The sequence below is a fragment of the Microbacterium terrisoli genome (genome assembly GCF_030866805.1).
GTDB lineage: Bacteria > Actinomycetota > Actinomycetes > Actinomycetales > Microbacteriaceae > Microbacterium > Microbacterium terrisoli.
This window is the reverse complement of record NZ_CP133019.1, coordinates 3,025,532-3,081,982: the sequence shown is the minus strand read 5'-3', so window position 1 is coordinate 3,081,982 and position 56,451 is coordinate 3,025,532. Positions and strand designations below refer to the sequence as shown.

At 69.5% G+C, this 56,451-nt stretch carries 53 protein-coding genes (2 of these 53 only partly in view); 35 read left to right on the top strand and 18 right to left on the bottom strand.

Going from position 1 to position 56,451, the window contains the following annotated elements; all coding sequences use genetic code 11:
• The 4 genes from prpB to QU603_RS13920 form a co-directional block, all read left to right on the top strand.
• Nucleotides 1-583, top strand: the 3' portion of a protein-coding gene (gene prpB, locus QU603_RS13935; protein ID WP_308491974.1) for a methylisocitrate lyase. The gene continues 317 nt to the left of window position 1, outside the view; only the last 583 of its 900 coding nucleotides appear in the window; its start codon lies beyond the left edge, outside the window; its stop codon occupies nucleotides 581-583.
• 8 nt (nucleotides 584-591) lie between these two features.
• A complete protein-coding gene (locus tag QU603_RS13930) occupies nucleotides 592-1,782 on the top strand; it encodes a bifunctional 2-methylcitrate synthase/citrate synthase (RefSeq protein ID WP_308491973.1) in 1,191 nt (396 codons plus the stop codon).
• A 109-nt stretch (nucleotides 1,783-1,891) separates the two neighbouring features.
• A complete protein-coding gene (locus QU603_RS13925; protein ID WP_308491972.1) occupies nucleotides 1,892-3,073 on the top strand; it encodes a thiolase family protein in 1,182 nt (393 codons plus the stop codon).
• A 136-nt stretch (nucleotides 3,074-3,209) separates the two neighbouring features.
• Nucleotides 3,210-4,349 carry an acyl-CoA dehydrogenase family protein gene (locus QU603_RS13920; RefSeq protein ID WP_308491971.1) on the top strand — a complete coding sequence of 380 codons (1,140 nt, stop codon included), beginning with the start codon at nucleotides 3,210-3,212 and terminating at the stop codon, nucleotides 4,347-4,349.
• A gap of 126 nt (nucleotides 4,350-4,475) precedes the next feature.
• On the opposite strand, the gene QU603_RS13915 is transcribed toward QU603_RS13920, so the two are convergent.
• The 3 genes from QU603_RS13915 to QU603_RS13905 are packed head-to-tail and all read right to left on the bottom strand — an operon-like array spanning nucleotide 4,476 to nucleotide 6,368.
• Nucleotides 4,476-5,132 (bottom strand): aspartate/glutamate racemase family protein, encoded by a 657-nt coding sequence (locus tag QU603_RS13915; RefSeq protein WP_308491970.1) that lies wholly within the window; start codon nucleotides 5,130-5,132, stop codon nucleotides 4,476-4,478.
• Between the two features lie 28 nt (nucleotides 5,133-5,160).
• Nucleotides 5,161-5,628: a ribonuclease E activity regulator RraA gene (rraA, locus tag QU603_RS13910; protein WP_308491969.1), complete on the bottom strand. Its 468-nt coding sequence runs from the start codon at nucleotides 5,626-5,628 to the stop codon at nucleotides 5,161-5,163.
• The gene (locus tag QU603_RS13905) at nucleotides 5,625-6,368 is read right to left on the bottom strand and encodes a GntR family transcriptional regulator (protein WP_308491968.1); all 744 of its coding nucleotides are present in this window, start codon (nucleotides 6,366-6,368) and stop codon (nucleotides 5,625-5,627) included. The genes rraA and QU603_RS13905 overlap by 4 nt, the downstream gene beginning before the upstream one ends.
• 236 nt (nucleotides 6,369-6,604) lie before the next feature.
• Between QU603_RS13905 and QU603_RS13900 the strand changes: the two genes are divergently transcribed.
• From QU603_RS13900 to QU603_RS13860, 9 genes are read left to right on the top strand one after another with little or no spacing between them, the layout of a single operon-like run.
• On the top strand, nucleotides 6,605-7,765 hold the full coding sequence (locus QU603_RS13900) for an ABC transporter substrate-binding protein (protein WP_308491967.1): 1,161 nt from the start codon (nucleotides 6,605-6,607) through the stop codon (nucleotides 7,763-7,765).
• Between the two features lie 51 nt (nucleotides 7,766-7,816).
• Nucleotides 7,817-9,580 (top strand): ABC transporter permease, encoded by a 1,764-nt coding sequence (locus tag QU603_RS13895; RefSeq protein ID WP_308491966.1) that lies wholly within the window; start codon nucleotides 7,817-7,819, stop codon nucleotides 9,578-9,580.
• Nucleotides 9,573-10,700: an ABC transporter ATP-binding protein gene (locus QU603_RS13890; RefSeq protein ID WP_308491965.1), complete on the top strand. Its 1,128-nt coding sequence runs from the start codon at nucleotides 9,573-9,575 to the stop codon at nucleotides 10,698-10,700. Before QU603_RS13895 ends, QU603_RS13890 begins: the two co-directional genes overlap by 8 nt.
• Nucleotides 10,700-11,848 (top strand): isocitrate/isopropylmalate dehydrogenase family protein, encoded by a 1,149-nt coding sequence (locus tag QU603_RS13885; RefSeq protein ID WP_308494032.1) that lies wholly within the window; start codon nucleotides 10,700-10,702, stop codon nucleotides 11,846-11,848. Before QU603_RS13890 ends, QU603_RS13885 begins: the two co-directional genes overlap by 1 nt.
• Complete coding sequence (locus QU603_RS13880; protein ID WP_308491964.1) at nucleotides 11,845-12,171, top strand: putative quinol monooxygenase; 327 nt, start codon at nucleotides 11,845-11,847, stop codon at nucleotides 12,169-12,171. The genes QU603_RS13885 and QU603_RS13880 overlap by 4 nt, the downstream gene beginning before the upstream one ends.
• Nucleotides 12,164-14,860, top strand: a complete 2,697-nt coding sequence (acnA, locus tag QU603_RS13875; RefSeq protein ID WP_308491963.1) for an aconitate hydratase AcnA — start codon at nucleotides 12,164-12,166, stop codon at nucleotides 14,858-14,860. The genes QU603_RS13880 and acnA overlap by 8 nt, the downstream gene beginning before the upstream one ends.
• Complete coding sequence (locus QU603_RS13870; RefSeq protein ID WP_308491962.1) at nucleotides 14,857-16,059, top strand: MFS transporter; 1,203 nt, start codon at nucleotides 14,857-14,859, stop codon at nucleotides 16,057-16,059. The genes acnA and QU603_RS13870 overlap by 4 nt, the downstream gene beginning before the upstream one ends.
• Nucleotides 16,056-16,790, top strand: coding sequence for an antibiotic biosynthesis monooxygenase (locus QU603_RS13865; protein WP_308491961.1), 735 nt, complete (start codon nucleotides 16,056-16,058; stop codon nucleotides 16,788-16,790). The genes QU603_RS13870 and QU603_RS13865 overlap by 4 nt, the downstream gene beginning before the upstream one ends.
• 40 nt (nucleotides 16,791-16,830) lie before the next feature.
• Nucleotides 16,831-17,871: an Ldh family oxidoreductase gene (locus tag QU603_RS13860; protein WP_308491960.1), complete on the top strand. Its 1,041-nt coding sequence runs from the start codon at nucleotides 16,831-16,833 to the stop codon at nucleotides 17,869-17,871.
• 34 nt (nucleotides 17,872-17,905) lie between these two features.
• Here QU603_RS13860 and QU603_RS13855 read toward each other — a convergent pair whose 3' ends face one another.
• From QU603_RS13855 to QU603_RS13845, 3 genes are read right to left on the bottom strand one after another with little or no spacing between them, the layout of a single operon-like run.
• Nucleotides 17,906-18,406: a hypothetical protein gene (locus tag QU603_RS13855; protein ID WP_308491959.1), complete on the bottom strand. Its 501-nt coding sequence runs from the start codon at nucleotides 18,404-18,406 to the stop codon at nucleotides 17,906-17,908.
• A 10-nt stretch (nucleotides 18,407-18,416) separates the two neighbouring features.
• Nucleotides 18,417-19,541, bottom strand: a complete 1,125-nt coding sequence (locus tag QU603_RS13850) for a hypothetical protein (RefSeq protein WP_308491958.1) — start codon at nucleotides 19,539-19,541, stop codon at nucleotides 18,417-18,419.
• The gene (locus QU603_RS13845) at nucleotides 19,538-19,726 is read right to left on the bottom strand and encodes a hypothetical protein (protein WP_308491957.1); all 189 of its coding nucleotides are present in this window, start codon (nucleotides 19,724-19,726) and stop codon (nucleotides 19,538-19,540) included. Before QU603_RS13845 ends, QU603_RS13850 begins: the two co-directional genes overlap by 4 nt.
• A gap of 149 nt (nucleotides 19,727-19,875) precedes the next feature.
• Between QU603_RS13845 and QU603_RS13840 the strand changes: the two genes are divergently transcribed.
• Together QU603_RS13840 and QU603_RS13835 are read left to right on the top strand one after the other, a co-directional pair.
• Nucleotides 19,876-20,463 carry a hypothetical protein gene (locus QU603_RS13840; protein WP_308491956.1) on the top strand — a complete coding sequence of 196 codons (588 nt, stop codon included), beginning with the start codon at nucleotides 19,876-19,878 and terminating at the stop codon, nucleotides 20,461-20,463.
• Between the two features lie 37 nt (nucleotides 20,464-20,500).
• Entirely contained in the window at nucleotides 20,501-21,277 is a 777-nt protein-coding gene (locus tag QU603_RS13835; protein ID WP_308491955.1) for an enoyl-CoA hydratase, read from the top strand.
• Nucleotides 21,278-21,341: 64 nt separating this feature from the next.
• Here QU603_RS13835 and QU603_RS13830 read toward each other — a convergent pair whose 3' ends face one another.
• On the bottom strand, nucleotides 21,342-22,601 hold the full coding sequence (locus QU603_RS13830) for an MFS transporter (RefSeq protein ID WP_308491954.1): 1,260 nt from the start codon (nucleotides 22,599-22,601) through the stop codon (nucleotides 21,342-21,344).
• Nucleotides 22,602-22,651: 50 nt separating this feature from the next.
• On the opposite strand from QU603_RS13830, the gene QU603_RS13825 reads away from it, so the two are divergent.
• The gene (locus QU603_RS13825) at nucleotides 22,652-23,200 is read left to right on the top strand and encodes an ArsR/SmtB family transcription factor (protein WP_308491953.1); all 549 of its coding nucleotides are present in this window, start codon (nucleotides 22,652-22,654) and stop codon (nucleotides 23,198-23,200) included.
• Nucleotides 23,201-23,245: 45 nt separating this feature from the next.
• Here QU603_RS13825 and QU603_RS13820 read toward each other — a convergent pair whose 3' ends face one another.
• The 5 genes from QU603_RS13820 to QU603_RS13800 form a co-directional block, all read right to left on the bottom strand.
• Nucleotides 23,246-24,013 (bottom strand): ABC transporter permease, encoded by a 768-nt coding sequence (locus QU603_RS13820; RefSeq protein ID WP_308491952.1) that lies wholly within the window; start codon nucleotides 24,011-24,013, stop codon nucleotides 23,246-23,248.
• Nucleotides 24,010-24,798, bottom strand: a complete 789-nt coding sequence (locus QU603_RS13815; protein WP_308491951.1) for an ABC transporter ATP-binding protein — start codon at nucleotides 24,796-24,798, stop codon at nucleotides 24,010-24,012. The genes QU603_RS13820 and QU603_RS13815 overlap by 4 nt, the downstream gene beginning before the upstream one ends.
• Nucleotides 24,795-25,163, bottom strand: coding sequence for a DUF1048 domain-containing protein (locus QU603_RS13810; protein ID WP_308491950.1), 369 nt, complete (start codon nucleotides 25,161-25,163; stop codon nucleotides 24,795-24,797). The genes QU603_RS13815 and QU603_RS13810 overlap by 4 nt, the downstream gene beginning before the upstream one ends.
• 2 nt (nucleotides 25,164-25,165) lie before the next feature.
• On the bottom strand, nucleotides 25,166-25,546 hold the full coding sequence (locus tag QU603_RS13805) for a PadR family transcriptional regulator (protein ID WP_308491949.1): 381 nt from the start codon (nucleotides 25,544-25,546) through the stop codon (nucleotides 25,166-25,168).
• 319 nt (nucleotides 25,547-25,865) lie between these two features.
• Nucleotides 25,866-26,402, bottom strand: a complete 537-nt coding sequence (locus tag QU603_RS13800) for a MarR family winged helix-turn-helix transcriptional regulator (protein WP_308491948.1) — start codon at nucleotides 26,400-26,402, stop codon at nucleotides 25,866-25,868.
• A gap of 100 nt (nucleotides 26,403-26,502) precedes the next feature.
• On the opposite strand from QU603_RS13800, the gene QU603_RS13795 reads away from it, so the two are divergent.
• The 6 genes from QU603_RS13795 to QU603_RS13770 all read left to right on the top strand — a co-directional run bounded on the left by QU603_RS13795 (nucleotide 26,503) and on the right by QU603_RS13770 (nucleotide 33,214).
• Entirely contained in the window at nucleotides 26,503-27,279 is a 777-nt protein-coding gene (locus tag QU603_RS13795) for an electron transfer flavoprotein subunit beta/FixA family protein (protein WP_308491947.1), read from the top strand.
• Nucleotides 27,280-27,289: 10 nt separating this feature from the next.
• Nucleotides 27,290-28,255, top strand: coding sequence for an electron transfer flavoprotein subunit alpha/FixB family protein (locus QU603_RS13790; protein ID WP_308491946.1), 966 nt, complete (start codon nucleotides 27,290-27,292; stop codon nucleotides 28,253-28,255).
• Nucleotides 28,256-28,257: 2 nt separating this feature from the next.
• Complete coding sequence (locus QU603_RS13785; RefSeq protein WP_308491945.1) at nucleotides 28,258-30,168, top strand: cytochrome b/b6 domain-containing protein; 1,911 nt, start codon at nucleotides 28,258-28,260, stop codon at nucleotides 30,166-30,168.
• Between the two features lie 168 nt (nucleotides 30,169-30,336).
• A complete protein-coding gene (locus tag QU603_RS13780) occupies nucleotides 30,337-31,671 on the top strand; it encodes a sensor histidine kinase (protein WP_308491944.1) in 1,335 nt (444 codons plus the stop codon).
• A complete protein-coding gene (locus QU603_RS13775) occupies nucleotides 31,659-32,336 on the top strand; it encodes a response regulator (RefSeq protein WP_308491943.1) in 678 nt (225 codons plus the stop codon). The genes QU603_RS13780 and QU603_RS13775 overlap by 13 nt, the downstream gene beginning before the upstream one ends.
• Nucleotides 32,333-33,214, top strand: a complete 882-nt coding sequence (locus QU603_RS13770; protein ID WP_308491942.1) for a DUF4097 family beta strand repeat-containing protein — start codon at nucleotides 32,333-32,335, stop codon at nucleotides 33,212-33,214. Before QU603_RS13775 ends, QU603_RS13770 begins: the two co-directional genes overlap by 4 nt.
• Before the next feature lie 20 nt (nucleotides 33,215-33,234).
• Here QU603_RS13770 and QU603_RS13765 read toward each other — a convergent pair whose 3' ends face one another.
• The gene (locus QU603_RS13765) at nucleotides 33,235-34,017 is read right to left on the bottom strand and encodes a coenzyme F420-0:L-glutamate ligase (RefSeq protein ID WP_370655311.1); all 783 of its coding nucleotides are present in this window, start codon (nucleotides 34,015-34,017) and stop codon (nucleotides 33,235-33,237) included.
• Nucleotides 34,018-34,019: 2 nt separating this feature from the next.
• Complete coding sequence (locus QU603_RS13760; protein ID WP_308491941.1) at nucleotides 34,020-34,526, bottom strand: GNAT family N-acetyltransferase; 507 nt, start codon at nucleotides 34,524-34,526, stop codon at nucleotides 34,020-34,022.
• Nucleotides 34,527-35,049: 523 nt separating this feature from the next.
• On the opposite strand from QU603_RS13760, the gene QU603_RS13755 reads away from it, so the two are divergent.
• The 4 genes from QU603_RS13755 to QU603_RS13740 all read left to right on the top strand — a co-directional run bounded on the left by QU603_RS13755 (nucleotide 35,050) and on the right by QU603_RS13740 (nucleotide 38,811).
• Nucleotides 35,050-36,498 (top strand): HNH endonuclease signature motif containing protein, encoded by a 1,449-nt coding sequence (locus QU603_RS13755; protein WP_308491940.1) that lies wholly within the window; start codon nucleotides 35,050-35,052, stop codon nucleotides 36,496-36,498.
• Between the two features lie 93 nt (nucleotides 36,499-36,591).
• Nucleotides 36,592-37,149 (top strand): MOSC domain-containing protein, encoded by a 558-nt coding sequence (locus QU603_RS13750; protein WP_308491939.1) that lies wholly within the window; start codon nucleotides 36,592-36,594, stop codon nucleotides 37,147-37,149.
• A 115-nt stretch (nucleotides 37,150-37,264) separates the two neighbouring features.
• A complete protein-coding gene (locus QU603_RS13745) occupies nucleotides 37,265-37,825 on the top strand; it encodes an acyl-CoA thioesterase (protein ID WP_308491938.1) in 561 nt (186 codons plus the stop codon).
• 71 nt (nucleotides 37,826-37,896) lie between these two features.
• On the top strand, nucleotides 37,897-38,811 hold the full coding sequence (locus QU603_RS13740) for an NADP-dependent oxidoreductase (protein WP_308491937.1): 915 nt from the start codon (nucleotides 37,897-37,899) through the stop codon (nucleotides 38,809-38,811).
• Between the two features lie 14 nt (nucleotides 38,812-38,825).
• Here the strand turns inward: QU603_RS13740 and QU603_RS13735 are convergent, their stop codons facing one another.
• From QU603_RS13735 to QU603_RS13725, 3 genes are read right to left on the bottom strand one after another with little or no spacing between them, the layout of a single operon-like run.
• A complete protein-coding gene (locus tag QU603_RS13735) occupies nucleotides 38,826-40,217 on the bottom strand; it encodes a S8 family serine peptidase (protein ID WP_308491935.1) in 1,392 nt (463 codons plus the stop codon).
• Complete coding sequence (gene eccB, locus QU603_RS13730) at nucleotides 40,214-41,533, bottom strand: type VII secretion protein EccB (protein WP_308491934.1); 1,320 nt, start codon at nucleotides 41,531-41,533, stop codon at nucleotides 40,214-40,216. The genes QU603_RS13735 and eccB overlap by 4 nt, the downstream gene beginning before the upstream one ends.
• Before the next feature lie 4 nt (nucleotides 41,534-41,537).
• Complete coding sequence (locus QU603_RS13725; protein WP_308491933.1) at nucleotides 41,538-42,878, bottom strand: EsaB/YukD family protein; 1,341 nt, start codon at nucleotides 42,876-42,878, stop codon at nucleotides 41,538-41,540.
• Nucleotides 42,879-43,101: 223 nt separating this feature from the next.
• On the opposite strand from QU603_RS13725, the gene QU603_RS13720 reads away from it, so the two are divergent.
• From QU603_RS13720 to eccCa, 8 genes are all read left to right on the top strand, one after another.
• On the top strand, nucleotides 43,102-43,455 hold the full coding sequence (locus QU603_RS13720; RefSeq protein WP_308491932.1) for a WXG100 family type VII secretion target: 354 nt from the start codon (nucleotides 43,102-43,104) through the stop codon (nucleotides 43,453-43,455).
• Nucleotides 43,456-43,493: 38 nt separating this feature from the next.
• On the top strand, nucleotides 43,494-43,775 hold the full coding sequence (locus tag QU603_RS13715; protein WP_308491931.1) for a WXG100 family type VII secretion target: 282 nt from the start codon (nucleotides 43,494-43,496) through the stop codon (nucleotides 43,773-43,775).
• A gap of 77 nt (nucleotides 43,776-43,852) precedes the next feature.
• Entirely contained in the window at nucleotides 43,853-44,347 is a 495-nt protein-coding gene (locus tag QU603_RS13710) for a hypothetical protein (protein ID WP_308491930.1), read from the top strand.
• A 26-nt stretch (nucleotides 44,348-44,373) separates the two neighbouring features.
• Nucleotides 44,374-45,633, top strand: a complete 1,260-nt coding sequence (locus QU603_RS13705; protein WP_308491929.1) for a S8 family peptidase — start codon at nucleotides 44,374-44,376, stop codon at nucleotides 45,631-45,633.
• Nucleotides 45,630-46,949, top strand: a complete 1,320-nt coding sequence (locus QU603_RS13700) for a hypothetical protein (RefSeq protein ID WP_308491928.1) — start codon at nucleotides 45,630-45,632, stop codon at nucleotides 46,947-46,949. Before QU603_RS13705 ends, QU603_RS13700 begins: the two co-directional genes overlap by 4 nt.
• An 80-nt stretch (nucleotides 46,950-47,029) precedes the next feature.
• On the top strand, nucleotides 47,030-48,436 hold the full coding sequence (locus QU603_RS13695; protein ID WP_308491927.1) for a hypothetical protein: 1,407 nt from the start codon (nucleotides 47,030-47,032) through the stop codon (nucleotides 48,434-48,436).
• On the top strand, nucleotides 48,433-49,602 hold the full coding sequence (locus QU603_RS13690; RefSeq protein ID WP_308491926.1) for a double zinc ribbon and FHA domain-containing protein: 1,170 nt from the start codon (nucleotides 48,433-48,435) through the stop codon (nucleotides 49,600-49,602). The genes QU603_RS13695 and QU603_RS13690 overlap by 4 nt, the downstream gene beginning before the upstream one ends.
• Nucleotides 49,599-53,573 carry a type VII secretion protein EccCa gene (gene eccCa, locus QU603_RS13685; RefSeq protein WP_308491925.1) on the top strand — a complete coding sequence of 1,325 codons (3,975 nt, stop codon included), beginning with the start codon at nucleotides 49,599-49,601 and terminating at the stop codon, nucleotides 53,571-53,573. The genes QU603_RS13690 and eccCa overlap by 4 nt, the downstream gene beginning before the upstream one ends.
• A 40-nt stretch (nucleotides 53,574-53,613) precedes the next feature.
• Here eccCa and QU603_RS13680 read toward each other — a convergent pair whose 3' ends face one another.
• Nucleotides 53,614-54,492: a LysR family transcriptional regulator gene (locus QU603_RS13680; protein WP_370655360.1), complete on the bottom strand. Its 879-nt coding sequence runs from the start codon at nucleotides 54,490-54,492 to the stop codon at nucleotides 53,614-53,616.
• A gap of 171 nt (nucleotides 54,493-54,663) precedes the next feature.
• Here QU603_RS13680 and QU603_RS13675 point away from each other — a divergent pair, with 171 nt between their 5' ends.
• A protein-coding gene (locus QU603_RS13675) for a proline dehydrogenase family protein (protein WP_308491923.1) crosses the window boundary here: on the top strand, nucleotides 54,664-56,451 show its 5' end (the start). It continues 1,977 nt past the right edge of the window; 1,788 of the gene's 3,765 nt are visible here — the first part of the coding sequence; the start codon lies at nucleotides 54,664-54,666; its stop codon lies beyond the right edge, outside the window.

Here is a 56,451-nt window from a genome sequence, read left to right as displayed (position 1 = left end):
GCTCGAAGACGCGGGCCTTGCCGGCACGCACATCGAGGATCAGGTCAACCCGAAGCGCTGCGGACACCTCGACGGCAAGCAGGTGGTCGACGAGGGCACGGCTGTCAAGCGCATCCGCGCGGCCGCCGACGCCCGCCGCGACCCGAACTTCCTGATCATGGCGCGCACCGACATCCGCGCCGTCGACGGACTCGAGGCGGCGACCGACCGTGCGAAAGCGCTGGTGGATGCCGGAGCCGACGCGATCTTCCCCGAAGCCATGCGCTCCCTCGACGAGTTCGCCGCCGTCCGGGCAGCGGTGGACGTGCCGATCCTGGCGAACATGACCGAGTTCGGCAAGTCCGACCTGTTCACCGTCGACCAGCTGCGCGAGGTCGGGGTGAACATCGTCATCTGGCCTGTCTCCCTCCTGCGGATCGCGATGGGCGCAGCGGGGCGGGCTCTCGATACGCTGATCGAAGAGGGCGCTCTCACCAGCAGGCTCGGCGAGATGCAGCACCGTGCCGACCTGTACGATCTCATCGACTACGAGGCCTACAACCACTTCGACACCGGCGTCTTCAACTTCCAGATCGCGCGATAGGAGAGCTCATGGCCGACACCGACATCAAGAAGGGTCTCGCCGGCGTCGTCGCCGACGCGACGGCGATCAGCAAGGTCAACCCCGACACGAACTCGCTGCTGTACCGCGGGTATCCCGTGCAGGAGCTGGCCGCGACCCAGCCGTTCGAGGCCGTCGCCTACCTGCTGTGGCACGGCGAGCTGCCCACCGCCGATCAGCTGGCCCAGCTGCGCGAAACCGAGCGCGCCCACCGGGCACTGACCGACGAGGTGCGCCGGGCGATCGAGCTGTCGCCGCTGGACGCGCATCCGATGGACGAGATCCGCACCGCCGTCTCGGCGATCGGAGCGGCAGATCTCGCCGGCATCGGCACCGTCATGGACGCGGTCGGCACGCCCGAAGAGAACCTGCAGCGCAGCCTGCGCCTGTTCGCCGCGATCCCCGCGATCGTCGCATACGGTCAGCGGCGCCGTCGCGGGCAGGATGCCGTGGCCCCGCGCGATGATCTGGACTACGCGGCGAACTTCCTCTGGATGACCTTCGGTGAAGAGGCCGACGATGTCGTCGTCGACGCGTTCAACCGCTCGATGATCCTGTACGCCGAGCACTCCTTCAACGCATCCACGTTCACGGCCCGGGTCATCGCGTCGACCCTGAGCGACCTGTACTCGGCCGTGGTCGGTGCGATCGGGGCGCTGAAGGGTCCGCTGCACGGCGGAGCGAACGAGGCCGTGCTGCACATCTTCGACGAGATCGGCGAGGCCGGCAACGTCACGGCCTGGCTCGACGAGGCGCTCGCCGAAAAGCGCAAGATCATGGGCTTCGGACACCGCGTCTACAAGCGCGGCGACTCGCGGGTGCCCACCATGAAGGCCGCCCTCGACAGTCTCGTCGAGCACTTCCAGCGCCCTGAGGTGCTCGCGCTGTACACCGAGTTGGAGAACCGGTTCGTCGAGCGCAAGGGCATCTACCCGAACCTCGACTATCCGTCGGGTCCGGCCTACAACCTGATCGGCTTCGACACCCTGACGTTCACGCCGTTGTTCGTGGCAGCCCGGGTCACCGGCTGGACCGCGCACATCATGGAGCAGCAGGCATCCAACGCCCTGATCAGGCCGCTCTCGGCGTACAACGGCGTCGACGAGCGGCACATCGAGGGCTACACCGCCGACACCGCGGCCGTCCACGTCGCCTCGCGCCCCGAAGAGGCCGCCGGCTGAGGCCGGGCGACGACACGCGGACCGAGCGGCCGTTTCGGGCATCACTGGCCGATCGCTCCTCGGGCCGCGGCATCCCACCGGGCCGTAGGCTCGGACCAGGAGGTCTGTCATGTCTCACGCCGTCATCGTCGATGTCATCCGCACGCCCGTCGGGAGGGGAAAGCCCGGGGGCGCTCTGAGCGGAGTGCACCCGGTGGACCTGTCCACCGTCGTGCTGCGCGCCCTGCTCGAGCGCAACGGGTTGGAATCCACGCAGATCGACGACGTGATCTGGGGATGCGTCAGCCAGATAGGCGATCAGAGCATGAACATCGCGCGCCAGTCGGTGCTGGCCGCCGGCTTCGCTGAGACGGTGCCGGCGACCACGATCGACCGGCAGTGCGGATCGAGTCAGCAGGCCGCCCACTTCGCCGCCCAGGGGGTGATCGCCGGCGCCTACGACATCGTGATCGCAGGCGGCGTCGAGTCGATGAGCCGCGTGCCGCTCGGGTCGTCGGCGCACGGCGGCGTGCCCAGCGACGGGCTGCGCGCGCGCTACCCCGACGGGCTCGTGAACCAGGGGGTCTCGGCCGAGCTGATCGCCCAGCGCTGGGGGCTCGGACGCGAGGAGCTGGACGTGTTCGCCGCCGAGTCCCATCGCCGGGCGACGGATGCCTGGGCCCAGGGACGCTTCGACAGCCAGATCGTCGAGGTGCCCGGCTTCGTGACCCCGGCATCCGGTGTTCCCGACGAGACAGTGCGTCCGTCGACGAGCGTCGAGGGGCTCGCGGGATTGAACCCGGCATTCCGCACCGACGAGCTGGCCGCGCGCTTTCCGCAGCTGGACTGGAAGATCACGCCGGGCAACTCCTCGCCGCTGACCGACGGCGCATCGGGCGTGCTCATCATGAGCGAGGAGAAGGCCGCCGAGCTCGGGCTGACCCCGCGTGCGCGGTTCCACTCGTTCGCCGTCGTCGGCGATGACCCGGTCATGATGCTCACCGGTCCGATCCCCGCCACGCAGCGGGTTCTCCAGCGCAGTGGACTGACAATCGACGACCTCGACGCCTATGAGGTCAACGAGGCGTTCGCCTCGGTGCCGATGGCCTGGACGCATGACCTGCACGCCGACCCGGCGAAGCTGAACGCCTGGGGCGGCGCGATCGCGCTCGGACACGCACTGGGCTCCTCGGGCACCCGCCTCATGGGGACGCTGCTGGCCACCCTCGAAGCGACCGGCGGCCGGTACGGTCTGCAGACGATGTGCGAGGGCGGCGGCATGGCCAACGCGACCATCATCGAGCGCCTGTAGCCCGCGCGCACGCAAGCACATGGACGCCAGAACAAATAGTAGGACGTCCATGTAAAATGATCGTGATGCCGACGGGGGCATCACCCCGCAGCCACACAATGGCCCTCGACGGGGACGACCGATGGGCGGTTCCACGATGAGCATGACGACGACCGAAGAACGACAGGCGATCCTCGAAGCGGTGCGCGACTTCGCCGAGAGCGAGCTGGCTCCGCACGCGCAGGAGTGGGATCAGGCCAAGCACTTCCCGCGTGAGACAGTCCAGCGCGCCGGCGACCTGGGGCTGGGCGGCATCTACGTCCGTGAGGAATCCGGCGGCGCGGGCCTTGGCCGCACCGAAGCGGTCGCGATCTTCGAGGAGCTCGCCAAGGGCGACCCTGCGATCTCGGCGTACATCAGCATCCACAACATGGTCGCGTGGATGATCGACACCTACGGTGACGACGCGCAGCGCGACCAGTGGCTGGGCCGGCTGATCGGCATGCACGATCTCGGTGCTTACTGCCTGACCGAGCCGGGGGTGGGGTCGGATGCCGCGGCCCTGACCACGAGCGCGATCCGGCAGGGAGATGAGTATGTGCTCACCGGCGTCAAGCAGTTCATCTCAGGTGGGGGCGAGGCATCCGTCTACGTCGTGATGGCCCGCACCGGTGAGCCGGGCGCCCGGGGAATCACCGCGTTCGTCGTTCCGGACGGACTGCCGGGCCTGTCGTTCGGTGTGAACGAGAAGAAGATGGGCTGGAATGCGCAGCCCACCCGCCAGGTCATCTTCGACGAGGTGCGCGTCCCCGTCTCGGCCGTGCTCGGAGAGGTCGGCAAGGGCTTCAAGATCGCCATGAACGCCCTCAACGGTGGGCGGCTGAACATCGCCGCATGTTCGCTGGGCGGGGCGCAGTGGGCGATGGAGAAGGCGATCCGCTACGTGCACGAGCGCTTCACTTTCGGCGAACCGCTCTCGGAGCGCCAGTCGGTTGTGTTCGCCCTGGCCGACATGGCCACCAAGCTTCAGGCGGGTCGGGCGCTGGTGCGGGATGCCGCGGCCGCGCTCGACGAGCACGCCCCCGACGCCGCGATGCAGTGCGCGATGGCCAAGCGGTTCGCGACCGACGCGGGCTTCGAGGTCGCCAACGAGGCGCTGCAGCTGCACGGCGGGTACGGCTACCTGCAGGACTACGGCATCGAGAAGGTCGTGCGCGACCTGCGCGTGCACCAGATCCTCGAGGGCACGAACGAGATCATGCGCGTGATCATCGGCCGCGAGCTGCTGCACGGCTGACCCGCCCCGTCCTCGCCGTCCTGCCGTTCTCGCCGTCGAAATCATATGCACTCGTCGGGCACACATCGATTTTGCGTCAAATGCGTGTGTTCGGGTCGAAAACATATGATTTCGACCGCGAGGCGGTCAGGCCAGCAGGTCGCGCATGCGCGCGGCCGCGCGGGCCGGGCCGGCAAGGACCGGGATGCCGAGGCGCTCGGACAGGGCTGCGGCCGCCGGTGAGATCGAATACTGCGCGAGCAGCACCGCGTCGATGCCGGCTGTCTCGCCCAGGGCCTCGGCGATGGCGACGGCCTGGGCCGCAGCATCCCCCGTCACGACCGCTGCGCGCGCAGCGAGTACGCTCACCACCTGCAGGCGGCCGTCGCCATGCCCCGCCAGGAATGCGTCGAAGCGGGCACGAGCGTCGGCCAGCGGGACCGCCAGCGACGCGACCAGGGCGATGCGCCCGAACCCGCCGGCGGCGGCATCGGCGAACGCGGCGTCGTCTGAGGCGAGCACCGGAACCTGTGCGCGCGCGGCGACGGCGTGCGCCACGGGGCTGTACATCGAGCACGTCAGCAGCACTCCCGCCGCCCCGTGACCGATCGCGTAGTCGATCAGCGCGGTCATCCGCTCGGCGAGCTCGGCGGTGACTTCCCCCGCCGAGAGCGCATCGGAGATGAGGCGATCATCGAGCAGGTTCCACAGCTCGGCGTCGGGGTACTCCGCGGCGAAGGCGCGCTCGGCCGGGGGAGCGGCGGCGGCCACGGCCCCGACCAGGGCGATGCGCGGGGCGGTCATTCCCCGACCAGAGCGATGCGCGGGGCGGTCATCGCTCGACGACCACTCCGTCTTCGTCGGCGGTGACCATCGCGCCCGGCCGGATCACCGCGCCGCCGATCGTGACCTCCACGTCGATATCGCCGACGCCGCCTTTGCCGCTTTTGCGCGGGTTCGTGCCGAGGGCTTTGATGCCCAGCGGCAGAGCGGCCAGCGCCACGCTGTCGCGCACGGCGCCGTTGATGATGACGCCGGCCCATCCGTTCGAGACGGCCAGACCCGCGATGCGGTCGCCCATCAGCGCGCAGTTCAGCGATCCGTCGCCGTCGACCACCAGCACCGCGCCGTGCCCGAACGTCTCGAGCAGACCTGCGAGCACGACGTTGTCTTCGCGGCACCGCACGGTGCGCGCAGGACCGGCGAAGCGTCGCTGCGCGCCGAAGTCGCGCCACAGCGCGGCCAGCGAGCTCAGGCGCTCGCCGCGCTCGTCCCAGAGGTCAGCGGTCGAAATGGTCATACCGGTCTCTTCTCTTGATCGGGGGAATCGTACGGCTCGGGCGCGTCCGGGGCGCGTGGGCGGAGCCCGTCGGCGTCGTCCTCGCGCAGCAGCTCGGTGGCGACCGCCCCCAGGCTCGACTGGATGTGGCGACGCATGACGGCGCTGGCGCCTGCGGAATCCCCGGCGATCACACGCATCATGAGCTCGTGGTGCTCCGCGTCCTTCCGCGCCAGCTCGTCGGTGTCGCGGTCCCGACGCAGTCCCGCCAGCCGATAGCGGTCGTTCTTGTCCCACAGCGTGTCGAGGGTCGTCACGAGCACGTCGTTGTGGGATGCGCGATACACCGTCTGATGGAACCGCCGATGGCGCACGAGCTGGTCGATGGTGGGATGTCCGGGGAGGGCGTGGATGTCGGAGGCCGCGCGGATCGCGGCGATGTCGTCGCGCGTGCGGCGCTGGGCGGCAAGGCCCGCCGCCATCGGGTCCAGGGCCAGCCGCATCTCGAGCAGGTCGCGTGCCTCTTCGACACTGAGGTCCGTCACGATCGCGTCGCGGTGCGCGCCCAGCTGCACGAGGCCCTCGGATTCGAGCTTGCGCAGCGCCTCACGCAGCGGGGTCGTGCTGATGCCGAGCTCGACGGCCAGCGTCGCCTGGTTGAACGACGAGCCGGGCGCGTACTCGCCGGTGAGCACGCGGTTGCGCACGACGGTGTACGCGAGGTCGCTCTTGACGGGGTAGGTGCGGGCGGGTGCGGTCATCGGGGCCGATCGGTCGGGGATGTGGCACCTCCGTTATAACATACGATGGCACTCGTTATAACGAAGTGGATGCCGCGAGCAGTGGAATCTCGTGGCCTGTGAGCAAAACGCACAAAACCCGCGGAATATGAGCCAAACGTGATGATCCATTGACGAAGCTACGGTTATAACCGTAATGTCATCCCCGATCACGAGGCCCGCACCAGTGCCTCGGTCCGCATCACAAGGGAGTGAAAATGAACCGTGCACCGCGTTCCACACGCCGCCTCGCGGCAGCGGGACTGGCGACCCTCGCGGCTGTCGGCCTCGTCGTCGGCCTCAGCGGCTGCTCGTCGAGCACCGCGCCCAAGGCGCCGGAGAACAAGATCGCGCAGGGGCAGTGGCCCAGCTACTACCCGTCCGACTACAGCAAGATCGTCGACGCCGCCAAGAAGGAGGGCGGCAAGCTCACGATCTACTCGAACACCGATCAGGAGAATTGGGCGCCGATCTTCCGCGACTTCCAGAAGAAGTACCCGTTCGTCACCAACATCCAGGCCAACAACCTCGACAGCGACGAGGTCTTCCAGAAGCAGCTCAGCGAGACGGCGACGGGTAAAGCTCCGGCCGACATCCTCGTCACCAACGCCGTGCAGGCCTGGGCGAAGTACGCCGATGCGCCCGACCGTGTGCTGGCCTACCAGTCGCCCGAGCTGTCGAAGCTGCCCGACTACGCGCAGGTCATGCCGAACGTGTACGCGATGTCGATGGACCCGGTGGGCCTCGCATACAACGCGCAGCTGCTGGGCAGTGAGCCCACGAGCATCGCCGACCTCGCCAAGGTCGTCTCGGCCGATCCCGCCAAGTTCAAGAACAAGATCACCACGCGCGATGTCAGTGGCTCGTTCGGGTTCACGGTGTCGAAGGGCTTCGTGGACGGCAGTCAGGATGCCTGGACCTCGCTGGCGAAGATCCTTCCGTCGGCTCGCCCCGAGACTTCGTCGGGCACCCAGAACGACAAGATCACGTCGGGTGAGTACCTCGCCGGCTTCTTCATCTCCAGCGCCGTGGGCTTCCCCCAGCAGGAGAAGGCGAGCGGCATCTACAAGTTCGTGTACCCGAAGGACGGCACCGTGGTGCTCGGCCGCGGCATCGGCATCGCGCCGAAGGCGCCCGAGGCCAACACCGCCAAGCTGTTCCTCGACTTCGTCCTCTCGGAGGAGGGCCAGAACGCGGTCGCCGAGGGAGGCCTCACCGCCTACCGCGACAGCGTCAAGCAGGCCCCGGGGCTGCACACCTACCAGGAGATCGTCGATCAGGCCGGTGAAGACGCGATCATCCGCGTGCCCTACAAGATCACCTCTGACGCCGACGTCAAGGCCTTCACCGACAAGTGGAACGGCATGCTGGGCAAGTGACCTTGCCGTCGCCACGTTTGGCCCGCGACATCCGAGAGTGGAATTGAATTCATGACCATCCTGACCCGCCCCACAGAAGAGGCCGCGTCGGATCGATCGCAGACCCTCCCGGCGCCGAAGTACCTGCGGGTCTTCGGCGTCGGGCGGGACCGCGCCGTGCAGTGGGTCGTGCTCATCGTCGTCGCGCTGTTCGTCGTCGCGCCGATCGTGCCGATCCTGTATCAGTCGATCCGCAGCAAGCCCCTCTACGACTCCACCGGTGCCTTCACCGCTGAGTCGTACGTCAAGCTGTTCACCGAGGCCGGTTTCGGCCAGGTGATCCTGAACACGGCGATCTTCGCCATCCTCACCACGTTCCTCACGCTGGTGTTCGCCATCCCCATGGCGATCCTCGTCGTGCGCACCAAGCTCCCTTTCGGGCGCCTGCTCGCCGGATCCATGCAGTGGCCGTTCTTCATCTCCTCGCTGCTGCTGGGCTTCGGCTGGATCGCGCTGTACGGCCCCGCCGGGTTCGTCAGTGTCGAGGTGCAGCGCTGGATCGGGTTCGTCCCGTGGAATCTGTACTCGATCCCCGGCATGGCGCTGACCGAGGCGGTCGGGCTCGCCCCGATCGCGTACGTCTTCTGCGCCAACGCCCTGCGCAAGTCCGATGCCTCGCTCGAGAGTGCCGCGCAGGTCTGCGGCTCGGGCCCGCTGCGCATCATCTTCCAGGTGATCGTGCCGCTGCTTCGGCCCCCGATCGTGTACGCGTCGATCCTCATCTTCAGCATGTCGATCGAGACGCTCAGCGTGCCGCTGCTGTACGGCACGCCAGTGCGGATCGAGGTCTTCTCGACGTTCCTCTACACGCACGGCCTGCAATCGATCCAGCCCGATTACGGAATCCTGGCCTCGGCCTCGACGATCATCCTCGCGGTGACCATCACGACGGTCGCCATCCAAGCCAAGGTGCTGAAGAACTCGCAGCGGTTCGTGTCGGTGCGGGGCAAGGCCACGCGGCCGCGCCGGCTCGATCTCGGCTGGCTCAAGTGGGTGGCCACGATCCTCATCGTGATCTACGTCGTGTTCGGCGCGGCGCTGCCGATCCTCGGCCTCGTGCTGCGTTCGTTCACGCTCATCTTCACGCCGCTGCAGAACCCGCTCCAGTCCCTGACGCTGCAGAACTACCAGACGGTGTTCACGTATCAGTCGTACATCCAGTCGATCTGGAACAGCGTCATCGTCGCGGTCATCGGCGCCGTGCTGGTCAGCGCCCTCGCGCTGATCGCCGTGGTGGTGGCCAAGAGATCGACGTTCCGGTTCGCGCGCGCGGTGGAGTACCTGTCGCTGGCGCCGCAGGCCATCCCCGGCATCATCGTCGGCATCGGGTTCTTCTGGGCGTTCGCACTGTTTCCCGGCGGCAACCTCATCCAGGGCACGTTGATGGCGATCATCATCGCGTTCGGGCTGCGCGCATTGCCGACAGCATTCGGGTCGATCTCACCCGCTCTCATGCAGATCGCCGGCGAGCTCGACAACGCAGGCCGTGTCGTGGGCGCCGACTGGGTCGGCGTGTTCGCCCGCATCCTGCGCAAGCTCCTGATGCCGGCGTTCGCCGGAGCCATGCTGCTCGTGTTCGTCACGATGCTCAAGGAGTATTCGGCGGCACTGTTCCTGTCGTCGGCGAACACCAATGTGATCGGCACGACCATGCTCGAGCTCTGGGTGCAGGGAAACACCGGCTCGGTCGCTGCCCTCGCGACCATCCAGATCGCGATCACCGCCGTCGTCGTCGGTCTCGCGAACCTTCTGATGAAAGAGAAGAACGATGCCTGAAATCCGTGTCTCCCACATGGCCAAGACGTTCGGAGACGTCAAGGTCCTCAACGACATCGACTTCGAGGTGAAGGACGGTGAGTTCTTCACGCTGCTCGGCCCCAGCGGATGCGGCAAGTCGACCACGCTGAACTGCATCGCGGGGCTTGAAGACCCGACCGAGGGGGCCATCTCGATCGGCGACCGCGCGCTCGTGGACCGGTCCAAGCGCATCTACGTGCCGACCGAGGAGCGCAACCTCGGCATGGTCTTCCAGTCGTACGCGCTGTGGCCGCACATGACCATCACGAAGAACCTCGCGTTCCCGCTGAACATCCGCAAGGCCGGTCGCTCCGACCGCGACACGAGGATCCATGACGCGCTCGACAAGGTCGGGCTGGCCCACCTCGGCGACCGCTATCCGCACCAGCTGTCCGGCGGCCAGCAGCAGCGTGTCGCGCTTGCTCGCGCCCTGGTGTACTCGCCGAGCGTACTGTTGCTGGACGAACCGCTGTCCAACCTCGACGCGAAGCTGCGCGAGCAGGCCCGTGCGTGGCTCAAGCGGCTGCAGGCCGACCTCGGCATCACGACGCTGTACGTCACGCACGATCAGGACGAGGCACTCACCCTGAGCGATCGGATCGCGGTCATGTTCGACGGCGTGATGACCCAGGTGGGCACCCCGCACGAGATCTACGAGCACCCGGCGACCGCCGCGGTGGCCGCGTTCGTCGGCAGCTGCAACTTCCTGCTCGGCACCGTCGAGCAGCAGCGCTCTGACCACGTCGACGTGCGGCTGCAGGCCACCGGGTCGGTCGTGTCGGTGGCCAGCGACGAGGACTGGCTGCCCGGCGCCCCGGTGACCGTGGCGGTGCGGCCCGAGAAGCTGAAGATCGTCACCGAGCAGCCCGGCAGCCGTGATGTGAACGTCCTCGACACCGAGGTCGTCACAAAGGCCTATGTCGGCTCCCGATACGAGTACATGCTGCGCCTGGGCGATGTCGCCGTGCAGGTCGTGGCCGCAGACGGCTCGCTCGACGGCGCCGTGCGTCTGCTGTTCGAACCCGACGAGGCGCACGTCTTCCCCGGCGCGTCCGGACCCTCCACAGAAGTCCTCGATCTCATGAAGGTTGCAGCGTGATGACGGGCGGCCACCGGCTCGGTCTGCTGGCAGGCGACGGCATCGGGCCCGAGATCGTGCCGGCAGCGGTGCAGTGCGTGGATGCCGCTGCCCGCGCGGTCGGGCTCCCGTCGATCGAGTGGGTCGAGCTGCCGCTGGGCCGCACCGCCATCGACACGCACGGCGCAGCCGTCCCCGCCGAGACCCTCGCGGCGCTGGACGGCCTGGAAGCATGGCTGCTCGGCCCGCACGACAGCGTGTCGTACCCCGAGCCGCACAGGTCGCAGCTGAACCCGAGCGGAACGATCCGCAAGCACGCGGGGCTGTTCGCCAACATCCGGCCCGCGAAGTCCTTCGCGGGCTCGCGCGCCGTCGTTCCCGGCACCGACCTGGTGATCGTGCGCGAGAACACCGAGGGGTTCTACGCCGATCGCAACACGTATGCCGGCACGGGGGAGTTCATGCCCACCCCCGACGTCGCCATCGCGCATGGGATCATCACCCGCGCGGCGACCGAGAAGATCGCCGAGGCCGCGTTCGAGCTGGCGATGCAGCGCCGCAAGCACGTCACCATCGTGCACAAGGCCAACGTGCTGATGCTGACCACGGGCCTGTTCCGCGACGTGTGCCGCGAGGTCGCCGCACGCTACCCCGAGGTCACCGTCGACGACTTCCACATCGACGCGATGACGGTGCACCTGGTGCGCCGGGCGAACGAGTTCGACGTCATCGTCACCGAGAACATGTTCGGCGACATCCTCTCCGATCTGTCCGGCGAGCTCGCCGGTTCACTGGGCATCGCGCCCAGCGTGAACAGCTCGCTGACCCAGGCCATGGCGCAGGCCGCGCACGGTTCGGCCCCCGACATCGCCGGGCGCGACATCGCGAACCCGATCGCGATGATCCTCTCCTCGGCCATGCTGCTGGAGTGGCTCGGCGCACGACACGACGACGAGCGCCTGATCCGCGCAGCCGCTCTCATCCGCGCCGGCGTCGATCGGACCGTCGCTTCGGGAACCGCCACCGGCGACCTCGGCGGGACGGCGTCGACCAGCGCGTTCGCCGCGGCCGTGGCATCCGCCATCGACTCTGCGGGACTCGACCACGCGAGCGCCTCGACCCAGGACCCCTCGCCACAGGGCGCCTCGACCACCGGCGCACAGGAATGACGGAGGTGTTCGCGGTCCTGGTGACCATCGACGTGCGGCCCGAGACGATCGACGAGTTCACGGCGGGCCTGCAGGCCAATGCCGTCGCCACACGCGGCGAACCGGGATGCCTGCGCTTCGACGTGCTGCGCACGCGGGACGATCCGAACCGGTTCGTGCTGTACGAGCTGTACTCCGACGAGGATGCGTTCTTCGTCGGGCATCGCCAGGCCGCTCATTACCCGGCATGGGTGCAGCTGTGCGAGCGATGCGTGCCGCCGGGCGGCCGCAGCAACACGTACGCGGTGCCGGCATATCCCGATGGGCTGACCGAGCATGCCTGATCTCGAATCCGACGAGCTGACCACGGAGTACGGCAGCTACCGGATCGCATCGCTGGACGGTGTGGCCGATGACCGGCTGCCGTACGCGATCCGCATTCTGCTGGAGAACGTGCTGCGCAATCAGGATGGGCACCGGGTCACGCCCGACCAGATCGACGCGCTCGCCGGCTGGGGAAGCGATGCCTCGTTCGCCACACCCATCGAGCTGACCCCGTCGCGCGCGTTCCTGCACGACACGAATGGCGTTCCGGCGCTGGTGGACCTCGCCACGATGCGCGACGCGATGGCCGACCTCGGCGGCGACCCCGCAACGATCGGGCCGCGGATCCCGGCCGAGCTGGTCGTGGACCACTCGGTGATCGCCGACTTCTTCGGCACCGCCGACGCGCGCGAGCGCAACGTCGACCGCGAATACGAGCGCAACGCCGAGCGGTACCGGTTCTTGAAATGGGGCCAGAACGCTCTCGACGGCTTCGAGGTCGTGCCGCCCGGAGCCGGCATCATGCACCAGGTCAACCTCGAGCGCCTGGCCCGGGTCGTGATCGCCGACGGTGGCTGGGCATATCCCGATGTGTGTCTGGGCACCGACTCGCACACCACGATGATCAACGGTCTGGGCGTGCTCGGCTGGGGCGTCGGCGGCATCGACGCCGAGGCGGTCATGCTCGGCGAGACGTTCGGGATGCTGGTGCCCCGCGTGGTCGGCTTCCGGCTGACCGGTGCGCTGCCGGCCGGTACGACGGCGACCGACCTGGTGCTCACCGTCACACAGCTGCTGCGCGCGCACGGGGTGGTCGGCTCGTTCGTGGAGTTCTTCGGCGAGGGCGTCGCGCAGCTCACGCTGGCCGACCGGGCCACGATCGCGAACATGAGCCCCGAATCGGGCGCGACCTGCATCTATTTTCCGATCGACGACGAGACCATCCGGTACCTGCGGTTCACCGGGCGCTCGCCGGAGCGGGTGGCGCTGGTCGAGGCGTACGCGAAGAGGCAGGGCCTGTGGCACCGCCCCGACCGGGTCGCCGACTACACCGAGATCGTCGAGCTGGATCTGTCCAGCGTCACTGCTTCGCTCGCCGGCCCCCGTCGGCCGCAGGATCGCGTGCCGCTCACCGTCGCGCGCGACGCGCACCGGCAGACGCTGCCCGATCTGCTGCCGGCGGTGCCGGGAGGCCCGGTCGATCCCGCACAGCGGTTCGGCGTCGACCTGGGCGGTGACCGCACACGTGTCGACCTGGGCCACGGCGCCGTGGCGATCGCGGCGATCACCTCGTGCACGAACACGTCGAACCCCGCTGTCATGATCGCCGCCGGGCTGTTCGCCCGCAATGCCGTGGCGGCGGGCCTGCGCACCAAGCCGTGGGTGAAGACCACCCTGTCGCCCGGGTCACTGGTGGTGACCGAATACCTGCAGAAGGCAGGACTGTCCGACGCATTGGACGCGCTCGGGTTCACCACGGCCGGCTACGGCTGCATGACCTGCATCGGGGCATCCGGCCCGCTGATCCCCGCGGTGCAGGACGCGGTGCGCGAGCAGGGCATCGCGGTTGCCGCGGTCCTCAGCGGCAACCGCAACTTCGACGGGCGCATCAACCCCGACGTGCGCATGAACTACCTCGCCTCACCACCGCTGGTGATCGCATACGCGCTGGCGGGCACGATGGACATCGACCTGGTGAACGACCCGCTGGGGGTGGATGCCGCAGGCAGGCCGCTGCGGCTGGGCGACCTGTGGCCGGCCGAGGCCGACGTCGCGACCCTCATCGAGCAGACGCTCAGCCCGGCGATGTTCACCGAGGCGTATCGCGACGTGTTCGCCGGCGACGAGCGGTGGCGTGCGCTGCAGGCACCGGATGCGGCCGTTTTCGACTGGGAGGACGACAGCACCTACCTGCGCCGGCCCCCGTTCTTCGACGGGATGGCCGCTGAGGCCACCGCCACCCCCGATCTGGTGGGCGCGCGCGTGCTGGCGCTGCTGGGCGACTCGATCACGACCGACCATATCTCGCCGGCAGGGGCCATCCCGGCCGCCTCGGTCGCCGGACGGTACCTCGCCGAGCGGGGAGTGGCTGCGGCATCCCTCAACACGTATGCGTCTCGTCGCGGCAACCACGAAGTGATGATGCGCGGGTGCTTCGCGAACGTCCGTCTGCGCAACCGTCTCGTGCCGGGTGTCGAAGGCGGCTACACGCGCTGCTTCGTCGACGGCGGCCGGCAGCAGACGATCTTCGACGCCGCTCGGGCCTACCGTGCCGCGGAGGTGCCGCTGGTGGTGATCGGGGGCAAGGAGTACGGCACGGGATCGTCTCGCGACTGGGCGGCCAAGGCGCCCGCGCTGCTGGGAGTGCGCGTCGTGCTGGCTGAATCGTTCGAGCGCATCCACCGCTCGAACCTCATCGGCATGGGCGTGCTGCCGCTGCAGTTCCTGCCCGGTGACAGTGCCGAGTCGCTCGGTCTGACCGGTGAGGAGACGATCGATGTGCTCGGGATCGACGCGCCGCCCCCCGCCCCCGACGCGGCCGGGCACACGGTCCCCGCGCGGGTCACCGTGCGCGCCGACGAGAAGACGTTCGAGGTCAACGTGCGCCTGGACACCCCGCGCGAGCGGGAACTGTATCGCCACGGCGGCGTCATGAAGTACGTGCTGCGCCACCAGCTCGGGCGCGACCCCGGCACCGCGCGTCGATGATGGATGCTCGGCGCCGCGGGCTCGTGCTGCTGCTGACGCACGCGGTGCTGATCCAGATCATCATCTTCGGCATGCGGCCGGCGCTGTCGTATGCCGCGCTCGGGCTCGGCAGCTCTCCGGCGTTCCTCGGGTTCCTGTCGGCGTTCTATGCGCTGCCCGCGCTCTTCCTGGCACTGCCGGCCGGGCGCATCGTCGATGTGATCGGCGAGAGACGTGGCCTGGTGATCGGCGCGGTCACGGTCTCGGCGGCCGCAGCGATCGCCGTCGTGGGAGTCGGATCGCTGTTCGTGCTGATGATCGCGGCGGTCATCCTCGGCTGCGGCCAGATGTTCACGGTGCTCGGTCAGCAGTCGTACGTGGGGGCGATCTCGTCGGCGAAGCGCTCGGATGCCGCGTTCGGCCTGTATGGCTTCGCGGCCGCTCTCGGCCAGACCGTGGGCCCGCTGATGCTGGCGCTGCCCGGCGGCACGCCGGCGATGCCTCCAGTCGCCCTGATCTTCACGGTGAGCCTCGGGTGCGCAGTGCTCATGCTGCTGGTCTCGCTGCTGATCCGCACCCCGCCGCGCGCGGCGGTGGCAGCACGCGCGCCGATGCTGCGCGCGGCGCGCGGGGTGCTGTCGACGAAAGGGCTGCCCCATGCTCTGGTGGCCGGCAGCCTGGTGCTCGCCTCGGTCGACATCTTCATCGCCTATGCGCCGCTGGTCGGGCACGATCGCGGGCTGTCGGCCGTCGTCATCAGCGTGATGCTGGTCGCCCGGTCGGCGTTCTCGATGTTCTCGCGACTGTTCCTCGGGGTGCTCTCGAAGGCCTTCGGGCGGCGCTGGCTGCTGGTGGGCAGCATCCTGCTGTCGGGTCTGATGCTCGCGGGATTCGTGTTCGACGTGCCGACGCCGGTGCTGATCGCCTTCTCATGCGGCTACGGTTTCGTCGTCGGCATCTGCCAGCCCATCACCATGTCGTGGATCTCGCTGATCGCCCCGCCCGGAACGCGGGCCCTGGCGATGTCGATGCGCTTGGCCGCCAACCGACTCGGCCAGACAGTGCTGCCGGCCGCGCTCGGTGTTCTCGCCGCGGCGGCGGGAGCGGCGGGTGTGCTGGGCGCCAGCGGTGGAATGCTGATGATCGCCGCCTGGGCCGGCACTGGAGTGCCCGACGACCCCGGCGAGGGGACCGAGACAGAGGAGCAGACGACACCATGACCACACCACCGATCCCACGCTGGCGGCCACGCATCTTCCATCCCCGCGCAGAGCCCTCCGTCGACCGTGGCAACGGCGCCCGCACGACCCCGCTGGTCACCCGCGCCGCCGGGGCCACGGCGTTCCTGAACGGCACCACGTCGTTCGAGCCTGGGGCCGCGATCGCGCATCACAGTCACAACTGCGTCGAGAGCGTCATGGTCATCGAGGGCACGGCGATCGTCGACATCGACGGCGTGCGCACGCGTCTCGAGCGGCACGATGCGACGTTCGTGCCGGCCAACATCCCGCACCACTTCGAGAATGCGTCCGAGACCGCACCGATGGCGATCTTCTGGACCTACGCGTCGGTGGATGCGACGCGGCGCCTGGACGGCAGCGACGAGGCGGAGCGCGTCGACGTCGAGGCCGGTGCCGCGCCCGAGACCGACGCGTGTCGTGAGAGTGCGCGCTTCAGAGTGCGCCCCGGTGCGGAGCAGGATTTCGAGGCGGCCGTCGCCCGGGCGGTGCCGCTGTTCCAGCAGGCGGAAGGATGCCGCAGCTTCGAGCTGCGCCGCATCCACGAAGAACCGTCGACCTATGTGGTGAGCATCGAGTGGGACAGCCTGGCCGCCCACCTGGAGCGGTTCCGTCCGAGCCCCGAATACGCCCAGTGGCGTGCGCTGGTGGAGGACTACTTCGCCGAGCCACCTGAGGTCGTGCACGACCGCTCGGTGCTCAAGGGCTTCTGAGCGCGCCGGCTTCGCACCCCACGAATTCTGAGGAGACGACATGGACACGACGGCTCGCGCCGCGGACCTGCGGGCGTTCGGCGCCCGCGTGCTCGAGAGCCTCGGCGTGCCGCGCGACGACGCCGAGCTGGTGTCGGACTCGCTCGTGGTCGCCGAGCAGTGGGGGCATCCCTCGCACGGCATGCTGCGCCTGCCCTGGTATGTCGAGCGTCTGCGCACCGGGCGCATCACACCGGTGACCCGCCTGACGGTGCTCAACGACCTCGGGGCGCTGGTCAGCGTCGACGGCAATGCGGGCGTCGGGCAGGTCGTGACGGCCCGCGCGATGGACCTTGCCGTCGAACGCGCCCGCGTGCACGGCATCGGCGCGGTCGGTGTGCGCAACTCGAACCACTTCGGCACCGCCGCGTATTTCACCCGGCGTGCGGCCGCCGCGGGCTGCGCGGCGATCCTGACGACGAACGGATCACCTGCGATGGCCCCGTGGGGCGGTATGGACAAGGCCGTCGGTGCCAACCCGTGGTCGTTCGCCGCCCCCGACGGGCACGGAGACGTCGCCGTGCTCGACATCGCCAACACGGGCGTGGCGCGCGGCAAGATCTACGCCGCCGCAGAGAGGGACGAACCCATTCCCGAAGGCTGGGCGCTGGATGCCGCGGGCCACCCGACGACCGACCCGCACGCGGCGCTCGATGGCGGCGTGGTCCTGCCGATGGCAGGACACAAGGGCTACGCGATCTCGTTCATGATGGACGTCTTCTCCGGGGTGCTCACCGGGTCCTCGTTCGGTCTGGACGTCGGCGGACCGTGGCAGCCCGACGCGCACAGCGGCGCCGGCCACCTCGCCATCGCCATCGACATCGAGGCGTTCGGCCCGCGCGCCGCGTTCGACGCGCGGATGGGCGCGCTCATCGACCAGGTCAAGGCCGTGCGTCCGGCCCCCGGCGCCGGCGACATCCTCTACCCGGGCGAACTCGAGAACCGCAACCTGGCCGCCGGCTCCGGCATCCCTCTGCCTGCCAAGACCCGCGACGATCTCGCGGCGCTCGCCGACTCCTGTGGTGTGCCCCTCGGCTTCTGATCCCGGGTGCCGCGCCCGCGCCGAGAATGCGATATCAGCTGTAGCCGCCGCGCGGTGCCGGAGCGAGTTCAGGACCGGTCGGCTCCACGAACCGCACGGTGACTGTGCCGTTCACCGACCTGTCCACCAGACCGTATGACATGACCACGCGATCGCGGTTGATCTTGCCGCCGTCGGGGGTGATGGTCAGTTTCGTCGGCCGCAGCCCGTGCAGGAACGCGTGCTTTTCATCTGCGTCGCGGTCGTTGTTGCGCATCCAGGCGGTGAACATCTGCTCGGCTGCCGTCCCGATGCGCGCGATGCCGGTGGCGATGGTGGTGCGGGCGAGACCGTCGATGAAATCCAGATTGCCGAGCACGTTGTCGACGTCGTCGATCGTGGTCTCCCCGAAGTGATCCGTGTTCTCGAGGCGGCCCGGATAGTCGATCTCCAGGCGCACCTGCAGGGCTGACCCGTTGTAGGTGATCGAGGCATCCATCGCACCGCCGCCGACCCCTCCGTCCAGATCGATGGTGCCGAGGTACTTGCTCTGCATGCGGGTGTCCTTACGATCCGAGGCTCGTGGTCTTGGCCTCTTCGGCGATGAGGTCGTTGACGGTCTTCTTGGCCTCGGCGTCGGTGTGGAAGTAGTCGGCGACCGTCGCCTCGAACAGCTTCTGCCCGCGTGCGTATTCCGCATCCGTGAGCGTCAGGCACTGGGCGGTGAGCGCATAGAGCTCGCTCGCCGCCGCATGCGTCCCCTCGTTGCTGCGACCGACACCGTAATGACGCGGTGTCGGGTTGGATGCGGGAGCGCTGCCCAGCGACGTGGACGCGCTGCCCAGCGCCGTGCTGATGCGCGACATGTTGTTGGAGACGATCTGGGCGTCCTCCTCCTGCATGGTGATCGACCCGTCGCTGCCGGCATAATCGCCCAGCTGGAACTTGTCCAGATCGAACTCGGCCGGTTTTTCGGTGATCGTGCTGATCGCGTCGAGCATCATCTGGTTCAGCGCGTTCTCCTGGTCGACCAGGGCTGTGTTCAGCTTGCCGAGGGCCGTGTCCAGAGATTCCATGATGCTCAGGTAGCTGTTGCCGGACACGGCGGCGTCTGCGGCGATCTTGGCCATTGCGCCGGTCGCGACGGTGGACAGCCCCACGAGCGCGGCAACGGCCGGTGCTGCGGAGCCTGCGGTCGCGACGGTCGCAATCGCGCCGGCGACGGCTGCGATGACCGTCAGGGTGGCGGTTCCGGATGCCGCGGCCGCCGTGCCCGCCTGGGTCGCCCAGGCGTCGCACGCCTGCTGCATGATGTTGGCCACATCGTCACGGGCGGCCGGCCACATCTTATGCTCCGCCGAGTAGTTCATCTCGAGGATGGCGCAGGCCGCTCCCAACCCGTACGAGATGTTGGAGAACTGCGAGTTGTACTTGTCGAGGAAGGGCGGCTTGAACTTGCCCTCGATCTTGGTGATCAGAACGTCGCTCACCTTCCCGTTCGCGGTGACGATCTCGCCGTTGTTCTGCACCGAAGCGCCGGTCCCCGATGCTCCGAAGATCGACGCCGCAGTACTGACCGACTTCTGCGGGTCGGTGCATTCCGAACCGTCGGGAAGCTCGAGCCAGGGGTTGACACGCGCATCGATCGCGTCACGGATCTCGTTGAACTGTGCTTCGCACGACGAGCTCATGCCGGACCTCCGCCGCCGTTGCCGTTTTCATCGGGCCGGTGATAGAAGTTGAGCATCCATCCCCATTTCGAATAGATCTTGTCGTTGCCCCAGTTCGGATAGAAGCTCTGATCCGCCATCCAGCAGTCGATCGCGGCGCGCTTCATATGGCCGATCGTGGTGGAGATATCGTCGTAGCCCGCCATGGTGCCCCCTCTGTGCAACTCGGGTCTGAGCTGAGGCTATGCGGCCGGCCTCGACACCATCAATGGGGAAAAGTACCCATGCGAGGAAGGGTCGGGGCGGTTATAGACTCCGGGGGACCTGCAAGACGATTGCTCCGACAGGAGGCGAAATGACCGGACGACAGCGAGCGGCGGCGGCGGGCTCTGCCCGCAGACCGGGCCGGGCCGCACTGTGGATCTGGATCGTTGCGCTGGTCGTCGGCCTCGCGCTGTTCCCTCTGCTGCCGGGCTATCCGAGCCCCGCGTTCGCGGTCGCACTCATCATCGGCATCGTGGCGGCGATCGTCGCCGCAACGCTGGACATCCGCAATCGCCGGGCGGGGGCGTCCCCGCGGGCGACCGGCTGGGTGCTGGGTCTCGGCATCCTCGCCCTGGTCATCGACCTCGTGCTGGTGATCACCCTCGTCGTCGGCGTGCTGACCCGCCCGAACCTGACACGGGTCGAACTGCGCGCGACGGGAGGGCCGGTCTTCACCGTCTCGTTCAGTGACGACGTGAAGCAGCACGTCGATGAACAGTGGCACGACAGCGGGTTCGCGCGGTTCAACACGGCGAAATCGTCGACCGAGATCACGGTGAACGCTCCGACGGGCCAGGCAGAGCAGACGGTCAGTTGCGAGATCGAGTGGAACGGGGCGGTGGTGGCCCACGAGACCTCCACCGGCGGCACCGTCACGTGCCGGTACGAGGCTCGGTGACCTGCAGTCTTCAGCCGCGTCGTGACACGATGGGGGCATGACCGAGTACGCCACGATCCTGACCGAGACGCGAGGGCGCGTCGGGTGGATCACTCTCAACCGTCCCGAAGCGCTCAATGCGCTGAATTCGCAGGTGATGCGCGACGTCGTCGATGCCGCGACCGGGTACGACGCCGACTCCGAGATCGGGGCGATCGTCGTCACCGGGTCGCAGCGCGCGTTCGCCGCCGGCGCCGACATCAAAGAGATGGAGTCCAAGACCGCGCTCGACATGGTCATGGGCGACCATTTCGGCGGCTGGGCGGCGTTCGCCGCCGTCCGCACGCCCGTCGTCGCCGCTGTCTCGGGCTACGCGCTGGGCGGCGGGTGCGAACTGGCGATGATGTGCGACATCATCCTCGCCGCCGACACCGCGCGCTTCGGTCAGCCCGAGATCAACCTCGGTGTCATCCCCGGCATGGGCGGCACGCAGCGGCTCATCCGCGCGGTCGGCTACTACAAGGCCGCCGAGCTCGTGCTCACGGGACGACTGATGGATGCCGCAGAAGCCGAGCGCGCCGGTCTCGTCTCCCGTGTGGTGCCCGCGGCCGACCTGCTCGAGGAGGCCGGCAAGGTCGCCGACACCATCGCGTCGAAGTCCCTGCCCTCGGTGTTCGCGGCCAAGGCCGCGCTGGATGCGGCGATGGAGACCACCCTGGCCGAGGGGCTGCGCCTGGAGCGCCATGTCTTCGCGAGCCTGTTCGACACGCACGACCAGAAAGAGGGGATGGCGGCGTTCCGCGAGAAGCGCGCACCCGCCTTCGAGAACCGCTAGTGCCGCGGTCGGCGAGCGAACGCAGCGCGTCGAGACGATGCCTCGCACCCTCGTTTCGACTCGCTCAGCGACCGGGAATGGCCTCGACCGCCGCCGCCTCGGCACGCTGCGCGCGCACGACCGCGAAGCCGGCGACGGCCATCGTGATCGCACCGGCGATGCCGGCCACCACGAACGTCCAGCGCGCGCCCAGCAGCACGTTCGACATTCCGCCCAGGCCCAGAGCGATCAGCGACGCCGTGCGCGCCAGCCCGTTCAACGCGGCCGAGACGCGTCCGCGCTGAGCATCCGTCGTGCGCGACATGAGCAGGGCTCCCGTTGCCGCGTTCCCCGTGCCGAACGCGGCGACCATCACCGTCAAGAGCACTGCGTATGTCCAGAAGCCCGGCGCGACGCCCATGACGATGAGGATCACTCCGGCCGATCCGAATCCGATGGTCGCTGCACGGCCACGCCCGGTGCCGGTCGAAAGGCGTGCGGCGATCGCCGCGCCGATCAGGCCGCCCGCACCCGCGAAGAACTCACTGAGCCCGTACTGCCAGTTCGTCGCGCCGAGGTCGTCGCGCACGAGGAAGACTTCGACGGGGTTGATGCCCTCCACGAGGACGACGAACACGAGGATCGACGCGAACAGCGGGAGCAAGATGCGGTCGCGCGCTACGATGCGCAATCCCGCCGTCCATCGCGCGTCCGGAGGTGCCGCCGGTGACGCGGCGTCGCATCTGGCCGACGTCGTCGTGATCGCCCCGTGGCGCCGCGTCTGAATCGCCAGCGCCGCACCTGCCAGCACGACGTAGGTCGCGGCATCCGCCCAGAACCCCCAGGCGACGTCGTCGAGGGTGACCAGCAACCCGCCGAACCCGGCACCGATCGGCGACGCGACGGCAGCGAGGCCTTGCTGCCACGAGATGGCCTTGCCGATGCGGTCCTCGCCGACGATGCGGGGGACCAGCGCGCTCCACGTCGGCTGCACGAACGCCTGCGCGAACGAGATCACGACACCGGTGACGAAGATCATCGGAATGTCGTGGTCGAAGCCCAGCGCGACCACCGCGGCGGCCTGCGCGAGGGATGCCGTCACCAGCACGACGCGGGAATCCATCGTGTCGGCGACCTTGCCGGCGATGCCCATCGTCGCGATCGCGGGGATCACCAGGGCGGCAAGGAATGCGGCGACCCCGAGGGCTCCTGCACCGTGGTTGTGCAGCAACAGGATCGCCGCGATCGAGGTGACCGACGTGCCCGCGGTGCTCAGCGCTCGTGCGACCAGCGCGATCCGCGCATCGCGGATGGTCCAGATCGAAGTCTGAAAGGAACGCTTCACAACTATGAAGGGTATGCTTCACGCCGCTCGGGCGCAAGTAGACTGCGAAGGTGCGCAATGAACCGATCAAGGTGACCGAGATGTCTCAGATGCGCGCGGCCATGCACCCGGCGCGCTGGCGGGTACTGACCGAGTTGTTCGACCGGCGCGAGAGCATCACCGCGACCGAGGCGGCAGGACTGACGGGACTTTCGCCCTCCGCCATGAGCTATCACCTCCATCAGCTCGAGAAGGCCGGGTTCGTCGCACGAGAGGCCGCCGCCGACGGCCGGGAACGGCCGTGGCGTGCCCTCGGTGACGGGATGGAGATCACCGCCTTGCCCGACGAGGTGACGGGGCGGGCGCTGATGGACAACCTGCTCGGCGAGATCACCCGGCTGTTCTCGTCGGGGCCCCCGGGCGGTCCCGACGGCACGCCGTGGCCGTCGTCATTCACCCACACGCAGCTGCACCTGACCAAAGACCGGGCGAAGGAGCTGCACCGTCGGGTGCAGGAGGTCATCGACGAGTTCGACGCCGATGCCGAGGGGCCGGAATACGAGATCTTCTGGATTCAGGGGGTGCAGCCGCAGCCTCCGGCGGACGAACTCACGTCTTGATGCGTGGGGAGCATCAAGACGTGAGTTCGTCCACCCGCTGCCGTGCTACCCGAGTCGGCGGCGATAGACCGATATGGCCACGATGTACGCGACGACGAGGATGCCGACCATCCACGCCAGCGCGATCCAGATGTCGCCCGAGACCGGGGTGCCCGTGAACAGGTCGCGGATCGTGTTCACGATCGGGGTCATCGGCTGGTACTGGGCGAACCAGCGCACCGGCCCCGGCATCGATGCGGTCGGAACGAAAGCCGAGCTGATGAACGGCAAGAAGATCAACGGGTACGAGAACGCGCCCGCCCCGTCGGGCGTCTTGGCCGCCAGCCCCGCGATCACGGCGATCCAGGTGAGGGCCAGGGTCACCAGCAGCAGGAGGCCTGCCACCGCCAGCCATGCACCGAGGCCTGCGCCCGTGCGAAAGCCCATGAGCAGCGCGACGGCGATGACGACCACGAGTGCGATGACGTTCGCGACCAGCGAGGTGAGCACGTGTGCCCACAGCGACGCCGAGCGCGAGATGGGCATCGACTGGAACCGTTCGAAGATCCCGGTCTGCAGATCGGTGAACAGCCGCAGCGCGGTGTATGAGATGCCGGTGGCGATCGTGATCAGCAGGATTCCCGGCAGCATGTAGTCGATGTACGAGCCCGACGTCGCTCCGGTCTGGATCGCCCCGCCCAGCACGTACACGAACAGCAGCATCATGGCGACCGGCATGATCGCGGTCGTGATGATCGTGTCCAGGCTGCGGGTGATGTGCTTCAGGCTCCGGCCGGTCAGCACGGCGGTGTCGCCGAAGAAGGCGGTGCTCATGATGATTTCTCCTTCGTGGATGCCGCGCCCGCACCGGTGTCGCCGACCAGGGCCAGGAACACGTCCTCGAGCGACGGCTGCTTCTGGACGTACTCGACCTGCGCCGGGGGCAGCAGCTTCTTCAATTCGTCGAGCGTGCCGTTCTGGATGATGCGGCCCTCGTGCAGGATCGCGATGCGATCGGCCAGCTGCTCGGCCTCGTCGAGGTACTGCGTGGTCAGCAGCACCGTGGTGCCGCCGGCGGCGAGCTGCCGCACCGACCGCCACACCTCCAGGCGTGACTGCGGGTCCAGGCCCGTGGTCGGCTCGTCGAGGAAGATCACCGGCGGATCGCCGATGAGGCTCATCGCGATGTCGAGACGCCGGCGCATGCCGCCCGAGTAGGTCGAGGCCTTGCGCCCTCCGGCGTCGGCGAGCGAGAAGCGCGCGAGCAGGTCGTCGGCCACGCGCCCCGGCTGCTTCAGGTGCCGCAGTTGCGCCACCAGCTGGAGGTTCTCGCGCCCGGTGAGCATCTCGTCGACGGCGGCGAACTGCCCGGTCAGGCTGATCTGCTCGCGCACGTCGGCCGGGCGCGATGCCACGTCGATGTCGCGCACGCGGGCGGTTCCGGCATCCATCTTCACCAGCGTCGACAGGATGCGGATCAGCGTGGTCTTGCCGGCACCGTTCGACCCGAGCAGGGCGAAGACGGTGCCGCGGGCGACGTCGAAGTCGACTCCCTGCAGCACGGGCCTGCCGGTGAAGGACTTCTGGATGCCGCGGACCGCGATGGCGGTGTCGCTCATTTCTTCTCGCCTCGTTCCGCATCGTCGATGGATTGGTTGAGACGTGCGCGCTCCTTGTCGATCCAGTGCTTGCCGCCGTAGGCCTGCGCGAACGCCTCAGCGAACTCCACCGGGTCGTCGCCCACGATGCCGCGGACGGGCGTGCCGTCGGCGGCGGCCTGCTCCCAGAGGTCGGCGAAGTCCGAGAACATCTGCATCATGATGTCGCCGTCGAAGACGCCGCCGGCGTACAGGAGGTATCGCTTGACTGCCTGCGCGGCTGTGCCGTACGGCTCGGGCAGGGCCTTCAGTCGTGCGGTGATCTGCTTGTACTGCTTCTTCTGTTCGAGGGATCCGGTGAGGGTTTCGATCCACTTTGCGGCCATGATCAGTTCTCCTGCGTGGTGTGGGTGTCTGTGGTGTCGGCGTCTGTGGTGTGACGCGCGTGGTCGTCGCGCAGCTGCGCGACACGGTCGGCGAGGAACGTCCATCCCTGCCAGAATTCGTCGAGCGATGTGGTGCCGGCGGCGTTGACGGTGTAGACCTTGCGCGGTGGTCCCTTCTCGGACGGCACCTTCTCGACGTCGACGAGCCCCTTCTGCTCGATGCGCACGAGGATGGCGTAGACCGTTCCCTCGGCGGTGTCGGTGAAACCCCGGTCGCGCAGCGACGCCGTGATCTCGTATCCGTAGGCGGGACGCCTCGCGAGGATGGCGAGGACGATGCCTTCGAGGATCCCCTTGAGCATCTCCGTCTGCTGCTTGCCCATCGCTGCGCCCCTTCGCTACTCACTGTCGCTGACTACCAGTAGAAAGTAACACTGAGTACCGCTAGTCAGCAACACTGAATACTGAGAGTTCGATGGGCATCGTGCGAGATGCCCCTCGGTTGCGCGAGATGCCCCTCGGTTTGCGCGAGATGCCCTTCGGGTTGTGCGAGATGCCCTTCGGGTTGTGCGAGATGCCCTTCGAGGGCAGGTCGGGGTGGCCGAGGGGCAGGTCGGGGTGGCCGAGGGGCAGGTCGGGGTGACCGAGGGGCAGGCCGGGGTGACCGAGGGGCAGGTCGGGGTGACCGAGGGGCAGGTCGGCTCAGAGGGGCTCGGGCGCAGGCCGCGGATCCTCGAAGTCGCCGGCCTCGCGGCGCATGCGGGCGATCAGGCCGACCAACTCGTCGGTGTCGGCGCGGTTCAGGCCCGGGTCCTCGAACACCTCGGTGTTCAGCGCCGCCGTCGCACGCTCGCTGAGCTCGCGGCCGGAGTCGGTCAGCACGATGAGGGTGGCGCGTCCGTCGTCAGGGTGCGGCTCGCGGTGGACGTGTCCGGATGCCTCGAGCCGGTCGACGGTGTTCGTCACGCTGGTGGGGTGCACCTGCAGGCGCGCGGATGCCGAGGCCATCGGCATCCGTCCCTCGCGCGTGAAGCGCAGGAGCGTCAGCAGCTCGTACCGCGCGAAGGTGAGCCGGAACGGCTTGAGCGTGGCCTCGACGCGGGCGAGCAGGATCTGCTGCGCGCGCATCACGGAGGTGACCAGCGTCATGCCCGGCGCCGCATCGGTCCACCCGTGTTCGAGCCACTGCCGCTTCGCCTCGGCTATCGGGTCGACCGGCAGTCGTTTCACGCGAGCCACAATCACCTCCGGTCCTCGAGTTCCACGCTAGTCGGTTCCCCACTGCGGGCTGTGTCGGCGCGACACCCTGAATAGACTCGAACACGACGCAAGGAGTGCCATGAAGATCGTCGTCCTGGTCAAGGAAGTCCCCGACACCTATGGAGACCGCAAGCTCAACCTCGAGACGGGGCTGGCCGACCGCGCCGCCAGTGAGCCGGTGCTCGATGAGATCGGCGGCCGCGCGCTGGAGGTCGCGCTGTCGTATGCCGACAAGAACGCGGGCACCGAGGTGGTGGTGCTGTCGATGGCGCCCGAATCGGCCCACGCGACGATCCGCAAGGGCCTCGCGATGGGCGCGGCCAGCGCCGTGCAGATCATCGACGAACAGCTGCTGGGCGCCGATCTGGGGCTGACGGCCGAGGTGCTGGCCGCGGCGATCCGCCAGATCGGCTTCGACCTGGTGATCACCGGCAATCAGTCCACGGACGGCAGCGGCGGGGTGATGCCGGCCATGCTCGCAGAACTGCTGGACGTGCCGCAGGCGACGAGCTTGAACAGCGTCGAGCTGACGGACGCGCAGGTCGCGGGCGAGCGCGCGATCGACGGTGGCACGGCGCGGGTGAGCGCACAGCTGCCGGCGGTGATCTCGATCACCGAGCGCCTGCCCGATGCGCGGTTCCCGAACTTCAAGGGCATCATGGCCGCCAAGAAGAAGCCGTTCGAGACCAAGACGCTTGCAGACCTGGGGGTGGACGCAGCCGATGCTGCGGCATCCCGTTCGATCATGACCGCGGTCTCTGAGAAGCCGCCGCGCGCGGCGGGCGTCAAGATCGTCGACGAGGGCGACGCTGGCACGAAGCTCGCCGAGTTCCTGATCCAGAACCGACTTGCCTGAGGGGATTGAGATGGCTGAATACGCTGCAGATTCGATTCTGGTGCTGCTGGATGCGACCCCGTCGGGTGAGCTGGCGCGTTCGTCGGCGGGCCTGCTGGGTGCGGCCGCACAGATCGGCACGCCGGTTGCGCTGGTGGTCGGTGACGCGAAGCTCGCGGATGCCGCGGCAGGCCTGGGCGCCGTGCGTGTGCTGGTCGCCGCCCCGGGCGAGGGGCTGACCGTTCCGGTGGTCGATGCGCTGGCCGCCGCGGTGGATGCGGTGCATCCCGACGCGATCCTGATCTCGCATTCGGTCGAGGGGAGGGATGTCGCGGGTCGATATGCGGCCCGGACCCGTTCGGCGCTCGCGATCGACGCGGTCGGCGTCACCCGCGATGAAGAGGGAGTGCTCGCGCAGCACTCGGTGTACGGCGGGACGTTCACTGTCGATTCGGCGGCGACGTTCGGAGCTCCGGTGATCACGGTGCGTCAGGGAGCGGTCGAGGAGCGCGCCGAGGCGCAGCCGGTGGTCGTGGACGAACTGGCCGTGACGGCGTCGGGTCGTAAGGCCGCCGTGGTCGAATCGGTGTCGGAGTCGACCGAGACCTCGTCGCGCCCCGAGCTGCGGGGAGCAGCCAAGGTCGTCTCGGGTGGCCGGGGTCTGGGCTCGGGCGAGAAGTTCGCGCTCGTGGACGAGCTGGCCGACGTGCTCGGCGCAGCCGTGGGCGCGTCGCGCGCCGCTGTGGACGCGGGGTACGTGCCCCAGTCCTACCAGGTCGGTCAGACCGGTGTGTCGGTGTCGCCGCAGCTGTACATCGCGGTGGGCATCTCGGGCGCGATCCAGCACAAGGCCGGCATGCAGACGGCCAAGACGATCGTCGCGATCAACAAAGACGGCGACGCCCCGATCTTCGACATCGCCGACTACGGCGTGGTGGGCGACCTGTTCACGATCGTGCCGCAGCTGATCGACGCGCTCAAGGCGCGGAAGCAGTAGCCGTGGCCACCTACGGTCGCACGATCCGTCGGGGTCTGCCGCGCACCGCCGGTGGGCAGGCGTGGCCACCCGCCCCGGTCGGTGAGCCAGCGGCCGGCCCGGCTGTTGAGTCGGTGACAGCCCCGGTCGTCGAGCCGGCGGCCGCCCCGGCTGTTGAGTCGGTGACAGCCCCGGTCGTCGAGCCAGCGGCTGCTCCGGTTGTTGAGTCGGTGACGGCCCCGCTGGTCGAGTCAGCGGAGCGAGTCGAAACGGCGCCCGCGGCCTCTCCCGCGCTGCGCCGGGGCTTGCCGCGCACACCGGGCGGGGAGCCCTGGCCGCCCGCCGCCACTGAGATGGCTGCAGCGGCGCCGACCGCCGAACCCGGTGCGTCGTCGTCGGCGGCTGTGGCGGCGTCATCGACTCCGTCCACTGCCTCTCCGGCGCCCTCGGCGGCAGAGCAGACTTCGGTTGCGCCGTCGACGGCTGCGGCCGTTCCCGCGGGCTCGGCTGACGTGCCGCTGCGCCGCGGCCTGCCGCGCGTGCCGGGTGGAGAGCCCTGGCCCGCTGCCGGTTTCGCCCCCGCCGCCGCGTCCTCCGCTTCCGCAGCGCCTGCCGCGTCCTCCGCTTCCGCAGCGCCTGCCGCGTCCTCCGCTTTCGCAGCGCCCGCAGCTCCCGCAGCTCCCGCCGCCGCGTCCTCCGCGCCGGCAGCTCTGCCCGCCGCGACCCCCATAGGTCGACGCACCGGACTGCCGCGGCCGGGTGTCGCAGCTGCCGCTGCAACGGCCGCCCCTGCGGCGTCCACCCCGGCTGCGGCATCCACCGCGGCTGCGGCATCCGCCCCCATGGCGCAGACGCCCGCCGTCTCGGCTCCCGCACCGGCTGCTGCTGCTGAGGAATCGACCTCGGCCGGTGGGCTTGCTCCGTTGCCGTGGCATCAGGAGGTGTTCGTGGGGGCTGCGGCCGAGCGGTGGAGGGCCGACCGGGCGCGCACGATCCCTGCGCGCACGCCGCTCGTGCCGGCCGAGCCGATACGGCACGGTCCGTTCACGGCCGGTCAGTGGGTGGGCGCGGTGATCGTGGCCGGGGCGGGTCTGCTGTTCGCGGCCGGCATGGTGGTGCTGCTGATGCGCTGGTTCTTGAGCCTGGAGTTCATGCAGGACTTCTTGCAGACGTTCCCCGGGGCCTACGAGCTGCCCGAGGCGGCACCGGTCGGTTTTCCGGCCTGGCTGAACTGGCAGCACTTTTTGAACATCTTCTTCATGGTGCTGATCATCCGTTCGGGGCTGCAGGTGCGGTACCAGAAGCGCCCGCCGGCGTATTGGAGCCCGCGCGGCAACCCGCAGCGCAAGATCAGCCTCACCGTGTGGTTCCACCAGTCGATGGACATCCTGTGGATCGTCAACGGGGTGCTGTTCGTCGTGCTGCTGTTTGCGACCGGACAGTGGATGCGGCTCGTGCCCACCAGTTGGGAGGTGTTCCCGAATGCCCTGTCGGCGGGGTTGCAGTACGTGTCACTGGACTGGCCGATCGAAGACGGTTGGGTCAACTACAACAGTCTGCAGCAGTTGGCCTACTTCGCGGTCGTGTTCCTGGCCGCGCCGCTGGCGGCTGTCACCGGGGTGCGGATGAGTGGCATCTGGCCCAAGAACGCGCAACGGCTGAACAAGGCGTATCCGATCGAGTGGGCGCGGGCCGTGCACTTCCCGACGATGGTCTTCTTCGTGCTGTTCATCATCGGGCATGTCACGCTGGTGCTGACCACCGGGGCGCTGCACAACCTGAACAGCATGTTCGCCGCGAACGGCGGTGACACCTGGGTCGGGTTCTGGTTCTTCGTCGGGGCGATGGTCATCGTCGCGATCGGCTGGGTGGCAGCGCGTCCGCTGGTGCTCGCACCCATCGCACGCCTGTTCGGCCGCGTCAGCGAACGCTGAGACGAGGCCCTCGACCGCGAATCCATAGGGAGTCGGCGAGTCCATATGCCACAGCGCATTGATTCACCGAATCCCTATGGATTGGGCGGAGGGGCCGGGGGATATCCCCACCGGAAGTGGGCGGATCCCCACGCTGTGGTGAGGGATGCTTCGCCCTAGCGTGGAGGCATGACCACAACTTCGTCCGGAGACGCCACGTCCCCGCCGGTCGCGGCATCCTCTTCTGCCCACGCCGCGACTGCACGCGACCCGCGGCCCGTCCACCTGTTCACACCCGTGCGTCTGCTGGGCGCGATCGCACAGCTCGCGCTCGTGGGCGTCCTGTGGGCCGCCGTCATCGGCGGGCTGATCGCGATGTTCTTCAGCGGCATCGGGCTGATCTTCGCCGCCGGTGTCGGCGCACTCGTCCTGGTCGCCTGGGTGTACGTAATGTTCGCGTTCGGCTGGACCGAGGTGGCGCGGGTCGAGGGGCTGTACGGCTTCGGCCTCGCCCCGCGCCGACTGCGCCGCAGCCCTCGCCCGGGCTTCGTCGGCTGGCTGCACTCGCTGTGGCTGCAGACGATCGACGGGTCGATGTGGCGCGCGATCGCCAGCGCCGCCGTCTCGGCCGTGCTCGGGTGGGCGGTGCTGTCGCTGGTGGCGGCACTGGCATCGGGCATTGCGATGGCGTTCACGCCGGTGGTGTTCGGCGGCGACGGCGCCATGATCCCGCTGCAGGGCACCGGGCTCGACATCCCGCGGTCATGGGCGGTGCTCGGCGGCATCCTCGCTGCGGTGATCGCTCTGGCAGGCCTCGTGGGTCTGGGCATGCTGCACGGTGTGCTGGTGCGGGCGATCCTCGTCCCGTCACGCGAAGCGCAGCTGGCCGAGCAGGCGCGCACCTCTCAGGCGCAGCGCGTGGGCGCAGTGCGTGCGGCCGACCTGGAGCGCACCCGCATCGAGCGGGACCTGCACGACGGGGTCCAGCCTCGGCTGGTCTCGGTGGGCATGACGCTGGGCCTGGCACAGCAGAAGATCGACTCCGATCCGGATGCCGCGAAGCAGCTGATCGCCGAAGCCCACACCTCGACCAAGGCGGCGATCACCGAACTGCGGCAGTTGGCCCGCGGCATCCACACCTCGGTGCTCGATGATCGTGGCCTGGACGCGGCGCTGTCGGCGCTGGCGGCGCGCTCGCCCGTGCCGGTCGTGCTGGACGTGCGACTCGCCCAGCGGTGCAGCCAGCCCGCCGAGGCGGCCGTGTACTTCGTCATCGCCGAGACGCTCACCAATGCGGCCAAGCACTCGCGCGCTTCGGAGTGCCGGGTCACCGTGCGCCAGCGTGAGGGCGGCCTGCTGTGGGCCCGCATCGAGGACAACGGCGTGGGCGGGGCGACCATCGTCCCGGGCGGGGGACTGGACGGCCTGTCCAACCGTGTCCTCGGCGTGGGCGGAACATTCCGCCTCGACAGCCCCGGTGGTGGACCCACGAGTGTGGAGGCGAGCGTGCCATGCGCATTCTGATCTGCGAGGACTCCGTGCTGCTGCGCGAGGGACTCATCCGGCTGCTCGAAGACGCCGGGCACGAGGTCGTCGCCGCGCTGCCCGATGCCGACGGCATCGACGAGGCGATCACCCAGAGCGAGCCCGATCTGTGCGTGCTGGATGTGCGACTGCCGCCGACGCGCACCGACGAGGGCATCCGTGCAGCTCTGCGCATCCGCGCCGGGCAGCCCGCGCTGCCGATCCTGGTGCTGTCGCAGTACGTCGAGGAGCGCTATGCGTCCGATCTCATCGCCGGTCGCGGCGGCGGCCTGGGCTACCTGCTGAAGGACCGCGTCGCCGACGTCGCCGAGTTCGTCGCAACCGTCGAGCAGATCGCCGGCGGCGCCACGGTGTTCGACCCCGAGGTGGTCGCCCAGCTGCTGAGCAGAAGGACACAGGACGAGAGGATGCAGCGGCTCACCGATCGCGAATCCACGGTGCTGGCGCTGATCGCCGAGGGCAAGTCCAACCAGGCCATCGCGCAGACCCTGTACATCACCGAAGGCAGCGTCGAAAAGCACATCACGTCGCTGTTCGCCAAGCTCGACCTCGAGCCCGACGAATCGGGCAACCGGCGGGTGCTGGCCGCGCTGGCCCACATCGCACACAGCGGCGACGCGCCGCAGAATGGAGACCTGAGATGAGCACGCCCACCACGACCGGCATGCCGCCGGTCTCACCCACGCCGCCCACGCCGCCGACGCCGGGTGGACCGGCGCCGGCGCCGTTCGGCAACGCTCGCCTGATCGCGACGCTGGCGATCGTCTTCGGCTCGCTGATCGTGATCGGCACGCTGTTCTCGGGGGTCACCGGCACGATCGCCGCGGCATCCGAGCACACGTCCAGTCGGACCATCGACGTCACCGGCGTCGGTGCGCTCAGCGCCGAATTGAACGCCGGATCATTGCGCGTCGAGTTCGCCGACGTGCCCGAGGCCGAACTCACCGTGACCGCCGGAGCCGACGCAGATCAGTGGACGCTGAACCGCGACGGGGGCACGCTCGAGGTGCGCTCGCCGAACGGCATGTTCCGAGGATGGGGACCATGGCTGCGCAACGGACGTGGCAACGGCAATGCGGTGCTGACGCTGCCGCGGACCCTGTCGGGGATGGATGCGGCCCTGGACCTCTCGGCGGGCAAGCTGACCGCGACCGGTGATTTCGGCGAGCTGTCGGTCACGGCCGGCGCCGGGCGCGTCGATGTCCAGGGGTCGGCGCACAGCGTCAAGACGGAGATGAACGCCGGCCGTGCCGATCTTGCTCTGTCTGACGTCGATACGGCCGACCTGCGAGTGAACGCCGGCGAGCTGAATGCGACGCTCACGGGCGCACAGCCGACGCACCTGGAGCTGTCGGCCAGCGCCGGGGCGATGGATGTCACGGTGCCCGCGGGGTCGTACCAGGTCACGGCCGACACGTCGGCGGGGTCGTTCGAGAACCGCGTGGGCTCTGCCCCGGGCGCATCGAGCACCGTGCAGGTGAATGTGTCGGCAGGCCGGATCCTGCTGCAGTCGGGGAACTGATGGAGACGGGAGCGGCCGGGTCACCGACCCGAGCCGCTCTCGTCCCAGACCTCCTCGACGCCGTCGGCATAGCCGGCGTCGTAGGCCTCGTCGCTGCCGAGCCGGAACATGTCGTGCTCGGCCTCCCGCACGATCGAGCGGGCGCCGACCAGGTCGAGGTCCCCCACCAGCTCGGCGCGGCCGCGCACGACGGCCACCGGCAGGCCGGCGGCCTTGCCCTTGACGAGTTCGGCCGCAGACGCGATCTCGTCGGCGACGCACGGCAGCGTCACGTGCAGCGGGCGCCCGTAGGTGTCGAGACTGCCGCGCAGGTCGTCGAAGACCCGCACTCCGCCTGCACCGATGGCGGCATCGGTCTGCCCTTCGCGCCACGGCCTGCCCAGCGTGTCTGAGATGAGGACGCCGACGCGCACGCCGAGCTTCTCGCGCAGCCCCGCCGCGATCGCTCGGGCCGAGGCATCCGGATCCTGTGGCAGAAGCAGCACTGTGCCTTCGGGCGTGTTGGACGCGTCGACGCCCGCCGCGGCTGCGACGATGCCGAGTCGGTTCTCGACGATGCGGGTCGTGTGCCCGGTCTCAGAGGTCCGGGATGCCACCACCCGCACGGTCTCGGCGGTGATGGCGTCTTCGCGGTCCGCTGCGGCGACCGTGCGGCCCTCGGCCTTGGAGACGACCTTGGAGGTGACCACGACGATGTCGCCGTCTTGCAGAGGCGTGCCGACTGCGGCGTCACCGATGACGGCGACGAGGTCGTCGCCGACGCTGATCTCGGGGATGCCCTCCAGGGCCCAGATCTGCAGCACGGTCAGCGAACGAATCGGACCTCGGTGAGCTGTTCGCCCAGGAACGGCTCGGTGTGGCTCGCGCCGTCGAGCGCGAATCCGTTGCGCAGATAGAAGCGGTGCGCGCGGGGGTTGTCTTCGGCCACCCACAGGTAGAGAGGCTCGCCCTCGTCGACCGCCGCATCGAACAGCTGCTTGCCGATGCCGGTGCTGTGGTACTTGGCCAGCAGGTAGATGAAGTACAGCTCGCGGTTGCGGGGGGCGTCCTTGTCGCGGGCGGGTCCCGACCCGACGAAGCCGACGATCTCGCCGTCGACGAGCGCGGCGCTCATGTGGAAGTCGTCGCCCTGCACGGCCCAATGCGTCCACAGTTCTGCGAGCCGCTTGGGCGAGATGCGCTCGAGCGCCGCCTTGCTGATCAGGTGGTCATAGGTCTCGTGCCAGCAGGCCGCGTGCACTCTGCCGAGGGCTTCGGCATCCACGTCACGGACCGGACGGACGACGATGTCAGTCTGCAGTTGAGCATCCATGCGCCAGACTCTACGCGGCCGGTGCGCTGGGGCGAAATCGGCCGATTGACCGCGGGTGGACGCCGCATGAACGGTGTGAGACGGGGTCTCACAGGGTGCGGCGCGGGGTGCCTTGCGTGCGAGCTCGTCGTATCACCCCGACGACGGGCTGGACATCATCTTCGAGCTGAAGAAGTGAGGATCGGGGTGGGGCAGCGGCGGGTACCGGCTTCCTCCTGGATCTTCGGGCGGCCGACGGTCGCCTCGGCGCAGCGCTTGGCCTGCACATAGATCTTGCTGAGGCCGAGTTCGTCGGGATCGACGTCGTCGGGGACCGAAGCGCGCGAGTCCAATCGCGGAACAGCGCTGTGCCAAGTCGATCCCCACGCGGAAAGTGCTCTGGTGCCTATAATTCGTATGTATGTCCTGTCTCACGAGTGCTCCTTCCCCACAGCTTGCGGCATCTGGGGCAGATATCCACCGATCTTGAGGTGAGGCGGGCTGCTCGGAGTCAATGTCAGAGGTACGTGCCAGTATAGAAACTATGAACGATACACGCAAAGCGATCGGGGACGTGCGGGCTGAGCTCGCCGACCTGGTGTCTGGTGTGTTCTCACGCAACACCCTGCACGGTGCGAGCGACGAAGATCTGCTCGAGACCGTGCGGGCCGTGGGCGACCTGCAGCGGCTGGTCGAGGCGCTGCTGGTCGACGGCGTGGCCGAGATCGTCGGCCGCTCAGGGCAGATGGACCGCGGCGAGCGGCTGTCGACCCGCATGGGCTGCCACAACGTCAACGAGCTCGTTCAGCGGCTGACACTGTGCGCGCCGCAGACCGCCGCACGGCTCGAGAAGGCGCAGCGGGCGACGGCTCTCGAGTGGAATGCGTTGACGGGTGAGGAACAGCCCGCGAAGCTGCCCGCCCTTCGTGACGCCCTGCGGGACGGCGCGGTCGGACTGGATGGGGTGGTCGCCGTCTCGGCGCCGCTCCTGGGCATGCGTGATCGCGTGGGGCGCTCGCAGGTGCTGATCGCCGATGACGCCATCGCCGCGTTCGCGCGTGGCGGTGGGGTCGACGATGCGCCGCCCGCGTCTGCCGAGCTGTTGAAGATCCAGGCGCTCGTGTGGGCCAGCGCACTCGATCCCGACGGCGACGAGCCGAAGGACCGAGACACGGCGCAGAGCCGGTCGTTCACGATGGGCAAGCAGCGCGATGACAACCTGACCCCGTTCCGCGGCCTTGCTGAGCCGGAGGTCGCGGCGCAGCTGCAGCGCATCTTCGATTCGGTCAACTCGCCCTCCGCGAAGAGTGGAGTGTGGTTCGCCGAAGCGACCGGCGAAGCCGAGGCCGAGGCCGACGCCGCTGCAGAGGATGTCGAGGCCGAGGCGGCCTGGGTCGACCAGCGCACGCGCGCGCAGAAGCAGTACGACGCGCTGGCAGCCGCGTTGTTCGCCGCCGCACGGTCGGGCGAGTTGCCCGCCCTCGGCGGGGCGGCTCCCACGCTGCTGGTAACGGTCAACGCCGAAGACCTCGCCCGCGGTGCCGGCTGGGCGTTCTTGGAAGGCATCGAGCAGCCGGTCTCCCTCAATACCGCCACTCACACCGCGTGCGCCGGGGTGCTGCAGCGCGTGATCCTGGGCGGCAACGGGCGGATTGTCGAGCTCGGCAGCCCGGAACGCACGTTCACGCCGCAGCAGCGCAAGGCCATCACCCTCAGAGACGGCGGCTGCATCATCCCAGGCTGCGGAATCCCCGCGGCATGGTGCGAGATCCACCACGTCGTGGATCATGCAAAGGGCGGAGCCACCCATACCGACAACGGTGTGTGTCTGTGCTGGGGGCATCATCGGTTCATCGACACGGGACCGTGGGAGATCCGCATGCGCGACGGGGTGCCTGAGATCCGAGGGCCGGCGTGGTTCGGCCCCTCGGGTCGGTGGCGGCGCGTGACCAAGTCCAAGACGCGGCTGCTGCGTGCGCTGCGCCGGCAGTGAACTGCTGCGCCGGCAGTGAGCTGCTGCGCCGGCAGTGAGCAAATCTTCCTCGCCGCCCATTCGCGGCAGCGCAGGTCGGATAGCGTGGGCGGAGTGACGGATGACGCCCCAGTGACCGGTACCGTGACCGCGGTCCACGTGAACGCCGAACACGGCTTCAGCAAGCGGAGCGTGGCACAGATCTCGCTCGTCGAAGGCCTCGGGGTCGAAGGCGACGCGCACTTCGGCGCCACCGTGCAGCATCGGTCACGTGTCAGGAGAGACCCGTCGCAGCCGAATCTGCGGCAGGTGCACCTCATCCACTCGGAGCTGTTCGCCGACCTGCGTGCGCTCGGCCACGACGTCGCTGCAGGTCAGCTCGGTGAGAACATCACCACGGACGGTATCGACCTGCTGGGCCTTCCCGTCGGAACGCGCCTGAGGGTCGGCACGGCAGTGCTGGGCATCACCGGACTGCGCAACCCGTGCGAGCAGATCAACGGCTTCCAGGATGGACTGATGCGACACCTCATCCACAAGCGCGACGACGGTGTCGTCGTCAGGCTTGCCGGAGTGATGGCCACTGTCGTCCGCGGCGGCCGGATCCGCCCCGGCGACGGGATAGCGGTGCAGCTGCCGCCGCAGCCGCGCTTCGCGCTGACCACGGTGTGAGGTGCGCGTCGGGGTCAGGGTCGGGGTCGGACCGGGAACATGCCGCGGCCATGGCGCGGCAGCTGCACCGGCTCGGGGCGACGGCGGAGCCGTGCCGGTGGGATAGCATCCCGTGGTGAATGTGATCTGGCGGACTCTCCTGGTGCACCTGCGAGCGCGAGTGCGTGTGCGACGCGGCGGGTCTCTGCCGGCGAACGGGCTCAGCCGCATCCGGCTGACGACGATGCCCACCGACATCGACATCCTCATGCACATGAACAACGGCCGGTACATGTCGCTGTTCGACCTGGGCCGATGGGACGTTCTGGTGCACACGGGGCTGTGGGATGCAATGCGTGCGCATGGCTGGTACGCGGTGGTGGCAAGCGAGACGATCACGTTCCGCAAATCGCTGCGCCTGTGGCAGCGGTTCGATGTCGAGTCGCGGTTCCTCGGCCACGACGACCGGTCGCTGTACCTGGAGCACCGTGCCGTGGTGGACGGTGAGATCTACGCGCGCGCGATCGTGCGTGCCCGGGTTCTGCGTCGCAGCGGAGGTCTGCTGCCCCACGATGAGCTGTTCGCAGCAACCGGCCGACCCGAAGGGGTGCCCGACGTCGAGCCGTGGGTGCGCGAATGGGCCGCGGCATCCCGTCTTCCGTCGACCAAGAAGCCCGCACCGAGCACCTGGGACTGACGCGGCGACGTGACGAGGCGATGGCCCCGTTCGGCCGCACGGGGGAGGACACTGGATCACAGGAGGCAGCGATGCGCGCAGTGCGATTCGATTCCTATGGTCCCGTCGAGGTCTTGAAGGTCGTGCAGGTCGGCACTCCCACGCCGCGAGCCGGTGAGGTGGTCGTCGCCGTGCGGGCCGCCGGAATCAACCCCGGTGAGATCGGCATTCGCGAGGGGCGCGTGCACGAGCGGTGGCCGGCGACCTTTCCCGAAGGCGAGGGCAGCGACTTCGCCGGGGTGGTGGACGGCGTCGGCGTCGGCGTCAAGGCATTCGCACCCGGCGACGAGGTGGTCGGCTTCACGAACGACAGGGCAAGCCACGCCGAGTTCGTGCGCGTTCCGGTCGATCAGGTCGTGACCAAGCCTGCCGAGGTGTCGTGGGATGCCGCCGGTGCGCTGTTCGTGGCGGGCACGAGCGCGTACGCCCTGGTCGAGACCGTCGGGCTCGGCTCCGGCGACGTCGTCGTCGTCTCGGCCGCTGCCGGTGGGGTCGGCTCGCTCGCCGTGCAGTGGGCGCGCAACACCGGGGCGACCGTCATCGGGCTCGCCTCACCCACACATCACGACTGGCTGAGGGCGAAGGACGTCATTCCGATCGACTACGGCGGCGACGACCTGGCCGACCGGGTGCGCGCGGTGGCAGGGCCGCCCACAGCCCTGCTCGACGCGCACGGCGGCGGTTATGTGCATCTGGGGCTGACGCTCGGCATCGTGCCGGGACGGATCGCCACGATCGCCGATTTCAGTGCCGGCCGGCATGGGGCGCGGGTCGTGTCGCATTCGATCGCGGCCACCGCCGACGTGATGGCGCAACTGGTGGATGCCATCGCGGCGGGGCGACTCGAGGTGCCCATCGCGGCGCGATTCGCGCTCGACGATGTGCAGGACGCGTACCGGATGCAGGCTTCAGGCCACGTGCACGGCAAGATCGTGCTTGTGCCCTGACGCGTGCACGACCGTCACGGTGCCGGCGGTGCGTCGTCGCCGTAGAGGCCGCGCCCGGTGAGGGCGTGGCTCTGTGCTGTGCGCGCGCGACGGCGCAGCACGCTGAGCGTGCCGAATGAGCCGAGTGCAGCCAGCGCGATCACGCCCACGATCGACGTGATCGCCCAGACCGGGGCGTTCATCGGCGGCAGGTCGTCGACCGTGACCGGAGCCGCCGACGCGTGCTCGGCCGCTGGTGCGACCACCGCGCCGGGGAACGGGCTCTTCGGCCCGCGGATGCCCGGCCCCGGAACGAGGGTCAGGGCGCTGTAGGGCTGGACGACCCCCCACCCCGAGACATCGTCGCGCGCGTCGGGATCGGCGCGACGGGCGGTGGCCTCGAGACGGTACACCCATTGTGCGGGCGTCTCGTCGCGGTGCGCGGAGGCCACCAGGGCGAGTGCCGCCGAGACGTACGGCGCGGCATAGCTCGTGTAGGGCTGGTCGGCGGCGAAGATGCAGTCGCCGCCGGCGGCACCGGCCGACAGGATGTTCTGTCCGGGAGCACTGAGCATGACGTGCGGTCCGTGGATGCTGTCGTCGGTCACGGTGCCCTCGACCCCGGTGGCCGCGACCCCGATCGCACCCGTGTCGGCTGCGGGGTATCGGGGTCCGTCTTCGTCATTCGAGCCGATCGATGTGCTGTTGTCGCGGTTGCCGGCGCTGGAGACCACGACACTTCCCTTGCGGGCGGCGTAGGCGACGGCCTCGGCGAGAGAGGCGTGGGCCTCGGCGGTGCTCATCGAGACGTTGATCACCTGTGCGCCGTGGTCGGCCGCGTAGCGGATCCCGCGCACCAGCAGCGACAGGTTCGGCCCCGTGCCGGCCTCGACGGCCCGGTCGTCGACGTTGCTGTACACGCGCACCGGCAGGATCTTCGCGCTCGGGGCCAGTCCCACCAGGCCAGATCCGTCGATGCGGCGCGCGGCGATCTGGCCCGCCAGAGCTGTGCCGTGACCGTAGTCGTCGGAGCGCCCATCGGCAGCGGCCCCGTCTTTGACGAGGTTGACGCCCTTGAGCACGGCACCCCGCAGATGCGGGCTCGAGGCATCCACTCCCGAATCTACGACGGCCACGACGATGCCTGCACCCTTCGACACCGCCCAGGCACGCGTGGCCTGCAGCGACTGGAACGCGGGCGGTGAGTCGGTGATGCGGGTGTCGGCCGTGCATTCTCCCGTGCCGGCCATCGCGACGGCGGCATGTGTCGCGGACGGCGCATGTGTCGTGGACGGCGCATGTGTCGCGGGCGGCGCGAAGGCCGCTGCCGGAGCGACCGTCAGGCCCGCCGACAGCAGCGCGACCGCCACCCCGCCGAGCATCCGTGCGCGCAGCGGTGCGCGGCGACGTGCACGGGCCGCTCTCATCCGATCGGCGTCTTCCCTGCGGCCGCGGACGACAGCGCCGGTCCCGAAGGCAGCAGAGCCGTCCACCCGGCGTCGACGGCGGCGACATCGCGAGAAGCCGAGTAGCCCAGGCGTGCGACCGTCTCGGACGTGGCGCCGGGCAGCGGGAACGCCGTTCCGGTCCCGTCGATCAGAGTCAGCATCTTGCTGCTGTCGCTGCCTGCTTCGGCCTGCACCAGCGCACCGGTGCCGGGCTGGATGTGCACTCCGGCCGAGGACGCGGTCGACGAGGGCTGGGCGGCCAGAACCGTGCCGGGGGTCTTGCCCGTGTGCGTCATCAGTGCGCACGCGCGCTGATCGGACGGCAGGGCGGTGAAGCCGTTGTCCGGCCAGTCCGCACCGCCGGCCGGCTTGCTCGCCGTCGGCAGTCCGCTGACCTGCGCTGCGGTGACCTCGGTCGGAGCGTGCACGCTGGGCCCGTCACCCAGCTGATACAGCTGCCAGGCGAGGGGGCTGAGGGGGGCCAGCTCGCCGTCTTCGGTGATGAGGAACCGCTCGTCTTGGGCGGTCTGGGCGATATGGACCACTTCGCCGGTGGCGAGCTTCGAGCCGGCCACCGGCGTGCTCTCGGGCACGTTCAGCGGGGCGAGTGCAGTGCCCGGGACGAACAGGTTCGTCCACGAAGCCGGGGCAGGGCCCGGTGCGGACGAGGTGATGCCGGCAGCGCGCAGCACGGCGTCGCTGTTGGCGGAGGTCACCGGATATCGTGTGGCGCCAGCCACGACGAACAGGCTGCGGCCCGTCGAGACGACGACGGCGTCATCGGTGGCCTGCGCATCGGGGACCGCCGCGATGCGGGTGGACAGCTGCTCCTTCTCGAGCAGGCACGTCGTCCAGCCGTCATCGACCAGTGCCGAAGGGGTGGGCAGGGCGTCGGGGGCGCCGACGATGCCCACGGTCGACCCCAGCGGGACGCCGCTGAGCTCCTTCTGCCCGGTGGCGATCACCGCGAACGAACGGGAGGGGATCAGCAGGCGGGCGCTGGTCGTGTTCACGACCGGATGCAGCGTGCCGTCCACCGTGACGTAGCGGGCGCCGCTGTCTTTCGCCAGCACCAGGCGACCGTTCTCCCACCCATTGGGCAGTCCGGGCTGCAGCAGTCCCCAGAACACTCCGACGCCCACCAGAGCCACCGAGAGCGCGATCGCCGCGATCACCGCGCGCATGGGCTTGGCCGGTTCGAGCTCCTTGCCGCCGGGCGCGCCGCTGACGAACGCTGTGAGAAGACGGCGCTGCGAGAAGCTCTGCGCCTGGATCAGGTCGCCTTTGGTGGCCATGCCGTCAGACCAGCCCCGCCGCGATCACGCCGACCGGCAGAAGGGTTGCCAGGATGATCAGTTCCGCGGTGTCGGCCAGGCGACTCAGCCGCATGCGCGCCGCCGGCGCGATCAGGGTGACCGTCACGGTCAGCACCGTCGCCACGGTCGCCGTCGTCAGCAGCAGCGTCTGCAGCTGCGGCTGCGCGACGGCCGTCACGATTCCGGTCAGGCCCAGACCCACGGTGGCCAGAGCCATGATCGCCATCACGTGGCTGCGTGCGTACACCTGGCGGGCGGGGAACATGGTCCCCACGAACGCCAGAGCGCACAGGGCGCTGCCGGCGGGGCTGGAGGCGGCCAGCAGTGGTGTGGCGATCAGCAGGCAGACGCCGAGCCCGAGGCGAGAGACCAGCAGCGCCCGCGCGGCGGAGGCCGTGCGCCGTTTGACGTCGTCCGCGTCGATCGGTGTCGGGTCGGCGAACATCTCGGCATCGCTGTGCGGTGAGAACACCCGCAGTCGGGTGGAGCTGAGCACGAGCCACGGCAGCGCGTTCGAGACGGTGGCGACGATCGCGGCCATCAGCGCATAGACGGTGACGGCGAGCGCGGGGGCCAGCATCGTGATGCCGCCGGTGGCGCCGATCACGGCCCCGGCGATCACCGTGCCCAGCGCGATCTCGCGTCGTTCGGGCATGAGGGCGAGCACGATCAGACCGGCCACCAGTGCCGCGGCGCCCGCGGCGGCCAGCGGCGCACCCCACGCTGCCTCACCGTCGGTGACGACCAGGTAGCCGGCGACGGCGGCGAACACGCCGGCGGCCACGCCCATCGCATGGCCGGCGGTGATCTGGCCGAGGCGTACGATCACCGCGCCCACCACGATCAGCAGCACGGTGCCCAGCCCCGCGATCAGGGCGCCGATCCGCAGTGCGGGGCCGGCCGCCAGCAGAACGACGGCGCAGACGGCCAGCAGGGTCAGGCTCGCGCCGATCGCCGTGCGCACGCCGTCCTGCGGCGTCCACGGCCGGTGCTGCCCTTCGGTGGCGTCGATCACGGCCTCGACGATGTCGTCGTACACGCGCGGCTGGGCCACGAGGCCGCCGCGCGCGAGAGTGAGCATCTCGCCGTCGTGCACTCCCTGCGCGGCGGCGGTGCTGCTCGCGTCGAGCACACGCCCGTCCGCGCGACGCAGCTCGTATCCGGTGTGGGTCATCGTGGCATCCAGCAGCCCGAGATTGCGGGCGAAGCCGGGCATGAGCTCGATCAGCGGCAACTGCGCCGGGATGCCGACATCCAGCCGCCGTCCTTCGCCGAGCACAGAGACGCGCACCGCTGCGCGGGAGGCGCTGACCGTCTGACTCACCACGTCAGTCTAACGATCGGGGTCGCAGTCGCCATCGGATCGCTTGTCCGCCGAAATCCTCGGCATCGTCCGACATCTCGTGATCCTCTCCCGCCCACTCCGGTACTGCGTCGCGCACGGCGCCGACGGGACCCACCGTACACAGCGGCGTGCGCGGCGCCCATGGGGAATTGTCCCCATGGGATCTCGCGGTGTCATGTGGTTACCTGGTCCCGGTCGCTGCGTGAAGGCGGCGACGGATCTACGTGAGGTGGAGGGTGTGATGGCTGATCTGATTTCGGCAGAAGAAGGAGCGCTTGCGCGCGGAGCTCAGGCGGTGAACGAAGCCAAAGCCGGTATTGACCAGCAGGTGAAGTTCGTGCGCGGCGAGATCGAGCAGGTCTCCGGCTTCTGGACCGGCGCCGCTGCCGGTTCGTTCGCGCAGCTGATGGCGCGGTGGGACGAAGAGACGCGCAAGCTGAACAACGTCCTGGTGACGCTCGAGGACGCGCTTCGCGGCACCGAGCGCGACCAGTCCGCGACCGAAGAGTCGCACCAGCAGACGATTTCGGGCCTCGGCTCGATGATGGGCGCCTGAGCGCCCACCGGTGAGAGAGAGGGATTGAAATGCAGTCGATGTCGGTGAAGCCGGAGCAGGTCACGGCGCTGTCGGGTCAGATTCGTACGGGTGCCCGCGGCATCAAGACACAGCTGGACACGCTCGAGTCCGAGGTGGGCAAGCTGCGGTCGTCGTGGGACGGCGCCGCGCAGGCCGCGTACGACGAGGCGCAGCGCAAGTGGACGCAGTCCCTGCACGCGCTCAACGAGCTGCTCGAGCAGATCTCGGTCAAGACGGACCAGATCTCGCAGGGCTATGTGTCGCAGGACAACTCGTCGGCGGGTCGTTTCACGAGCTGACGTGATGTGCTCGTCCCTTGTGGCCCGGGTGATGACCCGGGCCACAGTGGCGGGCAAGTGAAGGAGAATGAGTCGCTATGGCACCCAGCATCATCAGCATCGACGGCGACGTTGTCTACTATCGCGGCGGGCAGATCATGGATGCCCAGACCGGCTTGCCGACGCCGGAGGAAGCCAGCGACGTCGTCGGCACGACGCAGGAGCACGCGACGGCCGCGTTCATGACGCGCCTGAAGAAGATCGCCGATCAGCTCGGAGACCACACGAACGTCGTGCGCGTCACGGTCAAGGATCATGTCGAGATCATGAAGAAGGCCGCAAGCTCGATGCAGGACAGCGACGAGCACAACGCCGAGTGGGTCAAGAGCCAGGACGAGCTGGTCACCGATGTCGCCAAGTCCACGTCCACGCAGGATGTCGCGGCCGCTGAGAAGACCGTGACCGAAGAGCAGTCCCAGGCGGCGGCCCCGGCAACGGAGGCAACGGCGACCACTGCGCAGACGGCGAGCACCTCTGGTGGACCGACTGCCGCTGCGGGCACGGACGGCACGCCCGACGCCGGAAACCTGTGATGGTGCCATTGCGGAGCATCGGTCGCATGGTCGCCGCCTGTGCGGTGGCGGCGGCCTTGGTGGCCGTGCCGGCAGTGACGGCCCACGCGGCCGATGCCGGGTCGAACTGGTGGTACAAGAGCTTCGGCGTGGCAGAGGCGCAGTCGCAGGGTTGGACCGGTGCCGGCGTGAAAGTCGCGGTGATCGACAACCAGATCAACCCCGACCTTCCCGTGTTCGAAGGCGCCCGGCTGAAGGTCGATGACCGCGCGCTGTGCAAGGGCGGGACAGTGCGGGTGGCCGACTCGGATCAATCGGATGCGGCAAGCCACGGGTCGGATGTCACGGCGCTGCTGATCGGCAACGGCGAGGGCAAGGGACAGGTGCGCGGCATAGCCCCTCGCGCCGAGGTCACCTTCTACGGCGAAGGCATCGGCAGCGGCGTCTGCGACTCCGGAGGCGACTTCGACGGGCGCGACCCGCTCATCGAGGGAATCCACCGGGCCGTGGCATCCGGCGCGCAGATCATCTCGATCTCGCTGGGGTGGGGCGATTACGCGACGCCCGCCGACGACGAGGCGATCGCCGAAGCGCTGGCGGCCGGCGTCGTGATCGTCGCGGCGACCCCGAACTCCGTGAAGGATGCCGAGCAGCTGTGGCCGTGGTCGTTCAACGGCGTCGTCGCGGTGAACGCGATGGATCAGAGCGGGCGCATCCAGCAGGATCAGCGGGTCTCCGGCAAGCAGATCGGCTGGAAGGACACGACGGTCGTCGCGCCCGGTGTCGGCTTTGCGTCGGTGGATTGGCGCAGCGGCACGTGGGTGATCAGCGGGGCCAGCCTCGCCACGCCGCTGACGGCGGGGATCCTGGCGGTGACGGCGCAGAAGTATCCGAAGGCGACGGGCGGCCAGCTGATCCAGTCGTTGATCCGCAACACCGGGCTGAAGGACCACGAGCTGTCCCGCAACGGCGGCTGGGGCTATGGCGTGGTCTCCCTGCGGCACATGCTGCGGGTGGACCCGATGACGTATGCGGACGCCAACCCACTGATGGACAAGTCGAAGGCCCGGCCCACGGCCGGGCAGGTGACCGCGGCCGAGGTCGCGGCATCCGCTGCGCCGGCGGCGACCGCGACGTCGTCGCCGACGCGGGTCATCCCCTCGGATGCGGCATCGTCCACTGCAGCGGGGTTGCCTATGGGCTGGATCATCGGCGCCGTGGTGCTGGCGCTGATCGCGGCCGCGGCGATCGTGATCGTGATCGTGATGAATCGGAAGAAGAGCAAGAGCGTGGGAGGGGCGAAGTGACCGGCATCTGGGAAGACCGACTCAACAACATCGCGTACGGGCTGACGTTCGGCATGCCGAACGCCGATCGGCTCATCTCGAAGATGAAGGATCTCGAGGAGGTGCTCACGAAGGCGGCGAAGGAGCCGGGCGCGACGGGGCGCACCGGCGACGCCGCCGTCGACAGTCTGAACACCGCCGCCGCGCGCGCCCAGGCCATCGCCGACACCACGAAGAGGGTTCAGGAGAAGGTGGAGCAGGCGGCGCAGGTGCAGTATGCGGCCCAGCAGGCCTATCTCAATCTGCCCGACGGGGAGCTGAGCACCCAGACCGCGAACCGCATCAGCAACACTCCCGACGGCGCCGGGGTCAACGTCGACGAAGTCGGCATGTGCCTGATCAAGGGGCCGAACACGTTGGCCGACGTGACCTCCCAGGTCGCCGATCAGCGAGAGAGTGCGGCCAAGAGCGCGGTCGAGAAAGCCAGCGACGACCTGGATGCGATCACGTTTCCGACGGAGATCAGCAGGTATGACTCGAAGCAGCGGGCAGGCGGGTCCACCGGCGGCGGGGGCGGATATCCCGCATCGGGCTCGTCGTCGCAACCGAGAAGCTTCTCCTACTATCCGGACGCGGGCGGGGTCGGCAACGGCGGAGTCTCGCCCGGTTCCGGTTCCGGTACTGGCTCCAGCGCTGGGGGAGGGTCCTTCGACTGGGGTCCCGGAAGCTATCCGATCGTTCCCGGTGGTAGCGGCTACCCGGGCGGTGACGGGTCATACCCCGGCGGCTCGCCGTACCCGGGCGGCGGACTCACGCCGAACGGCCCGGGTTCCGGCGGCACGTCATTCGGAGGCGGCGTCGGAGGTGGCGCCGGTGGTGGCGCCGGTGCCGTTCCCGGTGGTGCGGGATCGGGCCTGCTCGGCGGCGCGGCTGCCGGTGGCGCGGCGGCGGCCGGTGGTGCGGCCCTGCTCGGCGGCGGCCGCTTGGCGCGCGGCGCTGGAGCAGGCGGTGCCGGGGTAGGCGTTCCCGGCGGCGTCGGCGCGACCGGTATCGGCGGCGGCGGAGTGGGCGGTTCGGCCAACGGCGCAGGCTCGCGCGGTGGCGGCCTGCTCGGCGGCACCGGTGCCAGCCAGGGGGCTGCCGCTCGCACGGCAGCGGGTTCGGGTGCCGGAGGCCGTGGCGGCATGATGGGCGCCGGTGGCGCGGGCCAGGGCGCGGGTCGAGACCGTGACCGCCCGGAGGGCCGCGGTCTGGGCGGTCCGATCGCACCGCACCTGGAGGACGATGACCAGCGCGGACCGCGTTCGGAGTCGGCCGGTGCCGGCGGCCGCGACTGACGAAGGCGCAGCTCGGTTCCCGGGCGGCCGGCCGGGCGTCCCGACGCGGATGCCGACGCCGGTGATGGGAGGATGGACGGATGCAACCGGGCGAGACCGCACTCGAGACGCCATCGCGTCGTCGCGTCGCGATCCGTGACGGCGCCGTCAGCTACGCCGTCGTCGCCCCCGTCGACATGACGATGGATGCCGTGCTCGCCCGGATCGGGATCGACCACGGGCCCATAGGTCTGCGCGATCGGACGGGCGCCGATGTCGATCCTGCACGCACCCTGCGCGACTGCGCCGACGGTGATGTCTTCGCCATCGTCGACACCACCGCGATGGTGACTGCTCGGCGGGGCCGCGGCGTCGAACGCGGCGGCATTCGATCCGGTGCCGCCGTCGCAGCGGTGGGTTCTTTCGCGGTGGTCATCGTCGCGCTCACGCCCGTCGTCGTCCGCATCCCCGCCCCCCTCTCGGCTCTGCTCGGCGCACTCATCGCCGTCAGCGCCGTCGCCGCCGGTGTCTTCGCGGTGCGGCGGTCGGCGCCGCCGGAGGCCTCGCCGAGCGAGGCCGACCAGACCGCTGACGGGCTCGGCGCTCTCGGCGGTGCGTATGCGCCGCCCGCGCTGATGTTCGCCGCCGGTCTGCTGATCGCGCCGTGGCTCGCATGGGGCAGCGCGTATGTGGCCGTGATCTGTGCGCTCAGTGCCGTCGCCGTCCTCTCGGCCGGCCTCGCGCTGGTGGCGGTCTCTCCGACGACCTCGGGTGCGCTCGGGGCGATCTCGGGCACCACGGCGGTCGTGGCCGGCGTCTGGCTGCTCGTGCTGATCGTCGGTCTGTCCCCGACGGCCGCGTGCGCGCTGACTCTCGGCCTCGCGCCCCTGGCGCTGCGTATTCTGCCGACGGTGCTGGTCACCGCGCGGCCCGGCATGTTCATCGACTTCGTGAGGTTCCAAGTGCTCCGGTGGAGTGCGCGTCAGCGCGAGCCCGAACCAGCCCGACCCGTCGGCGCTGCACAGGCCAAGGCGATGGTCGCGCGCTCCGATGCGCAATGGCGCGCCGCGACCGCGGTGGTGTGCCTGGCGGCGGCCGTGAGCGCGCCCTTCGCGATCGTCCCCCTGCGCGTCGACGACATGCTGATCCTGGTCGGTCAGATCGTCCTGGCGCTGTGCGTCGCGTTCGCGCTGATGCTGCGCAGCGGTCGCAGTCCGCGGGGTCTGCTGCGATGGATGCCGGGCGCCGCCGCAGTCGTGGTCGTGGTCGCATCGGGCGTCGCCGTGGTCGACGTGGTCGGCCGCGATCTTCTCGGTGCCGTGGCGCTGCTGGTCCTTCTTGCGGCGGTGGTCGTCGCCGCGGTCATCGTCCCGATTGGGCGCGGCATGCGCTCCCTGGCGTGGTCGCGCGTCGGCGACCGCGTCGACGCCGTGGCGGTGGCCTTCGCGCTGCCGGCCGGGCTACTGGTGGCAGGTCTCATCGGTCTGCTGCGCGGGGTGATGGCATGAGCGCGGCAGGCGCAGCCGCGGGCGCCCCGATCACCTGTCCCGGCTGTGGTGCGGCGATGCCGGCCACGGCCGCAGTGTGCCCGACCTGCGGTGCGGCGCGCATCCGTCCGGCGGGCATCGGCGCGCGCCTGGGTGCGCTGACCGTCGACCTCGCTGCGATCGTGATCGTGGCAGCGGTGGTCGCGCTGACCACCCGCTCGCTCATCTTGGCCGGGGTGGCGACGGCAGAGGCTGTGCTGGCGCTGTGGATTCTGCAGGCGCGCACCGGGGCGAGCCTGGGCGGCGCCCTGGTGCGGGTGCGCGTGGTGCGCGTCGACAAGCCTTTCTCCCCCGGCGGAGGCCGATCCCTCATCAGGGGCCTGATCACCACTGCAGGCCTGTGCGTCCTGGTCGTGGGCGCTTGGGTGCAAGAGGCCACGGGTGCGGGCGATCGCAGCGGTCTGCGCAGGTCGTGGGCCGATCGTGCCGCAGGGACCGCGGTGCTGGAAGTGCCCCGCGTCACCGCGCGTGCAGCGGCCGGATCGCCGGTCGTACAGGCGGGCCCCAGACTCCCTCCGACGTCCTTCGCGCCGCGCGCGGCGCCGATCCCCGCCGCGCCGATCTCCGCCGCGCCGGCACAGCCGGCCACGCCGGCCCCGGCGGCGCACCCGACCCCGGTGGCGAACCCAGTGCCGGCGGCGAACCCGCTCCCGTCCGCCGTGCCGCCGCCCGCCGTGCCGGAGCCTGCCGCGTTCGAGCCCTCTCCTCGGCCCGCTGTCGCGCGCGTCGACGATGCGGCATCCGCCCCCGCCCCCACGCGCAGATCGGCCCGCGTGCCGACGATGAGCGTCATTCTGATCTTCGACACCGGGCAGCGCGAAGTCGTGCCCGTGCCGTCCGCCGTGAACCTGGGCCGCAGCCCGAACGAGACCCAGAGTGGAGACGTCGTGATCGTCGTCGACGACCCCAGCCGCACCGTGTCGAAGACCCACGCCCGGCTCGAGAACACGCTCGAAGGCACCTGGGTCACCGAGCTCGGTTCGACCAACGGCTCGGCACTGCTGGACGAGGACGGCAGCGTGCGGGTGCTCACCGCGAACCGGCGCACGTTCGTCGAAGACGGGGTGCGCGTGCGCCTGGGCGACCGGGTCATCACCGTGCGACGCATGACGGGAGCCGACTCGTGAAGGGCGCATCCCGCCTGGCGCCGCCGCGCAAGCCCACTGACCGCATCGTCGTGCAGCCGCCGCCCGAGCTCGTGCCCAGTGAGGGCGGCTCCGGCATCCTGACCTCTCTTCTGCCGATGGTCGGCAGCATCGGGGCGATCGTGATGATCGCCATGAGCAACTCGGGGCCCACCGGATTCATCACCGGCGGCATGTTCCTGCTGTCGTCGCTGGGGTTCGTGGCCGTCAACGGCTGGCGCCAGCGCTCACAGCACACCGCGCAGGTGCTGTCGAACCGGCGCGAATATCTCGCATACCTCGCCCAGCTGCGCGAGAGCGTGCGGGTTGCCGCGCGTCAGCAGCGCCGCCATGACAACTGGGAGAATCCGGCGCCGTCCACCCTGCCGTTCCTGGTTGAAGAGCGGGCGCGGGTGTGGGAGCGCCGGCCCGCCGACGAGCAGTTCCTGCAGGTGCGCGTGGGTACGAGCGACCAGCCGCTGTCGCTGACACTGACCGCTCCCGAGCTGCCGCCGCTGGCCCAGCTGGACCCCGTGGCCGCCTCGGCGGCCCACCGGCTCATGCTCACGCACGAGACGCAGCACGACCTGCCGTGCGCGGTCGGCCTCGGCGACTATGCGCGAGTCGAGATCACGGGGTCCGATGTCGAGCGGGTGCGAGCCCTCGCACGCGCCATGGTCGTCGGCATGGCAGCGCTGCAGGACCCTGAAGACGTCGTGATCGCGATCCTGGCCGGACCCGATCAGCTGGCCGAATGGGAATGGGTGAAATGGCTGCCGCACGCCCATTCGGCGCGCGTGCAGGATCGCCTGGGTGCCGCGCGCATGATCAGTGCGTCGCTGGACGCGTTGAAGGACATGCTGCCGGCGGGCCTGGTCGAGCGAGGGCGGTTCACCCGTGGCGGCACCCCGCCGGCGCCGCACGTGGTGCTGGTCGCCGATGGAGTGGACCTTCCGGTGAGCGATCCGCTGGTGGGCATCGAAGGCGTGCAGGGTGTCACTGTGCTGGACCTGCCCGCGCGCTGGGGTGAGCTGGACGATCCGGCCACGCTTCGTCTGGCGGTGCCGGCAGATCAGGCAGCCGAGGCCGAGATCCTCGATGTGTCGGCCGACGCCCGCATCTTCGTGCCGGATGCGGCGACCGTCGTCGAAGCCGAGGCCACGGCGCGCCGGCTCATGGCGCTGCGCCCCGAGCCGATCGTCACCACCGGCGGGGCGGCTCAGGCATCCGTCGGCCAGCGCGAGCTCGTCGAGCTGCTGGGCCTGCCCGACGTGCGCGACGTCGACCTCGACCGGGCGTGGGCGCCGCGGCTCGAGCGCGACCGGCTGCGCGTGCCGATCGGACAGGACACCACCGGTGCGCCCCTCATCCTCGATCTGAAAGAGGCGGCGCAGCAGGGCATGGGCCCGCACGGCGTGCTGATCGGTGCCACCGGGTCGGGCAAGTCCGAGGTGCTGCGCACGCTCGTGCTGGCGCTGGCGCTGACGCACTCGCCCGAGCAGCTGAACTTCGTCCTGGTGGACTTCAAGGGTGGTGCGACGTTCGCCGGCATGGCCGGGATGCCGCACGTGTCGGCCGTGATCACCAACCTCGGCAGCGAGCTCGCCCTCGTCGACCGCTTTCAGGACGCGCTGCAAGGCGAAGTGGTGCGGCGGCAGGAGCTGCTGCGCGCCGCGGGCAACTTCGCCAACGTCACCGACTACGAGAAGGCCCGCCGCGGCGGCCGCAGCGATCTCGAGCCGCTGCCGGCGCTGCTGATCGTGGCCGACGAGTTCTCAGAGCTGCTGGCGGCCAAGCCTGAGTTCGTCGACAGCTTCATCAACATCGGTCGCGTGGGCCGGTCGCTGGCGGTGCACCTGCTGCTGGCATCGCAGCGCCTCGAAGAGGGCAAGCTGCGCGGCTTGGACACTTACCTGTCGTACCGGGTGGGTCTGCGCACCTTCTCGGCAGCCGAGTCGCGCACGGTCCTGGGCGTGCCCGATGCCTATACGCTGCCGCAGGAGCCCGGCGTCGGCTATCTGAAGGCCGGCACCGATGGTCTGGTGCAGTTCCGCGCCGCCTACGTGTCGGGCAGGCCCAAGAGCCGCCGACCCGTCTCGAGCGGATCCGACGATGTGCAGGCCTCGGCCGTGGACGTCGACGTGTTCACCGCCGCCGCCCAGGAGTTCGACGCCGAGATCGAGTCTTCGGCTCCCGTCGCACACGAGTCGGTGCGCCTCGAGAAGCGCTCCACGTTCGAACTGGCCGTCGAGCGCATGGCAGGGCGGGGACCGGCGGCCCACCAGGTGTGGCTGCCGCCGCTGGCCGAGCCCGCGACCCTCGACCAGCTCATGCCCGACCTCGCAGTGGACCCGCAGCTGGGTCTCATCTCGCGCAGCTGGCGGGATGCCGGGGCCCTCACGGTTCCGATCGGCATCGTCGACGTGCCTCTCGAGCAGCGCCGTGAGCAGCTGACGGTGTCGCTGGGAGGAGCAGCCGGCCACGTCGCGATCGTGGGCGCGCCGCTGAGCGGCAAGTCGACCTCGGCCCGCACGCTCGTGTCGGCGCTTGCCCTGGTCACATCGCCCCTGGAGACGCAGTTCTACGTGCTCGACTTCGGCGGCGGAGCGTTCACCGGACTGCAGAAGCACCCGCACGTGGCGGGGGTTGCCACCCGCACCGACGTGGAGTCGGTGCGGCGGACGGTGGCCGAGGTGGAGGCGATCCTCGACGCGCGCGAGGCGTACTTCCGCGATCACGGCGTCGACTCGATCGACACCTACCGGCAGCGCCGCGCACAGGGCGTCGTCGACGACGGCTACGGCGACATCTTCCTGGTCGTCGACGGTTGGGCGACGGTGCGCGCCGAATACGAGCCGCTCGAGACGCGGGTGCAGACCATTGCGGCGCGGGGCCTCGGCTTCGGCATCCATGTCGTGATCACCGCCAACCGGTGGATGGAGATCCGCGCGAGCATGAAGGACCTGATCCAGACCCGGATCGAGCTGCGGCTGGGGGATCCGAGCGACTCGGAGGTCGACCGCAAGCAGGCCCAGAACGTACCGCGCAACCTGCCCGGCCGGGGCCTGTCGCGCAAGAAGCTGCAGATGCTCGGTGCCCTGCCGCGCGTGGACGGCGACGCCGACCCGTCGCACCTGGCTGACGGTGTCGACGACATGGTCGCCAAGGTGGCTGCCGCCTGGCACGGTCCCGCCGGCCCCAAGCTGCGCCTGCTGCCTCAGCTGATCACGCTGGACGAGGTGCGCACACAGGTGCCTGCCGGTTCGGCGCTCTCACGTCAGGTCCTGCTCGGCGTCGAAGAGGCCCATCTCAGCCCGTTCGGGATCGACCCGCGCAAAGAGCCGCACCTCTTCCTCTACGGCGACAGCGGCACCGGCAAGTCGTCGTTCCTGCGCGGCATCGTGCAGGAGATCACCCGACTGCACGCTGCGAACGAGGCGAAGATCTTCGTCGTCGACTACCGTCGTTCGCTGCTGGGAGAAGTGCCGCAGCCCTACCTCGGCGCCTACCTCACCTCGCATGAGCTGGCCTCGTCGGGCATGGCGGAGCTGTCGGCCTTCTTCTCCGGCCGCATCCCCGGGCCCGACGTGACCCCCGAGCAGCTGCGGCAGCGCAGCTGGTGGTCGGGAGCAGAGGGCTATGTGATCGTCGACGACTACGACCTGGTCGCCACCAGCCAGGGCAACCCGATCGCGGTGCTGCAGCCGCTGCTGGCGCAGGCGTCCGACCTGGGGCTGCACGTGGTCCTGACCCGACGCACGGGCGGTGCCAGTCGGGCCGCGTACGACCCGATCATCCAGCGGTTCACGGACCTGGGGGTCACCGGCATCCTGCTCGGCGGCAACCCCGAAGAAGGCGCCCTCATCGGCCGCGTCAAGCCGGTGCCGTCGGCCCCGGGGCGCGCGCAGGTCGTCAGCCGCAACCAGGGCACCTTCGCGGCCCAGCTCGTGTTCTCGCCGCCGACGGTGATGTAGCGCACCCGCGGTCGGGGTCGGGCGGCGGGCCGCGCGAAGGTCAGGCGGGGAAGGCGCGGCGCAGCGCATCGCGCACGTGCACGATGCCGGGGCGTGCGGCCGCCGACCGCCGGGCGGCGGTGAACAGCTCGCGGGTGGGTGCCTGGGGCAGGTCGACCAGGCGCGCCCGGGGCGGGGCATCCCCCCACACCAGGTCGGGCAGCAATCCCACGGCACGACCGGCGGCGATCAGCGAGACCTGCACCGTGAGGTCGGCGATCTCGAACCGCACGTCTGGTTCGAACCCCGCCGCGCGGCACTGATCGAGGGCCCAGCTGCGCGCGGCGGTGCCCCGCGGCTCCATCACCCAGGCGTGATCGCGCAGGTCGGCAAGGCTCGCGATGGTCTCGTCGGGTGGCAGCGCGAGCCGGATCGGGTCGTGTCCGATCACCTCGCGGTCCAGGTCCGCGCGGTGCGCGCGCGCCGAGCCGGGGTACTGTTCGGCCACCACGAGGTCGAAGCGGCGCGCCGACAACTCGAACAGACCCTCTTCGGGAGGCACTTCGGCGACGTCGACGCGCAGGTCGGGATCGCTGCCGGCCAGCAGCGACAGCGCCGGCCCCAGGATCGCCTGTGCTGCCGTCTGCATGACGGCCACGCGCACGGGCGTCGCGCTGGGCACCAGCCGCTCGAGCTCCACGCGCGCGGCCTCGTCGAGTTCGATCGCGCGTTCGGCGTGGGCGGCCAGCAGTCGTCCCTGCGCGGTCAGCCGCACTCCGCGCCCATCCGGCTCGAACAGCGAGACCCCGGCCTCGCGCTCGAGCAGTGCGAGCTGCTGCGAGATCGTCGACGGGCTGTAGGCCAGCGCGTCGGCCACCGCGGCGAGCGTGCCGCGCAGCGCGAGTTCGTGCAGCATGCGCAGTCGTCGCAGTTCGAACACGGCGCCCCCGTCTCCGGCCGTCGTCACGGCGCCGTCGGCTGCCGCTCATCATCGATAGTATCGATGGGAATTCATCATAGATGATCGCTTTTCATAATGAGTAGGATGCCGCATCCTTGGACTGTGATCCACGATGCGGTGCAGTCTGGAACCATCCGGACAGGAGTGCACATGACTGAGGCAACCATGCCCCTCACCCCCCGGCCCGACGCCCCCGAAATCGCCCACAAGGCGATCGCCCTCGCACAGCGCTGGGTGAACGAGGCGGCAGCGGCCGACGTCGACCCCGCAGCGCAGAAGCTGGCGGGTGTCCTGCAGGACGAGAACGGTCTGCCGTTCACGATCGGGTTCGTCGACGGCGTGATGCGTCCCGAATCCCTCGCGGCGGCGGCATCCAACCTGCGACGCGTCGCGCCGCTGGTGCCGTCGTTCCTGCCCTGGTATCTGCGCGCAGCGGTGCGCGTGGGCGGCGCTGTCGCCCCGATCCTGCCCTACCCGGTGGTGCCGATCGCCCGGCGCGTGCTGCGCGGCATGGTCGGCCACCTCATCGTCGACGCCCGGCCCGACAAGCTCGGCCCCGCGCTGGAGAAGATCCGCGGCGGCGGGCACCGACTGAACCTCAACCTGCTCGGTGAGGCGGTGCTCGGCGAGACCGAGGCCGCACGGCGCCTGCAGGGGGTGCACGAGCTGATCCACCGGCCCGACGTGGACTACGTGTCGGTGAAGGTGTCGGCCGTCGTCAGCCACCTGTCGATGTGGGCGTACGACGAGGTCGTCGACACCGTCGTCGAGCGCCTCGATCCGCTCTATCGCACGGCCGCGCAGTCGGGCACGTTCATCAACCTCGACATGGAGGAGTACCGCGACCTCGACCTCACGATCGAGGTGTTCACCCGCATCCTCGATGACCCGCAGCTCGCCGGCATGCAGGCCGGTATCGTTCTGCAGGCATACCTGCCCGACGCGCTGCCGGCTCTGGACCGACTCACCGCCTGGGCGCAGCGACGGGTGGACGCGGGCGGGGCCCCCATCAAGGTGCGACTGGTCAAGGGCGCGAACCTGGCGATGGAGCACGTCGACGCCGTCATGCACGGCTGGGACCAGGCGCCCTACGACCGCAAGCTCGACACCGACGCGAACTACCTGCGCTGCCTGGATGCCGCCATGCAGCCCGAGCGCACCGCCGCCGTACGGCTGGGAGTGGCCGGTCACAACCTGTTCGACATCGCCTACGCATGGCTGCTGGCGGGCGAGCGCGGCGTGCGCGAGGGCATCGAGTTCGAGATGCTCCTGGGCATGGCGCAGGGTCAGGTCGAGGCCGTCTCGCGCGAGGTCGGCCAGGTGCTGCTGTACGTGCCGGTGGTCAAGCCCAAGGAGTTCGACGTCGCGATCAGCTACCTGGTGCGGCGCCTCGAAGAGAACGCCTCGACCGACAACTTCCTGTCGGCGGCGTTCGAACTGCACGACGACGTCTCACTGTTCGACCGCGAGCGCGACCGCTTCATCGGTTCGATGCAGCGTGCGGCAGACCCCGAGCTGCACACCGGGCCGCTGCGCACACAGGACCGCACCGCCGAGGTGGCCGCGATCGGCGCGCGTGCCGCGGCGCGGCGCCTGCGCGATGCAGTCGAGGTGTCGGACGAGTCGCTCACCGAGGCCGTCTCGGCCATCGCCGAAGACGCGGTGGAAGATGCCGCGGCCGCGCCGCCGGTCACGACGGGGTCGCTGCGCATCACCGGATCCCAGCGGGTGTTCGGCGGTGAACGGTTCACCGAGACCGCCGACTTCGCACCCCGCGAGTCCGGCACTCGCGCCGTGGGCGCGCCCGGATTCGCGAACACCCCCGACTCCGACCCCGCGCTGCCGGTCAACCGTGAGTGGGCGCGCGAGATCCTGGGGCGCATCTCCACCTCCATCGCCGGCGACGCGACGCTGGCGTCGGCCCGGGTGACCGACGCC

Excerpts from the sequence above, each read along its gene's own strand:
- QU603_RS13775 (WP_308491943.1), top strand. The coding sequence starts at position 31,659 with ATGCGCATTCTGATCTGCGAGGACTCCGTGCTGCTGCGCGAGGGACTC.
- QU603_RS13710 (WP_308491930.1), top strand. The coding sequence starts at position 43,853 with ATGGCACCCAGCATCATCAGCATCGACGGCGACGTTGTCTACTATCGC.
- QU603_RS13755 (WP_308491940.1), top strand. The coding sequence starts at position 35,050 with ATGAACGATACACGCAAAGCGATCGGGGACGTGCGGGCTGAGCTCGCC.
- QU603_RS13920 (WP_308491971.1), top strand. The coding sequence starts at position 3,210 with ATGAGCATGACGACGACCGAAGAACGACAGGCGATCCTCGAAGCGGTG.
- QU603_RS13770 (WP_308491942.1), top strand. The coding sequence starts at position 32,333 with ATGAGCACGCCCACCACGACCGGCATGCCGCCGGTCTCACCCACGCCG.
- QU603_RS13840 (WP_308491956.1), top strand. The coding sequence starts at position 19,876 with ATGACCGGACGACAGCGAGCGGCGGCGGCGGGCTCTGCCCGCAGACCG.
- QU603_RS13760 (WP_308491941.1), bottom strand. The coding sequence starts at position 34,526 with ATGGATGCTCAACTGCAGACTGACATCGTCGTCCGTCCGGTCCGTGAC.
- QU603_RS13850 (WP_308491958.1), bottom strand. The coding sequence starts at position 19,541 with ATGAGCTCGTCGTGCGAAGCACAGTTCAACGAGATCCGTGACGCGATC.
- QU603_RS13820 (WP_308491952.1), bottom strand. The coding sequence starts at position 24,013 with ATGAGCACCGCCTTCTTCGGCGACACCGCCGTGCTGACCGGCCGGAGC.
- QU603_RS13900 (WP_308491967.1), top strand. The coding sequence starts at position 6,605 with ATGAACCGTGCACCGCGTTCCACACGCCGCCTCGCGGCAGCGGGACTG.
- QU603_RS13870 (WP_308491962.1), top strand. The coding sequence starts at position 14,857 with ATGATGGATGCTCGGCGCCGCGGGCTCGTGCTGCTGCTGACGCACGCG.
- QU603_RS13810 (WP_308491950.1), bottom strand. The coding sequence starts at position 25,163 with ATGGCCGCAAAGTGGATCGAAACCCTCACCGGATCCCTCGAACAGAAG.
- QU603_RS13735 (WP_308491935.1), bottom strand. The coding sequence starts at position 40,217 with ATGAGAGCGGCCCGTGCACGTCGCCGCGCACCGCTGCGCGCACGGATG.
- QU603_RS13880 (WP_308491964.1), top strand. The coding sequence starts at position 11,845 with ATGACGGAGGTGTTCGCGGTCCTGGTGACCATCGACGTGCGGCCCGAG.
- QU603_RS13740 (WP_308491937.1), top strand. The coding sequence starts at position 37,897 with ATGCGCGCAGTGCGATTCGATTCCTATGGTCCCGTCGAGGTCTTGAAG.
- QU603_RS13795 (WP_308491947.1), top strand. The coding sequence starts at position 26,503 with ATGAAGATCGTCGTCCTGGTCAAGGAAGTCCCCGACACCTATGGAGAC.
- QU603_RS13890 (WP_308491965.1), top strand. The coding sequence starts at position 9,573 with ATGCCTGAAATCCGTGTCTCCCACATGGCCAAGACGTTCGGAGACGTC.
- QU603_RS13695 (WP_308491927.1), top strand. The coding sequence starts at position 47,030 with ATGCAACCGGGCGAGACCGCACTCGAGACGCCATCGCGTCGTCGCGTC.
- QU603_RS13705 (WP_308491929.1), top strand. The coding sequence starts at position 44,374 with ATGGTCGCCGCCTGTGCGGTGGCGGCGGCCTTGGTGGCCGTGCCGGCA.
- QU603_RS13925 (WP_308491972.1), top strand. The coding sequence starts at position 1,892 with ATGTCTCACGCCGTCATCGTCGATGTCATCCGCACGCCCGTCGGGAGG.
- QU603_RS13865 (WP_308491961.1), top strand. The coding sequence starts at position 16,056 with ATGACCACACCACCGATCCCACGCTGGCGGCCACGCATCTTCCATCCC.
- QU603_RS13805 (WP_308491949.1), bottom strand. The coding sequence starts at position 25,546 with ATGGGCAAGCAGCAGACGGAGATGCTCAAGGGGATCCTCGAAGGCATC.
- QU603_RS13895 (WP_308491966.1), top strand. The coding sequence starts at position 7,817 with ATGACCATCCTGACCCGCCCCACAGAAGAGGCCGCGTCGGATCGATCG.
- QU603_RS13860 (WP_308491960.1), top strand. The coding sequence starts at position 16,831 with ATGGACACGACGGCTCGCGCCGCGGACCTGCGGGCGTTCGGCGCCCGC.
- QU603_RS13915 (WP_308491970.1), bottom strand. The coding sequence starts at position 5,132 with ATGACCGCCCCGCGCATCGCCCTGGTCGGGGCCGTGGCCGCCGCCGCT.
- QU603_RS13690 (WP_308491926.1), top strand. The coding sequence starts at position 48,433 with ATGAGCGCGGCAGGCGCAGCCGCGGGCGCCCCGATCACCTGTCCCGGC.
- rraA (WP_308491969.1), bottom strand. The coding sequence starts at position 5,628 with ATGACCATTTCGACCGCTGACCTCTGGGACGAGCGCGGCGAGCGCCTG.
- eccB (WP_308491934.1), bottom strand. The coding sequence starts at position 41,533 with ATGGCCACCAAAGGCGACCTGATCCAGGCGCAGAGCTTCTCGCAGCGC.
- QU603_RS13790 (WP_308491946.1), top strand. The coding sequence starts at position 27,290 with ATGGCTGAATACGCTGCAGATTCGATTCTGGTGCTGCTGGATGCGACC.
- QU603_RS13845 (WP_308491957.1), bottom strand. The coding sequence starts at position 19,726 with ATGGCGGGCTACGACGATATCTCCACCACGATCGGCCATATGAAGCGC.
- acnA (WP_308491963.1), top strand. The coding sequence starts at position 12,164 with ATGCCTGATCTCGAATCCGACGAGCTGACCACGGAGTACGGCAGCTAC.
- QU603_RS13930 (WP_308491973.1), top strand. The coding sequence starts at position 592 with ATGGCCGACACCGACATCAAGAAGGGTCTCGCCGGCGTCGTCGCCGAC.
- QU603_RS13715 (WP_308491931.1), top strand. The coding sequence starts at position 43,494 with ATGTCGGTGAAGCCGGAGCAGGTCACGGCGCTGTCGGGTCAGATTCGT.
- QU603_RS13780 (WP_308491944.1), top strand. The coding sequence starts at position 30,337 with ATGACCACAACTTCGTCCGGAGACGCCACGTCCCCGCCGGTCGCGGCA.
- QU603_RS13885 (WP_308494032.1), top strand. The coding sequence starts at position 10,700 with ATGACGGGCGGCCACCGGCTCGGTCTGCTGGCAGGCGACGGCATCGGG.
- QU603_RS13815 (WP_308491951.1), bottom strand. The coding sequence starts at position 24,798 with ATGAGCGACACCGCCATCGCGGTCCGCGGCATCCAGAAGTCCTTCACC.
- QU603_RS13835 (WP_308491955.1), top strand. The coding sequence starts at position 20,501 with ATGACCGAGTACGCCACGATCCTGACCGAGACGCGAGGGCGCGTCGGG.
- QU603_RS13855 (WP_308491959.1), bottom strand. The coding sequence starts at position 18,406 with ATGCAGAGCAAGTACCTCGGCACCATCGATCTGGACGGAGGGGTCGGC.
- QU603_RS13905 (WP_308491968.1), bottom strand. The coding sequence starts at position 6,368 with ATGACCGCACCCGCCCGCACCTACCCCGTCAAGAGCGACCTCGCGTAC.